The sequence below is a fragment of the Aedoeadaptatus ivorii genome (assembly GCF_030815095.1).
GTDB lineage: Bacteria > Bacillota > Clostridia > Tissierellales > Peptoniphilaceae > Aedoeadaptatus > Aedoeadaptatus ivorii.
Genome location: NZ_JAUSWF010000006.1, coordinates 57,672 through 115,342 on the forward strand (window position 1 = coordinate 57,672; position 57,671 = coordinate 115,342).

A 57,671-nucleotide genomic window follows, 5' to 3' on the forward strand; every position below is an offset into this window, starting at 1 on the left:
GAGCAAGATTATAATGAATTAGAAGATGATTATGAATCTGAAGGGGAGGATTATGATCTTGAAGATAAGGAAGATACAGAAATTATTCCAGATGAAGATGAATTTTAATCTTCTCAATGATTTAAGCAGTAGATTAAGGACAACAATAAAATTAATTATCGTGTAAATTTATAAACATACGATAGAAAAGTACAATTAGAATTCTGGAACTTTAATAAAAAACGATGAACAAAACGACAGCACAAACTTAATATATAAGTAAAGCTAAGTTGAAATGATTGATTGTATAATTAAGAATTTGATATAGATAAAATCATAAGTTTAATGAGAATGCTAAAAACGGATCAAGCTTTTTTATACGGATGGAATTCTTATTCGAAGAAAAATCTTTATGCTAGAGACATAAAGTTTGAAGATGTAATAGATAATGGAATAAATATTATAGAAAAAATAAAAAATCGGTAGAGCTATAAAAAGATGAGGGATTGAAAATTTAATCTCTCATTTTTTTATTAAAAAATTAAAGGAGGAAAAATGAAATTAGTAATCGCAGAAAAACCAAGTGTTGCAGCATCAATAGCAAAAGTTATAGGAGCAAAAAATAGAAATAATGGATATTATGAGGGGAATGGATACATTGTTTCATGGTGTGTTGGGCATTTAGTACAAATGGCAAATCCTGATGTGTATGATGAAAGATATAAGAAGTGGAGAATTGAAGATTTACCTATTATCCCAAAAGAATACAAGTATGAGGTAACGAAGACAACTAAAAAACAGTTTAATATTCTTAAAAGACTAATGAATAGTAATGAAGTTGACACCATTATTAATGCTTGTGATGCTGGTAGAGAAGGAGAAGCTATCTTTAGACTTGTATATATGATGGCAAATTGTAAGAAGAAAATGAAACGTCTTTGGATTTCCTCAATGGAAGACTCTTCCATAAAAGAAGGATTTAGCAACTTAAAAGATGGAAGTAATTATGATAATCTTTTTGATTCAGCTAAGGCTCGTGCCATAGCTGATTGGCTTGTTGGAATGAACATAAGTAGACTTTACTCCTGTCTATATAATGAAAATTATAGTGTAGGCAGAGTACAAACACCAACTTTATCAATGATTGTGAATAGAGATGATGAGATAAATAGTTTTAAAAAAGAAAAATATTATACAGTGGAGATTTCCATGAATGGATTTACACTTTCGACAGATAGAATTGATGACAAGATAGTGGCAGAGCAGCTTAAAAATTTAATCGGAGAAAAAATTGAAATAACCGATGTAATTAAAAAAGAAAAGATTACAAAGCCTAATCTGCCCTTTGACCTAACAACACTTCAAAGAGAATGTAATAAGTATTTTGGATACAGTGCAAAACAAACCCTAGATTATGCCCAAAGCCTGTATGAAAAGAAGTATATTACCTATCCACGAACAGATTCAAGATATTTGACAGTAGACATGATAGAAAGCACTGTAAATAATATTATAGGAAAAAATGATTTTGACACAGAAAGAATTAAGGTAGTTTTTAATTCTGAAAAAGTTACAGATCATCATGCAATAATTCCAACGATAAGTTCATTAAATAAGGATATTTCAAATCTCCCGGAAAGCGAAGCCAAAGTATATAGACTTATAACAAATAAACTCTATGCAAGTTTTGGATATCCACTTGTAGAAAATACAACAAAGATAGTGGCTGAATTTGACGGGTTTGAATTTATAAACACTTATAAAATAATTGCAGAAGAAGGGTTTACAAAATATTTAGAAGAATATACATCAAAGAAGAAAGAAGATATACAACTTCCTGATGTAAAAATAGGAGATTTTTTATATATTGAAAATAAAGATATAAAAGAGAAGTATACAAATCCACCTAAACACTTCACTGAAGACACACTCTTAAAAGCAATGGAAATAGCTGGAAATGATGAATTAGTTAAGGATGTTGAAATTGAAAGAAAAGGACTTGGTACTCCTGCTACAAGAGCGGGAATAATAGAAAATTTGATATACAAAGGTTATATAAAAAGAGAAAAGAAAAACCTAATATCAACTAGGAAGGGATTAAACCTAGTTACTATAGTTATAGATGAGTTTAAATCTCCAAAGACAACAGCAAAATGGGAAATGAGATTAAGTGATATAGCAAAGGGTAAGGAAAATAAAGAGAATTTTTTAAAAGAAATTGAAGAAGAAATAAAAAATACTATAGGTAAATATTATAAGTAAATTGATTATAAAAAATTGAATACGGTTATAGGAATGAAGAAAGGAGTGATTTATGAAAGAAATAGGGTATAATATAAGTGATAAAAGAGTAGGCATTAGGAAATTTACTTATTTGATATTACTATGAATATATGTTATACTCTTATCAGATAAAGATGGTGTCCCACTACCGTTAAAGGTGGAGCATTAAAGAAGGTGTCTCACTACCTATATCCCAAAGGTGAAGCATTAAAGCAAGCAGAGAGGATTAAACCTCTCTGTTTTTTTAGGAGAAAATAATGGTAGAAGTTATAAAATATGGATTTTATACTGTAAACTCTGATTACCTTGAATATCTAAATAAAGTAGATTCAGAAGTTTATTACAACCCATCGTATAGAAACAGTATAAAACCATTTGTTGGAATTATTGTTGGTATAGAAAATTATAATTATTTTATTCCAATTTCTTCTGCAAAGGAAAAACATAAAAAATGGAAGAATGTTTCTGATGAGCATTTTTTGATTTATGAAGTGATCGATAATAGTATTACTATAGATGGAGATATCTACAAATATTATTCTGATAGAAAAAAATGCACATATTATCTATATTGGATATTAAGAAAATGATTCCTGTACCGACTGATTGTTATGAAAGAATTGATTTTAACGAACTTGAGGATATTAGATATAAAGACTTATTTCAAAAAGAATACGCTTTTTGTTTAAAAATAAAAACAAAGGTCTTGATAAAGGTAGAAAAAATATACAAAAATCAAAAGAAAACAGGAATTATAAGAAGAGCAAATTGCAATTTTTCAAAGTTAGAAAAAGCAATGTTGGATTGGAAGCAATAGAATAAAGGCAGTTAAAGCGATTAGAAAAGTAAAAAATTCCAATCGTTTTTTTATTGCAATAAAAAGATAGCGTAAATGACATTTTAAAGTTATCTTTTGCTTACAGAAATTTAAAAAATAGAAAGAAATAAAGTTTAATAAATAAATATATAAAAATTTAGTTCATTTTTATCACTATAATGAGGAGGGATAAAATGCCAAGATATGATATAGTAGATTTAAGTAGAACAATCTATCTTGCAAAAGAAGAATTTAAGAAAGATATAAAAAAATATGAGGAATATTTAAAGGTATCAGGCAATAACTATAAGTATCCATATATACATCAAATATCTATATACAATATGGATCCAAAAGCAACAGCCTGTGCAGAATTTGATTATTGGAAAAGTATAGGTAGAAGCGTTAAAAGAGGCGAAAAAGGAATACCACTTTTAGATATAGATAGTGGAAGGATAAAATATATCTTCGACATAAGGCAAACAGTAAGTATTAATCATAATATTTCTGAGGTAAAGTTATGGAAATATGATAGCAAAAAGCATTTAAACTTACTAGATGAAATGATAGATAAGTTTAAAGAAAAAGATAGTAAGCTTCTATTAAGCCAAGAAGATAAAATTGCTGCCTTAGTAGAAAGTAATGTTAGAGGAAAATTCAATAAAATTTTAGAAAGTCTATCTGATGAAAGTTTAAAAAGCATTCAAAAGGTAGACCTTTTTAATTTGTTAAAAGAATCCGTAAAAATTTCTATAAGCGAGAGAATGGAGGTCTCATATCAGCTAAAAGAAGAAAACTTATCTTTACTGTCTAAAATATCAAGTTCGGACATAGACAAAGTATTAAGTATAAGTGCTAATATAAGTAAAAATATCTTACTTGATTTGGGAAGTGAAATAAAAAGATTAGAAATTTTAGAGAAAATTCAAGAAAGAAAAGATTTGGAGCAGACAAAAGAGCTTAAGGAGCGTTATAATAAATTAAGTTCTGATATAAACGGTGAAATAAATTTTAAAGGAGGCTTGGAAGATGAAAGAGAAATTAACATTGGCAGGCAAGGAATACCTCATGGAGGAGGGGATTTACACACCAATCGTCAAGGAGAATTCCTTCGAGAGACAGGGAGGGACATACAAGATGGAAGAATTGGAGGAAGGCATGGAAGTCCTAATACCCAATATGGCAATTCCCAAGGAAATAGATTTAAAGAAACTCAACAGATGGGGAAGGATGAGATTGAACTTTCTCAAGGAGAACAAAGAAGAGGATTATCAGATAATGTATTTGCAAGGGACATTGATGGATCATCTTCTATCAAAGGAAAAAGAGATAGAGGACTTTATCACGAGGGAAGAAGTCAAAATGATGGAAACTTGGGGTCTGACAGAAGAACTGAAAGAAGAGGACTATCTGAAATATCTGAGATTGAAGAAGAACATGGATATGACCCTACAAGAAATAGGGGAAAGGGAGATAATCCTAATCTAAAAAATGAGGAAGTAGAGTCTACTTCCTTTTTTTCTGCTAAAAATCATGGAGAGCAAATATCCTTCTCAAATCCAATAAGTCAAAGAGAAATAGATACATTTTTAATACATGGAGGAAATCATGAAGATGGAAGATTAGCAGTAATAGCAGAATTTTCTAAGGGTAAATCTTTAGAAGAACAGGCAAACTTTTTGAAAGAAATATATAGGGGAGCCAATGGTCTTGAAATTGAAGGAAGAAAGATATCTGCATGGTTTGGAAAGGAAGGAGCAATTTTTAAAGATGGAGATGAGGCAAGATATAGAGAAGGGCAAATAGTTTCTTGGAAAGATTTAGCTAATAATATTAATAATTTATTAGATAGAGGAGAATTTGCTAGCAATGTTGAGATTGTAGAAAGTGCGACATATGAAAGAGAAAAAATAGCAGAAAAATTATTGTATTTAAAGAGAGATCTTACTGATGAAACTAAGGATAGATATTTAGCGATTCTTAATGATATAAAAGGAAGAGGCTTCCCAGATGAAAAAGAAAATCTCGGGAAAAAACTTGAAGATAAAAATTTTATAAATAAACTCAGAAAAGAATACGAGGTATTTTTAGAAGAATATAAGATTAATCCTGATATTTTAAGATTTCATCATTATAAATTATCTAAAATCTATAATGATATCAATGATTTAGAAATAGAAAGAAAATTATATAGGTCAAATTTAAAGGATATTGCACCTATTCAGAGTTTTATAACACAAGATGAAATAGATGAAAGCCTAAAAAGAGGAAGCGGGTTTTCTGATGGAAAGAAAAGAATATATGAATTTTTTACTGAAAAGCATGATTTAAAAGAACAAGCAGATTTCTTGAAAAATGAATATGGCGTAGGTGGAAGTTCTCATGCACTATCTGCTGCAAGAGAAAGTGGTGAGTGGCACGATGCGAAGGGAATAAAATATAATAAAGGTAATGCAAAAGAAATACTACTATCTTGGTCTAATGTTGCAAGAAGAATTAATGACCTTATTAAAAAGAATAGATATATAGATGAAGAAAGTTTTGAAGAAAATAGGAAGAAAAAAACAGATCAGGAAATAAATAAAACAGAAAAAGAAAGCCAGGAGTATATAAATTATCAAGATGATTTGCCTCCAACTGATAATGATGTATATATAGAAAGAACAAATAATAGTTCTATATATTATTATCAAGGACAGTCTGTAGCAAGTATAGGTGATGATGGAAAACTTATCATTTATGATGAATTTATGCCAAACTTTTTAAAAGAAGAAATATATTCCATAGCCTTTGAAAAACAATTAGATATACCATTAGACCAGTTAGACGATGGAATTATTCTTGAGGGAATACATGACACTTTTTATATTAAAGAAAAGGAAGAAATAGAAGGAAGAGAATATTACCTTTTAGAAAGTCAAAGTCGATATGATGATATTCCAAATATTGTAGTTAATTCTAACAAAGAAGTTATAGATGATGATATAGTAAATGGTTTTGAAGAATTTAAGGAATTTTATCCTAATAAAAATAAAGAGAATATAGGTTTTGATTTAGATAGCCATAGAAAAGATGATTATTGGATAATTGAGTTTAATGAGGGTTCAAGTCTAATAGAAAAAGATTATGCAGGACAAAGGCTGACTAAAGAACTATTAGATGAAATAAGGGAAATAGATGAAAAGATAAGACTTCATAATAAGACCTTAGGAGAAGATGAATATGGGCAGATGACTGATAAGTGGGAGGGGTATTCCAAATTCTATTTTAACCATATAGTAGATGGGAAAATAGTTGATCACTATAAGATAGACATAGGTGATGGAAATGAGATCAACCAAAGAGACTTTGAATTTCTTTATGAACAAATAGGAAAAAGTCAGATAGAACTTAATCAAACTATAGAAGGAAATAAGATAGATGAAAAAATAATTTCAATAAATCAAATTGAAGATAGAATTTTTGATGTATTAGTTAAGGATAAAGTTTTAGAAAATGAAATTATAAAGGCAAGAGAAAACTTAGGAAATAATACCTTAGCAAGTTTTAACTCTGTATTCCAAAGAGAATATGTAAAAATCATGAGAGAAGTTGCCGATAAACAGGGAAATCTTCCGGATGATATGAAGGCAATAGATAAGGTTAAAGAATTAGCTATTAGAATAGAAAATAGATATAGAGAATATTTAAATAATTCACATGAAAACAATATAGAAGATGATAAGGAGATACTCTCTATAAAAGTGGGAGATATAGTTAGAACAGAGGATAATAAATATTTAAAAATAAAAGATATTTCCAGTGGATATGATAATAACCATAATCAAATAATATATTATTCATATGATGCCTATTTTGATAAGGACTTAAAACTATTCTCACATTCCTTTAAAGAAAGCGATTTAAAAGCTTTAGAAGTATTAAGAAATGAAGTAGAAGAAAAATTAACAAAAGAGATTGTAGAAGATAAAATAGCAGTAAAAGTAGGATTTTATTATGCTTTAGTAGATAAATATAAAACAAAGGATATAGAATTAGAAGAAACAGGAATTAGAGTTTATCCAAGAAAGGAAAACTCACAAGGAAAGATCTATACTTTATATAAAGGGAAATCTTTTGAAGATAGCAAAAAAATAGACAGTTTGTTTGATGAAATTACTGCCAAAATGAAAGAAGCAAATCTTACAAATTTAAATGATGTATTAGAATTGGAAAGGGAAGGTTTATTTGAAATTACTGATGATAAAGTTACAAAATTTGAGGAAGGCTATGATATAGATGTTCAAAGCTTTAATCAGCAATTTCCAGATTATTATAATGATATATATGTTTTTAATAAAAATCTTGAAATCAATGGAGCATATCAAAATTTAGCACATATAAATGAAGAAAATAAAATCACTTTTAATATAAATTTATCGCAAGAAGAAAAATCCAAAATTGAAGAAATAAGAGATAAGAAACAAGTTCTTTCCATGTTAATAGATAAGGATATCAAAGAAAAAAGAGAATACTATTTTGATCCTCAAGATGAAGAATACTTACTACTGTCAAAGAAAATAGAAGATGGATTATTAAAAAAACCAGAAAATATTATAGATGGAAAAGAAGGGTATAAGGTAGAGCTAATCTTAGATGTTAAGGGAAAATCTCTTAAACAAAATTTACGATACAATGGGTATATTTTAAATTCTAATCAAGCTATAAAATATAAAAGTTATAAGGACATATTAAGTAACTTACCTTATTTACTTGATGATAAACATAGAGAAGTGCTTTTAAATGGATATTTAAATCAGCAAATTGAAAATGATAGAACAAGGCAAGAAGAAAATCCATTTAAAGAAGGTATGAATGTTAGATACAAAGGAAAAGAATACACTATAACTGCCATTAACGATACTACAAGTCCTAAAACTATAGAACTAGAAGATAGCACAGGACTAATGAATGGTTTTATTACCGGAAGTGAAATAATTCTTTTTAATGACTACAAAGATCTTGATTTGGAAGTTATAAAAAAAGAGGAATTAATTCCGTTAGAAATAGAAGATTATAGTCTTTTAGGATTACCAGTTCAATTTAGAAATAAGGAATATTTAATTAAAGAAAATGAATTTAATGAAGCTGGAATGGGTAGATTAGCTTTAAGTACAATAGATAAGAGTGGTATTACTGAAGTAATATATAGTAGAGAAAGACCTGTTTCTAATATCTTTGTAAGAAAGGAAGATTTAGAAGAATATAAATCTAGTGAAAAAGATAAATTAAGTAAAAAACAATCTATCGATAAAGAGGAATTAGTAGAACAAATTAGCTTTGAAGATATTGACAATAATAACGAAGAAAAAGTTAAAAAAGACAATTCAAGGCTCTTATATAAAAGCCTTGATGTAATAAATAATAAATCTTCTCTTGTTGCTGATCAGTTTATAGTAAGTGTTGATAATGAAAAGGAAGAATTTTTAGTATATAGTTCATCTAATCCAAAAAATCATAGGGAATTTACTCTACCTTTTTCTTACCTCAAAGGAATTGACAAAATTGACGGAGATGGTAATTCATTGAAATTAACCACTCATAGAAAAGAAACTATTGATAAGAAGTTAGAAGAATATAAGGAATGGAAAGAAAATAATGATTTAATAAGGACTGATAGAGAGAATATAGAAGGTGTTTCTGAAGTTTCTTTAGAAAACTATAAAATTATTAATGAAGAAGAAATCCTACCACCTTCACAGAGATTAAAAAACAACATTGAAGCTATAAATGTCTTAAAGGCTTTAGAAAAAGAAAATAGAAGTGCAAGAAAAGATGAACAGGAAATTTTGGCAAAATATATCGGCTGGGGAGGACTTTCTGATGTATTTGATGAAGAAAAGGAAGGTCAATGGCTTGATGCAAGAAACTTTTTAAAAGAAAATCTAACTGGGGAAGAATATAATAGGGCAAGAGAATCAACCTTAACAGCTTTTTATACGCCGAAAGTAGTTATAGACGCTATCTATGAAAGTCTTTCTAATCTTGGATTTGAAATAGGAAATATATTAGAACCAAGTGCTGGGACAGGGAGATTTATAGGAAATCTACCTGAAGAAATGAAAGAGTCAAACTTTTATGGAGTTGAATTAGATAGCATTAGTGGACAAATTGCCAAAGAACTTTACCCTAATGCCAATATCCAAATAAAAGGCTTTGAAGAAACTTCTTTTTCTAATAACCTATTTGATGTGGCCATAGGAAATATTCCTTTTGGAGAATTTAAAGTAGCAGATCGTGAGTACGAAAGAAATAACTTTCTAATTCACGATTATTTTTTTGCTAAAACTTTAGATAAGGTTAGAGATGGCGGCATCATTGCCTTTATAACATCTTCAGGAACAATGGATAAAAAAAGTGAAGATGTTAGAAGATATATATCGGAAAGAGCAGAGTTTTTAGGAGCAATAAGACTGCCAAATACTACATTTAAAGGGGTAGCTGGAACAGAAGTAACTTCAGATATAATCTTTTTAAAAAAGAGAAATAGGCTATTAAAGATAGATGAAGACTGGATAAAGCTAGACAAAGATGCAAAAGGACTAATATATAATAAATACTTTGTAGATAATCCTCAGATGGTAATAGGGACTATGGAAGAAATACCGTCAAGATTTGGGACAAGCCTTGCATGTATTGAAAATAAAGATATTTCTTTAGAAGAAGGACTAAAAAAAGCCATTAAAAATATCCAAGGTAGGTATGAAGAAGCTCAAATAAATGATGATTTAGGAGAAGAAACAATACCAGCTGATGATAGTGTTAAAAACTATTCTTTTGCTTTAGTGGATGATGAAATATATTTTAGAGAAAATTCAATTATGCAAAGAATATCCTTAAACCAAAAGGATAAAGATAAGGTAAAAAAATATTTAAGATTAAATGAAAGTCTAAGGAAAGTTATAACCTATCAAAGAGAAGACTATTCAGATGAAGAGATAAAAAAAGAACAAGAAAATCTAAATAAATTCTACGATGATTTCAATAGCAAACATGGAAGACTAAATTCAAAAACCAATAAAAAGTTATTTAGAGAAGATGCCAATTTTTCTTTAATTTCAACTTTGGAAAAATTAGATAAAGAAGGCAACTTTATAGGAAAATCTGACATCTTTAACAAGAGAACTATAAAAAAAGCTGTAATAATAGATCATACAGATAGGGCAATAGATGCTCTGGTACTCTCTATTAGTCAAAAAGGTAAAATAAATTTTGATTATATGGAAGAATTGACAGGAAAAACAAGAGATAAATTAATAGAAGAATTAAAGGGAGAAATATTTTTAAATTTAGATTCCTTTGAACCTAATGATATAAATCCATTTAAGTCTGCTAATGAGCTAGGAGATTTTTCAAGACCTTACGTAAGTGCTGATGAATACTTGTCAGGAAATATAAGAGATAAAATTGAAGTTGTAGACTCTTATATTAAAAACATCGAAAAAGAGTTAGGAAAGGAAGAAAATCTAGAGGATAGTAAACTCTTAAAAAAAGAATTAGAAGAGTTACATTTTCAAAAAGCAAAGCTAGTGGAAGTAATGCCTAAAGCACTAGATGCAAGTGAGATTACAGTTAGAATGGGTGCAACATGGATACCGGAACAAGATTACAAAAAATTTATGTTTGATTTGTTGAAAACACCAGTTTCATCAAGGTGGAATATAGATATTAAGTATTCTGACTTTACAGGAGAATATAGAGTTGAAGGAAAAAGCTCTGATAGGGACAATGACCTTGCTTCTTTTACCTATGGTACAAATAGGGTAAATGCCTACAAATTGATAGAAGATACTTTAAATTTAAGAGATACTAAGGTATTTGACCAAGTAGAAGACAGTGATGGAAAGAAAAAATCTGTGCTTAATCAAAAAGAAACAATGCTTGCAAGAAGTAAGCAAGAGATGATAAAAGAAGAATTTAAAAGCTGGATATTTGATGATGTGGAAAGAAGAAATAGATTAGTAGAAGATTATAACGAAAGATTCAATTCCATAAGACAAAGGGAATATGATGGATCTAATCTTACTTTTGAAGGAATGAATCCTGAAATAGAATTAAGAGCACATCAAAAAGATGCCATAGCAAGAGGTTTGTTTGGTGGAAATACTTTACTTGCCCATGAAGTAGGAGCAGGAAAAACCTTTGAAATGATAGGTATAGCCATGGAGTCAAAAAGACTTGGTATGAGTAATAAGTCAATGTTTGTTGTTCCTAACCACATTGTAGAGCAATTTGGAAGAGAATTTAATGAACTTTATCCAGGAGCTAATGTATTATGTGCTACAGAAAAAGATTTTACACCAGATAGAAGAAAAAGATTTTGTAGTCGTATTGCTACAGGAAGTTTTGATGCTGTTATTATAGGGCACAGTCAATTTGAAAAAATTCCTATATCAAAAGAAAGACAAGAATATGAATTGCAAGGTCAAATTGATGAAATCATTGACTATATAGATGAATATAAGAGAGAAAGGGATCAAAGATTTACTGTAAAGCAATTAGAAAAAACAAAGAAAAAATTAGAGACAAAGTTAGAAAAACTAAATGCTGATTATAAGAAAGATGACGTTGTAACCTTTGAGGAACTGGGAGTAGATAAGTTATTTGTAGATGAAGCCCACGCATACAAAAACCTCTATCTATTTTCTAAAATGAGGAATGTAGCAGGAATTACTTCTACAGATTCACAAAAATCATCAGATATGCTTATGAAATGCCGCTATATGGATGAAATAACTAATAATAAAGGATTAGTATTTGCCACAGGTACACCAGTAAGCAACAGTATGGCTGAACTTTATACCATGCAGAGATATTTACAGTATGATGAATTAAAAAAGATGAAATTGCAACATTTCGATTCTTGGGCGTCTACTTTTGGAGAAACAATAACGGCAATAGAATTAAATCCTGAGGGTAATGGTTATAGGAGCAAAACCAGATTTGCAAAATTTTATAATCTTCCTGAACTTATGAATACTGTAAAAGGATTTATGGATATTAAAACAGTTGATGTTTTAAATCTTCCTACACCAATTGCCCATTATGAAACTATAAAAACAAAGCCTACCGAAGAACAAAAAGAAATTCTTGAAACTTTTTCCGAGAGAGCAGATAAGGTTCGTGATAAGCAGGTAGATGCAAGTGTTGATAATATGCTTTTGATTACAAATGACGGAAAGAAAATGGCACTTGACCAAAGGTTAATCAATCCTTTACTTTCTGATGATCCTAATAGTAAGGTGAATACCTGTATAAAAAATGTATTTAGCATTTGGGATAAATATAAAGATAAAAAATCTGCTCAATTAATATTTTGTGATATGTCTACACCAAGTAATGATTTTAATATCTATGATGATATTAAAACAAAACTTATAGATATGGGAGTACCTGAAAATGAAATAGAATTTATTCATAAGGCAAAAAACAATATGGAAAAAGACGCTATCTTTGATAAGGTAAGAAAAGGAGAAATAAGAGTCTTACTTGGTTCAACACAGAAAATGGGAGCAGGTACTAATGCCCAAGACAAACTAATTGCAATTCACGATCTTGATATACCATGGAGACCTGCTGATCTTTCTCAAAGGGCAGGCAGGATTGTTAGGCAGGGAAATGAGAATAAGGAAGTCCATATATTTAGATATGTAACAGAAAATACTTTTGATGCCTACCTATTCCAAACCTTAGAGAATAAACAAAAATATATTTCCCAAATTATGACGTCAAAGACTCCTGTAAGAGTTGCAGAAGATGTAGACGAAGCCACATTAAACTATGCCGAAATCAAAGCTCTTGCAACAGGAAATCCATTAATAAAGGAGAAGATGGACCTTGATGTTGAAGTTTCTAAACTTAAAATGCTAGAGTCCAATTTTAAATCAAATCTTTACAAGCTGGAAGATAAAGTAGTTAAATTTTATCCAAAGGAAATAGAAAGATTAAAAGAAAGGATAGAGAACTTAAAGGAAGATATTAAAAATGTTGAGCCTTATAGAGAAGTAGATAAAAATTTAAAAGAAGATAATAAATTTACCTCTCTAATTATTGACGGAAAGAAGTATATAGATAAGAAAATAGCTGGAGAGTTTTTGTTGAACAAAATTAAGGGAGTTAAAATATATAGGGAAATGGATAAAGATGGAGAAAAAATAGGTGAATATAGAAATTTTGATTTATCCATAAAATATGATTCTTTTTTCAATAAATATAACTTTATATTAAAAGGTAAGGGAGAATATAGAGGAGAGTTTGGAACAGATGGAATAGGTAATATAACAAGAATGGATAATGTATTAGATAAATTACCAGAAAGATTAGAAAATACAATTTCAAAACTAAAAGATACAGAAGAGCAATTTCAAACAACCAAAATTGAAATACAAAAGACATTTCCACAAGCTGAACTTTTAAAGGATAAGACACTAAGACTTGCAGAAGTAAATAATTTACTAGATATGGGAAAAAGTGAAAATATAAGCCAAGATAATCCATTACTAGAAGAAGTAAAGGAAGAATTGATAGACTTCCTTAACAGAGAATATGATGAAGAAAACAGGTTAGAGGACTTTGATACTATATTTCCTGACTTAACAGATATAGGAATAGCTTATACAACTACACCAGATGAAAAACATGAAATACAAGTAAGTTTAGATTTAATAAATTACAAGATGAACACCTATGTAGATAAGAACCTAATTGACAGCTTTCAATACACCTATGATCCCTTAGATGCAAGTGATTTAAAAGAGCTAGTACAGATAAAGACATCTATTGGCTTTTGGAATTTTAGTGAGCTTGTATCAGTAAATGAAGAAAAACTGAGAGAAGTAATGGGACTTGAAATAGATGATGATGGCAACTTCTATGATCCATTATCTAAAGATATGGATTTAGATGGAATAATAGATAGAAATGATGCTGACTTTAGAGATAGTAAAGTGCAGGAAATAGGAGATTTTGAAAGGAAAGAAAAAACATCTATTATGGATAAATTAAAGGAATATAAGGGAAATTTAGTAGTAAATAATAATATAAAAGAAATAAATAATAGTGAACCATGTGGCAGATAAAACTTTAAATGAGATTATTAGAGGACAAAGAATATGGAATTTGATAGAGATAGATTTAATGAATTTATTCGAGAAAATTTTTCTTTTGATGGTAATACTCAAAGAATAATCAACAATATAGTTGAATATGGAATTAAAAATTTTGCCGATTCAGAAGATAAATTAGTTGAATTTATTCAGACTACAATTGATGATCCAACAGTTGAAGAAATAAAACAATTTATTATTAGTGATGGAAAGGAAGAAGAAATAAAAGATTTAACAGATAAGAAAGATAAAAATAGAAATGGAGGAATAAAAATGAATATAAAAAAGGGAAATGTAATTGAAACTGAATTTGGGGACACTATGGTATTGGATGTGAAAGATAATCAAGCTACCTTATTTGACGGGAAGCAATTTATTTTAGCCACAAGAGTAGAGTTTAACAAAGAAAGTGGAAAGTATGAATGGGATTCTGTTAGATACGCAAGTGATATAAAAACAATAGCAAATATGGGAAATACAAATTTTGAAAGCATGAAAAATACAATAGATTTTTTAGCAGAATATAATCATAAAGAATTTGTAAAAGGTATTATATCTCTTGAAACAGGAGTAGAAAATGAAAATGTTCTTAATAATGCCTATGATAATTATATGAACGATTCAGTTATGGGTCTTATTGATGAAAAGTTTATTGAATATATAGATGAAGAAGAGTTAAAAGAAAACTTAGAAGCTAATCAAGAACAAGGAGATAAAGAAATGAAAGATATAGATAATAAAGAAAAGGATACATTAAATATAGATGGAAATATAGCAACTGATATAGAAATTAAAGATTTAAAATCAAAAGATGGAAGGGACTTTAAAGTAGCCTCCTTTTCTATTGCTGAAAATGACAAGGAAGGAAATGCAAAATTCATCAGCTGCTACGCCTATAATGACAAAATCAATCAAGTAAAAAATTTGAAAAAAGGAGATTTTGTACACCTATTTGGCAAAGAAAAGAAAAGTATGGGAAAGGATAATAAGGAATACACAAGTCTAAAAGTATACTCTGCAAAGTTATTAAAAGCTAAAGAGCATACTAAAGCAAAAGCATCAACACTAGGGAAATTAAAGGAATTTAAGACTAAAGGGGATATGAAAGTGGATGAAAAGAAGAAAAAGGATAATAGCATAGAAAGGTAAAAGATTATAGGGGGCAGGTTTTAGTCTGCTTACTGTATTGTATGATGGGGCAAGTTCCAATACTGGGGTGAAAGTCCCTAAACAGCGTATTTGTCGACGAATTCCATAGCAATCCTGAAATTTCACATGGAGATATGTGGAAGAGAGGAACGACCTGACTTGATGAACATGAATATGATATTAAGGTTGGTTAGATATGTAGATTACAGTATACTAACAGTAGCAAACAGAGTAATGGTTTTAGTAACCAAATGTATAGAAAAGAAGTTAGGATTAAAATAAATGCAACAAAATTCAAAGTTATTAAACCAACCAAGCTAAAATGTTTTGGATTTGAAGTCTGAAAAAGAAAAGACGATTAGAAGGCTAGAACAGACGAAAACTTTTTAAAAGATATAGTATATGTGATGACAGCAAAGACAATCTATTATCAATATAGTAGATATAGATATTGAAATGAGATAAAGAATAATGGTATACTTATTTATAAGTAGACATTTATAAACAACGAAAGAAATGTATATTAAATCAAAAATTATAGATTTAAGAAATTTAGAAAGATAGATTTAATTCATTAAAAGGATGTTGTATTGTTCTTCTTGATTCTTTTACTTAAAAAATTTCTTTATTTTTTTAAAGTTGTTTTGACAAAAGTGATAGATTTAAAATGGAGGAAATTTAGTTATGAATTACTCAGTATTAGTAGTAGAAGATGATGAAAGTATTTTAGATTTAATAGAGATATATCTAGAAAATGAAAATTATATTATAAAAAAGGCAACATGTTCAGAGGAAGCAATTAGATATATTAAGGAAGAAGAATTTGATTTAGCGATTTTAGATATTATGTTACCTGATAAAGATGGATATTATTTATGCAAAAAGATTAGAGAGTCTTTTAATTATCCAATTATTATGCTTACATCAAAAGATGATGAGTCAAGTAAAATTAAGGGCTTAACCTTTGGAGCGGATGATTATGTAACTAAACCATTTTTACCTGGAGAGTTAGTTGCTAGAGTAAAGGCTCAATTAAGAAGATACAATAATTATAATTTAAAAACTAAAGAAGGTACAGGAAATATTTTAACTTATCAAAATGTGGATTTAAATATCAAATCAAGAGAAGTTTTAGTTGATGGACAGGAAATTGATTTAACTCCTATTGAATTTATTATTTTAAAATCATTACTAGAGAAAAAATCTGAAGTACTAGGATCCGAAGATTTATTCTATAAAATATATCCGGATGAATATTATATAAAAAATAATACGGTTTCAGTTCATATTAGACATATTAGGGAAAAGTTAGGAGTGCAAAACAATATAATAACAACTGTATGGGGAGTTGGGTATAAAATTGGATAAAGATCAATATTTTAAAGATATACTAAAAAAAATAGTAATAAAAATTATGGTATTTTTATTTATTCTAATGAGTTGTATGCTTGCAATAGATAGCAATATTTTTAGATTTAATAATGAAATACACGAATTTTTTGTTAATAGATTGGATCTGATTTTTTTTGTTATTTTATTATTGGGGATATTAATTATTATAATAAAAGAATTTTCAAAATTAGAGAAAGATTATATTGACTTATGCAAAAAAATAGACGATTTGGATGAGAATATTGTTAGTTTCCCGACTCCTTATAAAACTTTAGAAGATTCCATAAATAGATTAAAATTTAAACAAAAAGAGATAGAATATACGCTTAAAAAAAGAGAAAATGAAGATAATGATTTAATCACCTACTTAGCACATGACTTAAGAACTCCTTTGACATCTATCATTGGATATTTATCAATGCTCGATGAAATGAAAGACTTGCCTAATAAGCAAAGAGAGAAATATATTAGACAATTATTAGAAATAGCATTAGGATTAGAAGATCTTATAAACCAATTTTTTGAAATTGCTAGATTAAATAATGGTGAATTTAGTATTCATAAAGAAAAAATTGATTTAGAATATTTTTTAATACAATTAAAAGATGAGCTTTATCCTATGATGAAAGAGAATAATCATAAGATAAATATCTCAAGTGAAGGCTCAATATTTGTAAATGTCGATCCAAATAAAATGAAAAGAGCCTTAGAGAATATTTTAAAAAATGCAATCTTATATTCTTATGCAAATACAGAGATAAAAGTTAAAATATATCAAACGTATAAGTGTGTAATATTAAAAATTATTAACAAGGCCGATACACTAGAAGAAGCGCAGATAAGAAATATGTTTAACAAATTTACTAGATTAAATCTAGCAAGAAATTCAAAAAAAGTGGGATCTGGCTTAGGTTTACCTATCGCAAAAGAAATTATTGAATTACATGAGGGTAAGATAGAGGTAGAAAGTTCTAATAATGAAGTTATTGTCATTGTAAGATTAAAAAATAAATGAGGATTACACCTTAATTATGTATAAAACTACATAATTAAGGTGTTTTTTTATTTTTTAAAAATTAATGAAATCTTAAGAATTAATCAATAGAATATTAAAACACTTTTTTATTGTATCAATTAAAATAAAATCATAGAGGAGTAAAATTTTTATCACTAACATGAAGATGTATTTTTTACTTTTTAATAAGGAAGCATAAAAGATAAGGGAGGTAGTTTAGTGGAATTAGAGATTAAAAACGTAAGTAAGAAATTTAAAGATAAATTAGCGGTTGATAATGCATCAGCTACGTTATGTCCAGGTGTTTGGGGACTCTTAGGTGCAAATGGTGCTGGGAAAACAACTTTAATAAAAATGATCACTGGAATTAGTACACCGAGTCAAGGCGAAATTTTATATAATGGGGAAAGAATCAACAAATTAGGAGAAGAATATAGGAATTTGTTAGGGTTTTTACCTCAAGAATTTATTTGTGCTCCAGAGTTTACTGTAAATTCATTTTTACAATATGTAGCTGCTTTAAAAGGTATAGACAAGAGCAAAACAGAAGAAATGATTGATAAACTCCTAGAAGTATTAAACTTATCTGATGTCAAGTACAAAAAAGTAGTAAAGCTTTCAGGAGGAATGAGAAGGAGAGTAGGAATATGTCAAGCTATTTTAAATGATCCTAAAATATTAATTTTAGATGAACCAACAGCAGGACTTGATCCTGGTGAGAGAATAAAATTAAGAAATTTTATCACGGAAATATCAAAAAATAAAATAGTTTTGCTTTCGACTCATATAGTCTCTGATATTGAATATATATCAACATCAAATTTAATTATGAAAGATGGTAAATTTGTATATTCTGGAACAACTGATGAACTGATATCTAAAATTAAGAATAAGGTATACGAAGCATCTATATCAAATAGAGAATATGCAGAAAAAGAAACACAATTGAATGTTGTTAATGTAAAACAACAAGATGATGGAAACGTACTCATTAGATACATATCAGATAAAGATGATGTTTTAAATAATTCTAAATTAACAAAAGCTCATCTAGAAGACTTCTATTTATGGGTCTTTCCAGAAGATAGAAGTTTTAAGGTGAATTAAAATGAAAATTTACTTAAATGAGATAAAGAGGATTTTATCAATAAGATCAAATCAAATTATAATATTGTTTTCATTACTACTTGCTATATTGCTTTCCATAGCTCCAATTAATTTTACAAAAATTACCTATGGAGAAGGAGATCAAGTAAAAAATTTAAAAGGAAAAGAAGCAATAGAATATATTAAAAAAGCTAAAGAGCCTTATTCAGGAAAGATAACAGAAGATTTAATTTATAATGGCACAAAAAAATATAGAGAAATACTAAGAGAATATAATGTTACTGATAGGTCTGAATTAAAACCTGAAATTAATACAAAGAAGCTTATGCCTATAGAACATATAAGTAAGAAAGTAAATGAAGTATTCACTGATTCTCAAAGTAATAACCTTCCTCCAGTTTTAAGCATAGATATCAATGATACCAAATATTTTTACAATAAAGTATTTGATTATCTAAATAAAGTAATTGAAAATGAATATCCTAATAAAGCTCAGAATCAAATTATAGAAAAATCTGAAAAAGAACTGGGTAAAATAAAAACTCCATATGAATATTATGGATATTATAGTACAGATGCAAATGATTATAGAGGATTTTATAATACGATAATAATAATTTTAATGGTTGTAGTAGCAGCTCCAATATTCTCGTCAGATAGTGAGAATGATTTAGATTATATATTTAAAACAACTAAATATGGCAGAAGAAAGTTTGCCATCTATAAAATCCTAGCAATACTTACGATTTCGGTATTAACTTTGCTCTTAGGAAACTTCATACAAGGCTCTATATTAGACTATGCTTTTGGAACAGAGTATAAAAAGACTTCTGTTCAGATGATGTTTAGTGCTTTAAGTTTGCATAATTGGAACTTTGGACAGTTTAATAAATATATGCTTATTTGTAATAGTATCATATTGATTTCAACCATTCTTGCTACACTAATTATTTCTGTATTAAGTAAAAGAAAAGTTGAATCCATAATGAAATCAATTTTATTAGCAGTATTTCCAACAATAATTTCTCCTATTGGTATGATTAGTGCTATAAACTATATTTTTCCATCTTCAGGAGTAGGACTACTCAATTCATTACAAAATCAAATAGCTGATTTTAATTTTGTAAATGTTTTTGGAAATTGGATGAGTTCATCAAGTCTTATAATGATATCAGCTGTAATATATATTATTATTTTACCAAGTTTAGTAGTAATGATGTATTCAAAAATTGGAGGTAATTATGGACTTAATAACCCTAGAAAAAGAAAAGTTAGAAAATAAGTACAAAGAGTTATGTAAGGAAGAATATCCAGGGAGATTAGGCAAAACATTTAAAACAAAATATAATTTTTACTATTATGATAGTGGTACTGGTAAAGTAGCACAAATAAATGAAAATGTGTATAAAGTCTTAACTAAATTTTTAGAGAGCGAAAATTTCTTGGATTTTATAAAACTTGATATGTCTGAACAAGAATTTTGTGAGGCTATAAGTGAAATAAAAGATGCGATTAATAAAGAAAGTATACTCTCAGCAACTAAATTTAATTGTTTGACTGGAAAAACTTATGAACAAATTGATGAGATAATAGATAATAAGATACAAAATGTTACCTTAGAGGTTACAGAGAAATGTAATTTAAGATGTAAATATTGCATCTATAATGAATCTCACCCTGAGTATAGAGCTTTTGGTCATAGGAATATGGATTGGGAAATTGCAAAAAAAGCTGTAGAATTTTTGAAAAGTCATTCACAAAATTCTGAAGAACGACATATTGGATTTTATGGTGGAGAACCTTTAATAAACTATGATCTTATAAAGAAAACAACAGATTATGCGAATAAGTTATTTGATAAAATGACTTATTCTATGACAACAAATGCTACTTTAATGAATGAAGAAATTGCTGATTATATTATGAAGAATAAATTCAATATTATAGTAAGTTTAGATGGATATAAAGAACTTCATAATAAAAATAGATTGTTTGTTACTGGAGAGGGAAGTTTTGAAAAAACTATTAATGGATTAAAAATTTTATTGAGATCAGCAGAAAAATATAATAATAAAGAAAACATTACCTTAAACATGGTAATCGAAGGACCTGATTATGAGAATAAGTATGATAAGATACAAGTTTATTTAAATGAATGCGATTGGTTGCCTAAGAATATAAACATATTAACATCTTCCATAGATTATGGACCACATGAAAGCATATATACAAGACCACAATCTTATGAAGAAAGAATGATTTTAAAAGATTATTATGATCCAATTTTATCGTGGGATGAAAAAAATAAAATAAGGAATAAAGATAATACTAATGAAATATTTACAGATGCTGATGTAGATAAGGCTATGATGATTATACACAAAAGATTATTATCTGAAAAGCCTGTTAAAAAATATGGGATGAATGGTTGTTGTGTCCCTGGAGAAAGACGAATATATGTTACAGTAGACGGAAATTTCAAAATTTGTGAAAAGGTAGGAGATATTCCAGAGATAGGAAATGTACATAAAGGGTTTGATGAAAAAAGAATAAAAGAATTATATTTTGATGATTTTATTAAAGAATCTAGCAAATATTGCAAAGACTGTTGGGCTATTAATTTATGTACTTTATGTTATGTAAATTGCTATGATCAATATGGCACACATTTTTCTTATAGACATAATTCTTGTAGAAGTGAAAGAAAATATTTATTAGATAGCTTGATAAAATATCATGAGATATTGGAAGAAAATCCAGATGTACTCAAGGAATTTAACGAAATTGAGTTTCAGTAAAAATGATATGAATTAGATAAGTATATATGTATATATATATTTAAATAATTGAGAAGGAGGTGAGAATGTGAAATTTATAAATCCTATAGGAAGACATCCGGGCAGTGGAGCTCAACCACAAGCATGCATGTGTTCAACAGGTTTTGCTGGATATCGTGGCAACAATGATAGTTGTATTCATTGTGGCTGTGGTTGTGGCGGTAAAGGAGAATATAGAACTGGTAACAGAGTTCGCGCTTTAAAAACTCCAAGAGCATCATATTAATGATGAATCATAGAGGCTCACAATATATAGAAATTTTAGTCTATATTTTGTGGGCTTCTATAATAATTATAAATAATAAGACTAGTTTGCTTTGTCAAAGCTGTAAGGGAGGTATAGTTTATAGATTATGAATATATATATACAGGAACTTAAAAGATTTTTATTTAAAAAATCGGTAAGAGTCTTTTTGGGCATGGGTTTAGTTTTTACTTTTTTGATATCATTTATTACTTATGTAAGTATACAATATGATGATATAAGTTCTGGAGATACAATTACTTATTTTGGTAAAGAGGCTATAGAACACTTTAATGAGGATAGTAAAGATTCTATAGGTTATTTGACAGAAGAAAAAATAACTAAAGTAGTAAAATCTTATAAAGAAATATTAAATAATGAAAATGTAAACAGTAGAGAAAATTTATCAGAGGATGCTAAAAAAAATATATCGAAATTTGATCCTATATTAAGAGTAATAACATACCCATATACAATTACAACATCTGGAAGTTTACTTGATGTAAACGAACTTGATACAGAAAAAGATTTAAATTTTTATCAAAGTTGTAATGATGCGTTGAAAAAAGACATAGAACAGAAATATAACAACGACAAGATAACAGAATTTGCTCTAAAAAAATATGAAGAGGTTAATAAACCATATTATTATGCAGGGTATTTTAGTGAAGATACACTATTTTTCGTAATGATATTTGTAACAGTATTATCATTAATATGTATATTGATTTCATCACAATGCATTGTTGAAGATAAAGAAAATTACCTAGATTCAATTTTTAGAACAACTAGAAATGGAAGAAATAAATATATTTGCAGCAAGATACTTGCCTTAGCAAGTATTATATCGCTTTATTTGATATTAAATATATCTATTTATTATGGCACTATTAAATATATTTACACTAGTGGTTTAGACTCATCTTTTCAAATGTTACTATTTAATCAACTGTCAATATCTAATTTAACTATAGGTAAAGTTATATTAAGTGTATTTTTGTTAAGTATATTATTTACTATTGCAAGTTCAATGATGTCAATATTTGTCGCTATAAATTCAAAAGTTTCTATGGTTTCAACAGCCATATCGTGTGCTTTATTTTTTATTCCATCATTATTGTATGGAAAAACTGAGTTTAAATCAATATTTTATTTTTTGCCGTCTTTGGGATTAGGTACTGCAGAAAATAGCTTAATTGAACAGTATCAAAAATTTGAATTTGTTAAGTTGCCAGGTAAAATTTTATGGGTTCCAAAGTTTCTAGTAATAATGGCTTTAATTAATATTGCTCTGTATTTATTGCTAAGTATAAAATCATATAACAAAATAGAGCAATAAATATTTTAATGGGAAGTAGAGGATAAATATATGGGTAAGGATAAAATAAATCATCTTGAATGTATAAAAATAGCATTCAAGATGATTTATGAAGTAGATAAAAATTCTTTTGCGATTACTATAATATTGTCAATTGTAAGTGGTGTTTTTCCGTTTTTAGTTCTTAAATTAGGACAAACAATAATTAATATAATTCAAATTCATTCCACTAGATTTGATAATATTATAATACTTATACTTATATATTTATCTTTACAATTTATATCTGTAATAGTAGATAATATTAAAAACTACTATTTACAAAGGTTAAGTAATGAAGTTACTTATTCTTCCATGAGGAAAGTAATGGGAAAATGTGCTGATTTGCCTTTAAAAAAACTTGAAGATAATAAAACTTACGATATTTTGAACAGAATAGAGCAAGATGCTACATTAAAGCCATATGAAATATTGATGTCAGTTATTAATTTGCTTTTTAATTTAACGCAAACTATTATAGCTATGTATGTATTAATTAAATGGAATTATTTTTTGGTTATTCTTTTGTTTGCAGTTACCATAATATCAGTGTTTGGAGAAATAAAAATAGGTAAATTAGAATTTAATATAAGAAATAGAAGAAGTACTTTAGAGAGGAAAAGTTGGTATTATTCTTTTTTATTAACTCACGATATTGCTTTTAAGGAGATAAAAACTTTTAGGTTAAAAAATTATTTTATTAGTAAGTATAAAGAAATTACAGATACTATTATTAATCAAAATAATAGCATTGAAAAATTGAAAGCTTTATTAATAATTGTTATAAATTTTTTTCAAGTTCTTATTAATTTATATATTTTTAAAGAACTTGCATTTAAAACGTATAATGGAGAATTTTTAATTGGAACTGCTATGGTGTACATAAGCACAATTGTTATATTTCAAGGTTCTCTAAATGAAACAGGAACCAGTGTATACAATATTATTAATTCAAATTTATATATAAATTTACTTAAAGAGTTTCTTGAATTTAAAACTGACGATTTAAAAGTAGAGACAAAAACTATACTAAGATCAATAAAAGACATTAATGTAATATCGTTATCTAATATAAACTTTTCTTATGATGATAATAGTTTAGCTCTGCAAGACATTTCTTTAAAGATAAAAAAAGGAGAATCCATTGCAATAATTGGGGAAAATGGTTCAGGAAAAAGTACACTTCTAAAAATTTTAGCTGGATTGTATAGTCCAGATTCAGGTGTGTTTTTAATTAATGGGATGAAATTTGATGATATTGAAATAGAATCTTATAGAACACAGATTAGTTCATTATTTCAAGATTATTTGAAATATGAGGGGACAATAAAAGAGAATATTATATTAGGGCAAATTGATAGAAATGAAGACGACTGTTCGATTCTAACAGCATTAAATAGTGCTGATGCAAAATTTTTAAAAAATGATGGTAAATATAATATTAATAAAGTAGTAGGTAATTGGTTTGAAAATGGGCAGGAACTTTCAGGCGGACAATGGCAAAAAATTGCAATAGCACGAACTATGTATAGAAAATCAAGTCTATTGTTATTTGATGAGCCAAGCTCGTCATTAGACATAATTTCTGAAAAAATCATATTTGATAATATTTTAAATAATTCGAATGATAAGATTATTATATATATCACCCATAGGATAAGATGTGCGATGAATTCTGATAGAATTATTGTGATGGATAATGGAAAAATAGTAGGTGATGGGAGTCACGATGATTTAATTGAAAACTGTAATAGATATAAGTTAATGTATAATAAGGAATTTAAGTGACTTTAATAGATTGAAGGGGAATTAATTATGAAATTGAAAAATCAATATATTTCAGTTGGGATGAAAGTGCTAACTGTATACTATATAATTTGGTTAATCTTTATTGTAGTATTTAAAATGACATTTTCAATCAATAATTTATTGATTGAGCGACAAATAAATTTACTACCATTTTATTATGACAATACAGTTAATATTAAAGTTATTTTTGATGAGATGGTATCAAATATACTCATTTTTTTACCTTTGGGAATTATGATTAGATCTATTTTATTTCGTAAAAACAATTTAAAAAGTATTCTTTTTGTATTTTTCTTTAGTTTAGCTATAGAGTTTTTACAGTACGCATTGTCAATTGGAGTATTTGATATAACTGATATAATTAATAATACATTAGGTGGTGTATTGGGCGTGGGAATATATAATTTAGCTTTAAAAAAATTTAAATCTAAGTTTAAAGTAGATAAATTTATTTTTTGGATAGCTTTTATTAGTGCTATTTTTATAAGTTTAGTATTAATTGTTTTTTTAAAATATAATGGTATTTAAAATTTTGATATTAACTAAATTATTAGTATCAAAATTTTTTGTATAACGGGCAAGTTCCAATACTGGGGTGAAAGTTCCTAAATAGCGTATTTGTCGACGAATTCCATAGCAATCCTGAAATTTCACATGGAGATATGTGGAAGAGAGGAACGACCTGACTTGATGAACATGAATATGATATTAAGGTTGGTTAGATATGTAGATTACAGTATACTAACAGTAGCAAACAGTGTAGTGGCAAATAGAGTAATAGTTTTAGTAACCAATGTATAGAAAAGAAGTTAGGATTAAAATAAATGCAACAAAATTCAAAGTTATTAAACCAACAAAGCTAAAATGTTTTGGATTTGAAGTCTGAAAAAGAAAAGAGAGTTGGAAGGCTAGGGAACACGAGAATTCATTATAAAAGATTAAAAGAAAATTAAATGTCCCACTGTAGATGGAAAACAGTCCTAGGGGTTTGGCGACTATTATTAAGTTGTAACTAACATAACAGGATTGTACTATATAAACAAAGAAATCCTCAAAAAGAGAGGACTTTAAAGCTGTTTTGATTATTATTTGCATTGAACTACTTGTATGTCTAATGGCACGTACGATGGTGTGAGAGGGTTATATTTAGTCCTACTCGATTTTTATTGGCAAAGGCAAAATGAGAGCTCATATTTGAAAGGGGCTGTGGAAAAGTTTCCACACTATCCTATCATTTTTTTATAGATCCAATTACTTATACAATTCATTATAAATATACTTATCAGTATTCTTTCTTAATTGAGTCAATTCATTTATCAAGATATTCTCGTTGGCGTAGTCATCCATAAGAATATCTTTTTTATTTTTGTATTCATCATATAATTTTGACAACTCTTTTATACTTGGATTTTTATATTGACACTTTTCTAAAGTATTTATTGCTTTTTCATATGCGATAATTTGAGGCTTATATTCACTATAAAAATCTTTATCATTTGGATTTTCTTTATAGGTTTTATAGATAACCTTATTTATTTTTATAGTGTTAATGTCTTCAATAGCTGCGTAAATTTTGCTCATAACTTTTTCAACATCTTTAATCTTATTTAGGATTTCTTGCCTATTAACAGCCTCTTCTTGGAGTTTAGTTTCCAAATCCATACTAGATGATAGTCCGTATTTTCTAAGCTGATTTAAGGTCTTCGCCATAGTATTCATGTTATGCTTTCTTGCCCATATTTCATAACCTTTAGAAGATTTAACCTTTTCATTACTTTCTGTGTCTATTATATTATCAAATTTCTTATAAGATTTTTTATCATAACAAATTTTGTTATTTTTGTAATTTTCATTTACCTTATTTTCAATTCTCTCTTTTATTTTCTCTTTTGTATAATCTTTTCCAAGAGTAGTTTCTCTCGCACGAATGAATCGCCCTTTTTCTCCTTGTTTTTTATGCCTGAAAGAAAGATATTTTCCAAGTTTAATTTCATAGCCATATTCTTCCATAAGCTTTAAGAAATTCTCATAGCTATTTGCTTTATTAATAGTATGATCAATAGCGATTTGAAGTTTATGTTTCCAGGATTTTCCTTTCTTAAATTCAATATATTCTTTGTAGGATTTACCATTGGTTTTATACTTTTCCTTAAATTTTACATAATCTTCATCTATAACTGATAGCTTATACTTTCTACATAAATTATCACTATGATTTCTAATTTGGTGATAAGTTTTTTTGTTACTTTGATATGCTTTACCAGTCTCAAAAGAAACATTATTAAATAGTATATGGTTGTGAATATGTCCCTTATCTATATGGGTAGTAAGAACATATTCATACTTTCCTTTTAAGATTTTTTCGCATAGTTCTATTCCTATTTGATGAGCCTCTTCAGCAGTAGTTTCTCCGGGGAAAAAAGATTGAATTAAATGTCTTGCCAAAACTTTTGCTTTAGAATTACATTCTATTTTTGTTTGTTCAAATTCTAAATGAGCAGTTATAGGGTTACAGTTTAGGGAGGAAATTAGAATTTTTCCATCTGTTTTATCACTATTCATAATATAATCAAGTGCTGCTTTTAAAGTGGATTTTATAGGATGAATTTTAGTAATTGCCATTATTCTTTCTCAGTATTTATGCTATTAGAATTAGTAAGAGAGTATATTTTTTTACGTATAGAGAAAATATCTTTTGCCTGATTTTCTAATAAGATTTTTAAATCTTCTACATCATCTTTATATATAATTGATGTAGTATTTACCCTTTTAGTAATTTGATTTATATTATTTGAAGTACGACTTATATTTGTTGACATTTCACGAAAGACATCCATATCTAATACATAAATATCTTTTTCTAAAATACATTTCATAATAAATTGCCTAAGAGTTTTACACTTAGATGCTTTATATTTTTCATTTAACAATTCTAACTCCTCATCAGATAACATTAAATAGATTCCGTTATTCCTAAATCTACTTGTCATAATTTAACCTCCTCGTATATTATAGTTGTAGTAATAAAATACTACATTTTGTTCTCAATCCCTCTTTATTATGGGATAATAATTGTATATATAGAGCTCGTAGTAAACCTCATTGAAGTTCGTCTACCTAATAAATTTATTAATAGAAATAAAAAAGAAAAACCTGTAAATTCAAGTAGGATTACTTGACTTACAGGTTTAATTTATTCTATATATTTCGTCTGGAAATCTCCTGATTTAAATTTTTATCATTCATATTGTATCACTTTTTGAGGGAATATTCAAGTTTACGTTGGGGCTATTATAAGCGTTTGTTGCTGAATTTAATTATTATAAATCTAGGGGTTTGGGGATATTCCCCAACAAGTAAAATGGGAAAAAATAAGTGATATAATCGTAGTATTCTTATTTCATTTTTAGTAAGTGCATATGCACTTACTGTGCTTGCTATTTTTGCTATTTTTAATTTAAAAATACACTATTTTATGATAACTTAAATTTTAAAAAACTAAAAAAATTACTTTGAAATAGATACTTTTACAACTATAATAATATGTATGATATTAAAAAATATTTTAAATTATCATATTTAAAGATATTTAATTAAATTATTAGTTACTAACAATTTAAGAGGGGGAGTAATTTATTTTACACAGGGAATTTGCTGAAGAAAATTATTTAGAAGCCATATATATTTTATCTTTGGAAAATGAAGAGGTTAGAAATATAGACATTGCTAACTATTTGGATTACAAAAGACCGACGGTTACAAGAATGCTAAAAAAACTTGACAATAAAGGCAGGATAACTTATGGAGATGATAAAATAATTCGTTTAACAGACGAATCAAAAAAATTTTGTGAAAAGATGTATAAAAAACATATGTATCTTACTAGCGTATTCATTAAACTTGGAGTTAATCCTAAACAAGCAGAAAGTGAAGCTTGTCTTATAGAACACGTTATATCAGATGAAACGTTTAAAAAATTAAAAAAACATTTTAATGAAACCTTATAATTAATAGCATAGATAACTTTTAAATAAGTTTTTTATGCTATTTTTTTTAATTATTTTACAAAAACGTTCAAAAACTCATTGATAAATGTTATCAAATGGTATATAATGAATAAAAGTTAGCTATTGCTAACAAAAAATATATTAAAAGGTGAATTTATGTCAAAAAATTTTGAAATGCTAAATAAAGAATTAGACGAAAACAATATTAAAGCTAGTCTTGTTATATTTCCGTTTGCAGGAGGTGGAGTATCTGCATTTAGAAATTGGAAATATGAATTTGAAGATGTAAGGATATTTGTTGCTCAATATCCAGGAAGAGAAAATAGATTTTCTGAAAAAGCTATAAGTGATATTAATATTTTAGTTGAAACATTATTCAATGATATGGAAGAAAATTTTGATTTTGGAAAACCTTACTATTTATTTGGACATAGTATGGGAACAAAAATAGTTTATGAAATAGCCTTAAAGATCAAAAATTCAAGATATGAAAATCCAAGAGGAATAATAATTTCAGGTGGACGTGCTCCAGTGTATAAAGAACCAAACCCAATCTATTACCTTGATGACGAAGGTTTTATAGAAGGGCTAAGAAGATATGAGGGAACCCCGAAAGAGATATTAGATAATAAAGAATTGATTTCAATTTTTTTACCGACACTTAGAGCAGATTTTGTAATAGACGAAGACTATCAAGATACAAAACATGAAAAATTAGAAAGTCCCATACTTGGACTTATGGGAGATAAAGATCAAGAAATGAAATTAGAAGAACTTAAAAAATGGCAAGATTATACAACAAAAGGATTCGTCTATAAATATATAGATGGCAAGCATATGTTTGTTAATACATCTCCTGAAATGGTTATAAGGGAAATAAAAAGCTATATTAATGAAAACGTTAAAAATAATTAAAATTACAGAACTAACAAAATTTGACATTAATGAGGTAGTTCAATTTATACATGATGATTGTATAGCAGTAGTTGCTGTAGAAACAAATAGTTATGGAATTATAAGTGAATGTATTCCATATTTAAGTAAAGATCAAATTGAAATTATGTGGAAGTATAGAAAAGAAAGTGACAGAATTAATTATGCTGTAACAAAAGCAATAGTAAACTTGCTATTTTCTAAAATTGAGAAACTAAAATTCGAAGAGATTAGATGGCGTTACGGTAAATATAATAAACCATATATTAGAAATCATTTGAATTTACATTTTAATATATCACATACCACAGGATTTTCAATAGTAGCTTTCTCAAGAAATGATATAGGAGTTGATATTGAAAATATAGAAAGAAATATAGATTATAGTGAAATTAAGAATAATTTTTTTATTAACAATGAAAAAATATTAGGTTTGAAAGACTTTTACAAATATTGGGTTTCTAAAGAAGCTTATTTAAAATATAAAGGAGTCGGTTTAATTCAAAATTTGGAAACAGTCGATGTTATTAATAAAAATAATAATGTAATGAAAGTTATAGATAAAGAAAATAATATTCAAAAGGAGATTTTGATTTTTGAAAAAGAAAAATTTGTTTTTGCGTTATGCTATTAAAAAGGTAGGGCAAATATTATGAATTTAGAGATTAAGAGACAATTAATCAACTTTTATGATAAAGATGTTTGGGAGCATCTAACTGTTGGCGAACATTTGAAAATGTGGTCAAATACATACGCCGATAGAGTAGCAGTTGTAGATGAAAATGAAGAATTGACATATAGACAACTTAAAGATGAAGTGGATTGTTATGCTAATGGACTTTTAAATCAAGGATTCTGTAAGGGAGATAAAGTATTATTTCAACTTCCTAATAGCAAAGAATTTATTATAATTTTATTTGCAATGATGAGTATAGGAGTGATTCCTGTAATTATCTTGATGGGTCATAGATATTCAGAAGTTAAGGGAATTTTAAATAAAACAAATGCAAAAGCATATATTGGAATTAACAGGTACTTAGGATTTTCATATGAAGATATGGTGTCTAATATTATAGAAGATACGAAAGAAGATTTACAAGTTTATTTGATTGGCGAAACAGAGAAATATGAGAAGTTATGTACCTTAAGACAAAATAGAAAAAATAAATTTGTTGAAGAATTAGAGTATAAGGAAACAGCTATATTTTTATTGTCAGGAGGTACAACCGGCTTTCCGAAACTAATACCTAATAGGCATTGTGAATTTATATATTTAGCAAAAGAACTGGCAAATGTAACAGATATGAATGAAGATACAGTGTATTTGGCAGCTTTACCTATGAGCCATAAATTTGCACTTTGTTGTCCGGGAATGATTGGGACATTGTCAAAAGGTGGTAAGGTAGTTACTTGTAGAGTATCCAGTCCTGATGAAATAATACCTTTGATTGAGGAACAGGAAGTTAGCATTATGGCATTGGTACCTACTTTAGCTAATATGTGTATAGAATATCTTAAAAATGATGATGCTGATATCAGCAGTTTGAAGTATATACAGATAGGTGGATCTGTTCTTGATTCTAACTTAGCAAAAAAGATTCAGGAAGAATTTAATTGTAAATTATTGCAATTGTATGGCATGAGTGAGTCGTTGATTACTTGCTCTAGGGTTTTGGACGATGATTATGACAGATTACATACTCAAGGGAAGAAGTTAAGTGAGTTTGACGAAGCTCGTATTGTTGATGAAAACGGGAAAGAGGTTCCTGATGGAGATTTTGGAGAGCTAATAGTTAGGGGACCATATACTATTTTGGAATATTATGATTCATCAAAACTAAATGATACTCAGTTTACAGAAGAATGTTTTTTAAGAACAGGAGATAGAGCCGCTAAGTTATATGGAGACAATTATAAAATTGTTGGTCGTGTGTTGGAGATGATAAATCGTGCTGGAGAAAAAATAGTTCCTTCTGAGTTGGAAAATATTTTGCTTACAAATAAGAATATTAGAGAAGTGCAAATTGTTGGCATACCCGATGAGACTCTCGGAGAAAAAATAGGTGTATTTATTTTGAAGGGGAGTACCGTTCTTACACTTAGAGATATAAGGAATTATTTGGTAGAAAGAGGACTTGCTTCTTTTAAGTTACCGGATGAAGTACAGTATGTTGATCAATGGCCATTAACAAGCGTTGGAAAGGTAGATAAAAGTAAATTAAAACAACAAATGATTAAATAGATAAGGAGGCTACAATATGGAAACATATCAAACTAAACAGCAGGCAGTACGACTTCTTGATGAAATGTTACAAGCAAACTTAGATGGATTTAAACCTTCAGGAAAAGACAATTTGATTGAAAAGGGTTTAGGCTCTATCCAAATCATGCAAATAGTTTCAGAGCTTAAAAAATTAGGGATAAAATTATCGTTTGCAAAACTAATGGAAAATCCTACACTTGAAGATTGGATTAGACTTATTGAAAAAGCAAATATTAAAAATATTGATAAAAAGACTGAATCAAGAGAAAAGAATATTTCGGAAGAGTTCCCTTTAACGGATGTACAGTATGCTTATTTTGTAGGGAGAGAAGAAGATCAGGTTCTAGGTGGTGTTGGGTGTCACGCATACTTAGAAATTGATGGACAAGAGATTGTAACAGATAAATTAACTGCTGCTTGGAACTGTTTACAAATGGAAAATCCAATGCTTAGAGCAAAATTTAACCGTAATGGTACTCAGCAAATTATGGAAGAACCATACTCAAAAGAAGTTAAAATTTTTAATTATACTTCACTATCTGAAGAAGATGCAGACATAAAATTATTGGAAATGAGAAAAGAAATGTCTCATAGAAAATTTGATATAGAAGTTGGAGAAGTAGCTAGCCTTAGCATTGCGTTACTAAAGGATAAAAAACATAGAATATTTTTAGATATTGATATTCTAGTTGCAGATATAATGAGCATAGGCATTATAATGAGTAGACTTGTAGAGCTGTACTGCGGAGAAGATAAAGTTTCAATAGATAGCAATTATACTTTTAAAAATTATCTGGAGGAACGAAAAATAGATGACGAAATATACAAAAAAGATAAGGAATTCTGGAAGAAAAAAATTGAATCCAGTTTTCCTTTAGAGGCACCTAACTTACCCATTAACAAAAAACCAGAAATGATTGAAAAAGTGGTTTTTTCAAGAAGAAAGAAAATTATTAGCAAAGAAAACTGGATTAAGATTAAAGAAAATGCATATAAAAATAAAGTTACCCCATCAATGGTTCTGTTATCAGCATATTCAATGATTATTGAAAGATGGACAAATCAAGAAAAATTTGTGATCAATGTACCATTATTCAATAGAGATGTAAATGATAATAGTGTTAAAAGAATGGTTGCAGATTTTACTAATCTTCTATTAGTTGAGTGTGAAAGAAAGAATGAAAAATTTTTAGATAGAGTGAAAACTATATCTGGCACATTTTTAGAAAATGCCTCTCACAGCTCATACTCTGGAGTGCAGGTACAAAGAGATGTTTATAAAGAAGTTGGAAAAACTATCAATATTGCACCTGTGGTGTTTGCTTGTAATATAGATTATCCTTTAGAGACTCAGGAAACAAGAAAAATATTCGGGAAAATAAACTATATGGTATCACAAACTCCACAAGTTTGGCTCGATTTTCAAACTTATTTAGTAGATGATGAGATTGTATTATGCTGGGATGTGGTTGATGAATTATATCCAGATGGAATGATTGATGATATGTTCGACTCTTTATACACTTTATTACAATCATTAAGTGATAATGAAAATTGGTATAGATTGCCTGAAATTCTTCCGTTGAATCAGATTGAAGATAGAGAAAAAGAATTAAAAAATATTTTGCCTTTGAGTTACCCTAAACAAACTCTCTATACAGAATTTCTTGATAGGATTAAAGTAAACCCGGAAAAAGTTGCTATTGTGGATGCACAATCCGGTATTGAATTAACTTATGGAGATTTATACAAAAAGGCGTTAATTATTGCAACAAATTTAATTTCTTTTGGAGTAAAAAAGAATGACTACGTGGGAATAACATTGCCAAGGGGATATAGTCAAATAGTTGGTATTTTAGGAATTTTATTTGCCGGCGCAGCATATGTTCCTATCGGTATTAATCAACCCAACGAAAGAAGAAGGAAAATATATGAACAGATAGGAATAAAACATGTCTTATCCAATAAAAATACAATAAGGGATTTTAATTTAGATGATACAGATATCACATTTGTTGATATAGATCAATCAACTATTCAAAGTATAATTGAAAAACCTGTCAATATTAGTCCGTTTGATACAGCCTATGTAATTATGACATCAGGAACGACGGGAATTCCTAAAGGTGTGGAAATTGCACACAATAGTGCTGTTAATACAATCAATGACTTAAATGAAAGATATGAAGTAAATGCCAATGATAGCGTAATAATGGTATCAGCAATTGATTTTGATTTATCAGTTTATGATATTTTTGGAATATTATCGGCTGGAGGAACCATCATTACTTTAGATGATAATAATTTCAAAGATCCGGAACTTTGGTTAAAACTTATTGAAAAATATGAAGTAACAATGTGGAATTCGGTGCCAATTCTTTTTGATATGCTAGTAACTATGGCAGAGGGTAAAGATGTTTCTATTCCATTGAGATTAGTTTTTCTTTCTGGAGACTGGATTGCAACAACATTACCTAAAAGATTTTATAACAGAAGCAAAAATTCTCTTGTAGTTGGAATGGGAGGAGGAACAGAGGCTTCCATTTGGTCAAATTATATCAATGTTCCAAAGGAAATACCTAAAAATTGGATTTCTATTCCATATGGAAAAGCGTTAAAGAACCAAGTCTATAGAGTAGTTGATGGTTTAGGAAGAATATGTCCTAACTATGTTAAAGGAGAATTGTTAATTGGTGGGGTTGGTGTTGCAAAGGGATATAGGGGAGATAAGGAATTAACAGAAAAGAAATTTATAGAATCGGATGGAGTTAAATGGTATAGAACTGGAGATGCTGGAAGAACATGGAATGATGGAACTATTGAATTTTTAGGAAGGCTTGATAATCAGGTAAAAGTTAAAGGGCATCAAATAGAACTTGGAGAAATTGAAGATGCTTTAATTGAAAATCCTAAAATTAATAAAGCTGTTGTTGATGTTATTAAGATAGGCACTAATAATCAATTGGTCGCATTTATTGAAAGTAATGAGAGTAAGGATTATACATTAACTAGATTAAGTAGTAATGAAAAAATAAATAAACTGAAATCTGAATACATTGATTATGATGAGTATCTAAATAGTGAAAATAATATGGTTTTAGGTTTGATATTTTCTATTTTCATGGATTTGGGTATTAGTCAAGGAAAAAGGTATTCTTTTGATGAAATAATGAAATTTGGAGAAATAGATATAGGATACGAATTGCTCGTAAAAAGATGGCTATTATTATTGCAAGAGCATAGTATGATAAGTTTAGAAGATGGTATTTACTTATTTAAAAAAATAGATATAGCATTAGACACAACAGTCAACCTAGATAATTTCAAAAATAATGTGGTAGATATTATACAGGGTAAGAAACAAGCTATTGATGTGTTTTATGCTTCTGAATCTAAACTTAGTCCTTCCAGACTTTTGAAAAAACTGAAAAATTATAGAGAAAATATAAATGAACTTATTGAAACTATAAAAATGGTATTTGATAGCAAAAATAAAAAGCTTAAGATTTTAGATATAGGTGGAAGAAACAGCGAATTAACAGAAGAGTTAATTATAAATTTTGAAGATAAAATCGAAAAATATGTTTATACGGACAATTCACTATATTTTGCAAATGAGTTTGAAGGCATAAAAAATAAATATACTTGTTTTGAGTTTATAAAAATAAATTCTTCAAATAAATATTTAGAAAACTTCAAAATGGAAAATTTTGATATTATCATATTATATAATTCGCTACATCGTTCTCAGAATATTTCAGATATGCTGCATGATATAAAAACCATATTAGCTCCTATGGGTGTTGTGATAGGAACTGAGATAAATGATAATTTATTATTGCCTGAAATCAGTGCCTCTATACTTGAACAAGGTTTTAGTGATTTTGACTTATCAGAGCGAAATGGGAAAATTATTCCAAGCATAAAAAATATTCAAATGGCAAGTGAAAATTGTAAGTATAGAACCGCATATTTGTCTAATGATGCTGAAGTTAAAAAAACAGGAAAAATGATATATGTTCTTGGAAATAATAAAATTGAGGTTAAACAAGATGAATTAACTAAATTTTTAAAGAACAAGATTCCTGAATATATGATTCCATTTGAATTTGTAATAGTAGGAGAAATGCCTTTAAATAAAAATGGTAAAATTGACAGAAAAGAATTAAGGAAATTGATAGAAGGACATGATAATCAAGATTCTGGTTATGATAGCAAAAGTATTGAAGGTAAAAATGAAACAGAAAAGTATGATGAAATTACAAGGAAATTAGTCAATATTTATAAAGAAATTTTAAATGATATGAATGTATTATCGACTTCTAATTATTTTCAATTAGGAGGAGATTCTCTTACAGCGACGAAAATTGTTTCTGAAGTACAGAAAGAATTGTGTGTACAAATATCAATTGGAGACATCTTCAAATATCCTGTTTTGAGAGAACTTTCAGAGTATATTAAAAAAATTGACAAAAAGAGAAATTTATCATTTCAAAAAATTATACCTGATGTTGAAAATATAAATGAGCCATTTGCATTAACAGATGTACAATTCGCGTATTGGGCAGGAAGAAGTGGTGCTTATTCCTTGGGAGAAGTATCTTCTCATTGCTATTTTGAATTGGATTGTAAAAATATTGATATAAATAGAGTTCAAAAAGTAATCAACGATATGATTAGAGAACATCCTATGTTAAGATGTATAATTTTGAAAGATGGGAGACAACAAATATTAAAGAAGGTTCCTCCATTTATACTGGATATTAATAATTTATCTTGTTTTGAAGAAGATGATATGGAAATAGCATTAAAAACAGTTAGAAAAAAAATGTCTCACGAAATAATAAAAATGGATCAATGGCCATTGTTTGACTTCAAAGTGAGTTTATTAAAAAACGATAATTTACGTATCCATGTAAGTTTCGATAACATTATTCTTGATGGATGGAGTATGTTTTATATTTTAAAGGAATTAAAAACAAGATATGAAGATGAAAATTATCATTATATTATTCCAGAGTTATCATTTAGAGATTATGTAATAGCTATGGAAAAAGAGAAAGAATCTGATCAATATAGACAAGATAAGCAGTATTGGATGGACAGATTAGATGAATTTTTAGATGCTCCAATTATAAAAGGAAGTATTTCTGAGGATAAAGTTGAAAATCAAATATTTTCGAGACGAGAAGCTTACGTTTCAGAAGATGGATGGAATAAAATAAGGAAAATTGCAAAAAGTTATGAAGTTACACCTGCGATTTTATTGATTACATTATTTTCGGATACATTGAGAGAGTATAGCTTAAACAAAGAATTTGTGCTTAATATTACACAATTCAATAGAAATGAAATTCATCCTGATATAAATAAAATTGTTGGAGATTTTACCACATTGACATACCTTGAGGTCAAAAATAGTAATGAAGATATATTAGTAAATAGAGCTAGAATTTTACAAAAACAGTTATCTGACGACATGAATCATGGGTTATATAGTGCAATTAAATTTAGCAGAGAGTTACGATTAAAACAGAAGAAAGAAAAAGGATCATTAATGCCAATTGTATTCACTAGTGGTATAGGATTATCTCAGGGTGGAAAAAATGATTGGTTAGGAAAAATCTCTTATAATATTTCGCAGACACCGCAAGTTTGGTTAGATCATCAAGTTATTGAAGATGATGGAAATCTAAAGATTATATGGGATTCAGTAGATGAAATTTTTGGTGTTGAATTACTTAATAATATGTTTTTGAACTATGTTAGAAGAATTGAGTATTTAGTTGGAAATAAGATTCAATTTGCATTGTCTGATAGAAATTTTGTGGAAGATGAGACAAGTGATAAAGATGAAGAGACCGTTGAATTTAAAGAAAGCAGCAAAGTAATTTGTAATAATGATGAAAAATATAATAAAAATATATCTCAAAAACTACTTAAAATATGGGGAAAAATATTGGATAGTAGTGATATAGGTTTGCATGATGAATTTTTTGCCTTGGGTGGAAATTCTTTGAATGCAGTTCAGATTGTTAATTTAATAAATGATGAATTTGGTATTAATTTACCTTTATTCGTTATTTTGGAAAATTCGAATATTTATAAATTGAGTCAATATATCTTAGAAAAATTATCTGATGACAAAGTAAATGATGAACAAAATATAGATAAAGGATATTTTTAAAGATATTTAACGGAAGGAGATGTAGAATAATGAATATTAATACTTTGCTTTTGAAGTATCAAGAAAAAGGAATTCTTCTTTATGTCGAAAATGACAAATTATGTTATGAATCACCTCAGAATGTAGTTGATGAAACTATTAAGGAAGAAATTAGAAAGTATAAAGAAGAAATTCTCGAGTATTTAATCCATGGTGGTAATAATCAGATTATTAGTGATGAGAATAACAAGTATGAACCTTTTTCATTATCTAGTATCCAAAGTTCCTATATGCTTGGTAGTTCTCAAACATATGATTATGGAGGCATGAATTGCAAAATTTATTCTGAATTTAAATACCCAAAGTTAGATTTAAATAAATTACAGTTGGCTTGGGAAAATGTAGTGAAAAACAATGATATGTTACATGCAATGATGTTGAAAAATGGAACTCAAAAAATTTTAGATAATTGGGAAGTACCTAGAATTAAAGAATGGGATTTCAAAAACTGTACGTATGATGAAGTTCAGAAACATTTACTTGAAATTAGGGAAATTTTATTTAATAAAAAATACAGCGTTGAAACATGGCCTTTATTTGATATGGGGATTACTCAGACCTCAGATTCATCTATTTTACATTTTTCATTAGATATGATAATTGCCGATTTTGTAAGTATTAGCATAATAATGAATGAATTAGAATCATATTATTTTGAAGATTTTAAAAGTATTCAAAAAACACTTTCTTTTAGAGATGTGATAGTATTTAATGAAAATAGAAATAAATTTCCTAGTCATTTATCAAAAATGGAAAGAGATAGGAAATATTGGACAGAACGTATTTCTCAAATGCCGGATGCACCTAAAATCCCCATGCGAAATAATAGAAGTGTTGAAACTAAGCAATTTAATTTGCTATTAGAAAATAAAAAAATTGTTGAATTAGAAGAAGTTTGCAAAAAATATAGGATTAGTTTGTCAAGCTTGATTCTTGCAGTATATGTAGAAACTTTAAGCAGATGGTCTGGAAACAATCATTTTTGTGTGAATATAACACTTAATAAAAGAGATAAATTACACAGTGAAATTGATAGAATTGTTGGGGATTTTACGACAACCAATTTACTGGAAGTACAACTTTTCAAAAAAAGCAGATTTATTGACAGAGCATTACAAATTCAAAATCAACTGTGGAGAGACATTGAGCATTCTACTTATTCGGGGGTTGATGTTATTAGACATTTATCAAAAGAAAAAAAGAGAAATATAGTTATGCCTTATGTATATACTAGTACTCTTGGGATTGAAAATAATGATAATATTAATAAAATAACCAAGTATGGTAATCTAGAATATAAAATAAGTCAAACACCACAAGTGCTTATAGATTGCCAAGTTATGAGAGGTAATAATGGTATTTTTATAACTTGGGATTATAAAGATGTTTTTCCTGAAAATATGATCAAAGATGCGTTTGAGTCATTTTCAACAGCTTTATTGGAAGGAGTCCAAAATAATTTATATGAAGAAAATGAAATAATAAAAATATCAAAAAAAACAAACAATATAAGAAGTATTGTTAATAATACTAGTAAAAATTTTGAGCCAAAAACTTTGATTGATGGATTTTATAATAACGTAAGAGATTGCCCAAAATTAGAGGCTGTGAAATTTGAAGAGACTTCATATTCTTATGAGATTCTTGGGCGCTATGTAGCTACCATACAATCAATTTTGAGATCTAAAGGGTGCATTAAAGGAGACATTGTAGCTATAGATTTGAAAAGGGGAGTATGGCAGATAGCAGCAACAATGGGGTGTTTGATGAATGGTTTGATATATTTACCATTAGCACAAGATCAACCGATTGATAGAAAAAATAGAATTTTGAGTAGTTCAAAAGCTAAGTGTGTTATAACATCAAATTCCAGTATTTATGAAGAGAATAGCAACTATTTGAATGAAATTAAAATACTGAATGTTGATTGTATTGACAAAATTGTTAATGAAGAATTAGAAATTAACAATGTTGAACCGGATGATATTGCGTATGTAATATATACGTCAGGAAGTACTGGAGAACCTAAGGGTGTGATTATATCGCATAAAGCAGCTATGAATACAATAACAGACATCATTGGGAAATTTAATATTACAAATAAAGATAAGGTGTTATGCCTTTCTAATTTAGCATTTGATTTATCTGTTTTTGACATATTTGGATTACTGACAGTTGGGGGAACACTTATAATTCCACAAAATAATAAAGATTTAGTAGAGTGGCAAAAACTTATAGAAAGCGAAAAAATTACTATATGGAATACTGTACCAGCACAAATGGAAATGTTTGCGTCATATTTAAAAGCGGAACAATTAAAAGGTGCAGACTCATTAAGGCTAGTTATGCTGTCTGGAGATTGGATACCTGTTAATTTACCTATCAGAATTAGAGAATTGTTTAAGAATACTGATATTGTAAGTTTGGGTGGAGCCACAGAAGCAAGTATATGGTCAATATTTCATATAATAGATCCTACTCATAGATATGAAAAGAGTATTCCGTATGGAAAGCCATTATCAAACCAAGAATTTTACGTATTAGATAATGATTTAAATACATGTCCTGATTGGGTAGAAGGAAGACTGTATATTGCAGGAGAGGGATTGGCAAATGGATATCTAAACGATCCTAAATTATCGAGCGAAAAGTTTATCATGCATGAAAAACTTAAAAAGAGATTGTATGATACTGGTGATAATGGTCGATATCATCCTGATGGAACAATTGAATTTTTGGGCAGAGTCGATGGGCAAGTTAAAATAAGAGGTCATAGAGTAGAATTAGCAGAGTTAGAATCTGTAGCAAATTCTTTTCCTAAGGTGGATACTTCTGTGGCAATACTATCGAATAAAAATAAAAACTCAATAATACTTTTTGTAAAAATAAGTAATACAATTCAGTCTGAAAAAAATGAAGATATAGAAAGTATATTAGAATCTGAATTAAAAGAATATTTAGGAATGAAACTGCCAAATTATATGATGCCGTCATATATAAAATTTATCTCTGAAATACCTTTAACTCAGAATTGTAAAATTGATAGAAATAAACTTGCTGATTTCTTTATAGAGGATTTTATAGAAGAATCATCTACATTGTCAGAAATGGAAAGAAGAATAAAAATTATATGGGAAAAAATATTGGACACTAGGAGAATAGAATTAGATGATAATTTCTATAATGTAGGAGGAGATTCTTTATTGGCAGCGAAAATTGTTGCTAGTATTAAAGAAGAATTTGATACAATAAAAAAATTGAATTGGGATGAATTAATGGTTGCATTGATTGAAAAACCAACTATTAGAGAATTAAGTGATTATATTGAGAGGTTAGAAATGAGTAACGAAAGTAAAAATATTAATTATGATTCTGAAAAAGTAGTAACAAATGATTTGAATAATTTAATTTTTTTAAGAAGTAACCCTGAAAGTGATACTACTAAGGTATTTGTTCACGATGGAAGCGGAACTTTAAATGCGTATAGTAACTTATTTCAACACTTGTCTAAAGTGAATGATAATGTGATTGGAATAATTTGTAATGATATGGAGCAATATTTAAGGACAGAAGATAAAAAAGTTATTTCTCAATTAGGTCAGAAATATGCAGAGGAGATATATAATGCGAATGCGAAACTCAAAAAAATTGAACTGATAGGGTATTGCATAGGAGGCTTTATTTCGGTAGAAATGGCAAAAATTTTGGCGGAAAAAGGAGTGGAGATTGTATCTGTAACTTGTATAGATTCTATTCCAATGAATGTAGTTGCAGATAATGATATTTTGTTAGAAAAAGCATTTGGAATGACAATGGGTGCTGATGTCGGCAAATTAGGTTATTTTGATGATAATGTTATATATGATGCAATATTTCAATTAAAGGAAAAATATGGAGAAAAATTTAGTGATGATAGATACTTAGAATTAGGAGATTCATATCCAACTGTTAAAGAAGATTATATAAAATTAAGTAAAATAAGTAAAACTGATCGTATAAGAAGAATATATGATTATATTTCTAAGAAAAATATAGAATTTGAAAAAAATGTAACAAAAGAGCAATTTGAAGGTGTTTTTGAATTATTTAAGAAAAGTTTTAGGGCAATTAAGTATTACGAGCCGGAAGTGTATTTTGGTAAAGTAAATTTGTTGTTATGCGATAATACCCCGCTAGGTACAATGACTACTAGTAAACCAGATGTAATTGAGTATTGGAACAAGTTCTTGGTAGGAGATTTAGAGAAAAAAGATATTTTGGGTACTCATGTCGATTGTTTAACAGAAGAATACTATGAAAGTGTTTTGAGAGGACTATTTTAAGCAAAAAGGTAAAAACTATGTCGAAAAAATTAAAAGTAGTTGTATTTGGTGTGGGATTTGGGCAGGTGTATCTAAATGCAATAGAAAAAAATAAAGAGAATTTTGAATTAGTTGGTATTTTTTCAAGAGGTAGTAACTGGTCAAAAGAATGTGCAAAGAGATATAATGTGCCTTTATACACAGATATAAATAAAATAGACAAATCAATATGTGATGTTGCTTGTGTGGTAATAAAATCAACTATTGCTGGCGGAAAAGGAAGTATTATTGTTGAAGAACTATTGAATAAAGGAATTAATGTAATACAAGAGCATCCTATCCATGAGAAAGAATTTATTAAATTTATAAAACTTTCAAAGGAGAATGGATGTGAGTATTTTTTAAATACATTTTATCCTGAATTGAATACAATAGATACATTTATAAGGATTTGTAGAGAATTACAGAATAGAACAACAATTAGGCATATTAGTGCAGATTGCAGCATTCATGTTTTATTTCCTTTAATTGATATACTAGGTAGAGCAGTTGGAGGGTTTACACCATTTGAGTTTCAGAAGGTAACTTCTAATTTTGATTTATTTTTTGATACAATAATAGGTTATATAAATAATATTAGCATAACCATAAATATACAAAATAGAATTGAGCCCGATAATTCTGAAAATTATATGACATTACTTCACAGAATTGGAATTACTACGAATAGTGGAAATTTGATTTTGGTAGATACGAATGGTCCAATTGTTTGGAGTCCTTGCATGAATAAAGAGCTTTATGATGATAATCATTATAATATCAATGATAAGAATCTCTTTTCCGATTTGCCAATTTATGAATTGATTGGTGAAAATAAATATGGAACTTGTAAGGATATATTAAATGAATATTGGCCTGATGGAGTAGTGAATGCTTTGGAGCTTTTTAGAAATTCCATTTTAAATTCTACTGATTTAAGTAAAAGGAATCAATATATATTGAAAACAATTAGAATATGGCAAGAAATAGGCAATATATTAGGAACTCAGAAGATGTTATCTCCATATGAAAAAATACCGATAAAAATGGATGAAATTATTCAAATTTAATTGATTGGACATATTGAAAAGTTCTCTTAAAAGGAATATAATAACTTTATAGCGACGCTAAAGTCTCTATAAAGGAGAACAATATGACACGACAAAAAAGATTACCAAAGGAAGAGAGAATGAGACAAATAAGAAATCATGCGAAAAATGTATTTCTTAGAAAAGGATTTGATAAAACTACGATGGAAGATGTTGTAAAAGAAACTGGTATGAGCAAAGGAGGTATATATCGACATTATAGTAGTACCACAGAAATGTTATATGATTTAATGATTGACGGAAATGTTTATAGGAATACTTTAATAGATGAGTATTTAGAGAGTAACAACGGTAAAAATAAATTTGAACAAATTGGAGAAATTTTAGTAGATAAAGCATTAGCATCTACTGATTTAATGAGGCTATATGTGATTTTTCTGAAATCAAAAGACTATAACAAAGATTTATATAATTTATATCCAAGATTGAAGGAAATTGCAAAAAAACAATTTGCTGTTGTGGCAAAAAAATTAGAAATAGAAGAAGATATATTTGAAGATGATTTTTTAGTAAATTATATAAATGGGTTAATTTTAAGCACCGAGATATTAGATGCAAGAAAAAGCTTTGATAGCCAAAGAGAGTTTTTAAAAGATACCATCGTAAACTATATTATGAAGATTGAAAAAGATGGTGATTAGGAGGATTAAACATGAATAAATTAGAGGTAAAGGATTTAATCAATATAGGATTATTTTCCGTATTAGGATTCATATTTATGATGATTGGATCATTTTTAGCAATGGTTCCGGTTTTAATGCCGGTTGTCCCATTTGCGCAGGGAGTTTTGGTAGGGCCTGTAAATATGCTATATTCTACCAAAATTAAAAAAAGAGGAATGATTTTTATTCAATCATTATTGATTGCATTGATATATGTTGCTATGGGACATGGACCTTGGGCATTATTAACGGCTGTTATCGCCGGTATTATTGCTGAAATAATTTTGAAATCAGGAGAATATACCAATGTAAAGAAAGCAAGATTGGCATTTTCAATTGCTCCTCTTTGCACGTTAGGAAATTGGCTTCCAATTTTTATATCAAGAAATGAATATATTAAGCAAATGTTAGAACAAGGATACAATCAAGAGTTCATTGATAAGATGCTTAGTGTTATGCCGAATTGGATTATTGTTGTAATGGCAATAGTAGGAATTATCGGTGCATATATAGGTTGCAGCATTGGAATGGCATTTCTAAAAAAACACTTCAAAAAAGCCGGTATGGAAAAATAAGATTTCATGGAGAGTTAGGATGATAATCAAACTTGATTTTCGTACAAAACTTTTTATGACGATAGTTCTTTCATATGTAATGGTATTAGGCAATATTCAAACAAAGTATTTCGTGCAAGCCATTTTAATATCCACAATTCCGATAATACTTTTAATTAACGCAAAATATATAAGAGTAGCTATTATTGGAGTGGCTACTCTTTTGTTTGTTTATTCTGCTGATAAATTTCTGATAGGGCTTAATTACAATCCTGTGGTTGCAATTCTATTGATAATAGTGATGGTTATTAAAAAAATTCTCCCCGCATTTTTGATGGGGAGATATACCATACTTACATCAAATGTTGGAGAAAGCATTTACTCATTAAAAAAAATGAAATGTCCAGATGAAATAGCCATTCCCTTGACGGTAATGGTACGTTTCTTTTATGCTGCAAGGATTGATTATAGTAATATAAAAAAAGCTATGCGTTTGAGAGGATTGACGCTTAAAAGGTTAATAAAGAGTCCAATTTTATTATTTGAATATAGATTAGTGCCATTATTGATGTGCTTATCAAAGGCAGCAGATGATTTGACGGTATCAGCTATGACGAAAGGGTTGGCTGTAAATCAAAAGAGAACAAGTATTAGTGAAACATATATGGGACTTGTTGACTTTATGTTTTTCTTAATAATGGCATGGATAATCTATCTATATATAAGGGGAAAATATGCTTGAATTACAAAATTTAACAGTGGGTTTTGACGGTGAAAGCATATTGAAAAATATAAATATGATTTTCAAACCCGGTGAAGTAACCGTCATTACAGGACATTCAGGAACAGGAAAAAGTAGCTTGCTAAAAGTTATCAATGGAATCATTCCGGAATACAATAATGCAGAATTAGAAGGAGATATTGTATTTAACGGAAAATCATTGTTTGGCTTGACAATATTGGAACGATCTAAATTTATATCTACAGTGTTTCAAAATCCTAAAACACAATTTTATTGTATCAATTCAACCGATGAACTGGCTTTTCAGTTGGAAAATAGAAACATAGACAAAGATTTGATTTTAGATAAAATTCAGTATTATTCAGCGGTTTTAGGTACAAAGGAATTATTAGATAGGAATATCTTTGAACTATCTGGAGGCGAAAAGCAGTTGATTGCAGTAACAGCTTGTGGGATTTCTGAAAATGAAATTATCTTGTTGGATGAACCCTCATCTTCCTTAGATCAGGTTGCAATAGAGCATTTACAGAATGCCATTATGGAACTGAAAAAAAGAAAGAAAATTATCATCATTGTGGAGCATAGATTGTTTTATCTGAAAGATATGCTTGATAAATTGTGTGTGATAGAAAATGGAACTTATAAAGAATACACAAAAGAGCAGTTTTGTGATGATTTCTTTGAACAGGTTTCTGAAAAACATAATCTAAGGAGTTTTAATGCGATTTCTAAAAACAATTTTTTAAGCAGGAAATATAAGCAAGTAGAAGTGTTAAAGAAAAATTCTTCAGATCTTGATTGTAAAGCATTGTCTTGTTTGAATTTCAAAAAAAAATATGAAAGAAAGGAAATCTTTGACTTCAGTATTGCCTTTGAATCCGGTATCAATTTCATCATTGGTCAAAATGGTGTTGGGAAAAGCACTTTTATCAATTTGCTGATGGGGCTGACAAGAGGAACAGGAGAGGTGTTTTATAACGGAGTAAAAGTAAAAAAACGATGTGAAAATATTTTTGCGATTATGCAAGATGTTAATTATCAACTTTTTACAGAATCTGTATGGCAAGAAATTTCAACTATTACTAAAGAGGATGAATTAAAAAATGAAATTTTGAGGAGGGTAGACTTATTTGATAAAAAAGAAATGCACCCAAGTTCGTTATCAGGTGGAGAAAAACAGAGATTGTTGCTTGCTATGTCTATGGTAAGCCAAAAACCAATCATAATATTTGATGAACCAACGAGTGGACTTTGCAAAATGCAAATGGATATTTTGATTGAATTTTTGAATCAAATGGTAGCACAAGGGAAAACTATTATTATAATTACACATGATTTTGAATTTATAAAACACTGTGATGGTACAATATATGAATTTCTAAAATAAAATGTAAATGGATACAATTATGGAGGTGTTAAATTATGAAAGAAAAAAGTCCTGCTGTAACATTGTGGGAGCTTGCATATAAGGAACATTCAAAGTTAAAAACATCTGTATTTATAGCAAGTATCGGTGTTATTGCCGGAATTGTTCCATACATTGCTGCAAGCCGTATTTTAGTCTATTTATTAAATGGAATTGCAGATTTCAAGGTCTATTTTTTATGGATGGGAATAGGTATGTTATCTTATATTTTAAAATCTGTTTTATACTCTACGGCGTTATCTGTATCTCATAAAGCGACTTTTAGTGTATTGAAAGATATTCGCTTGAGAATGCTTGATAAACTTCCAAAGATGCCATTAGGAGAAATAATCTCTGTTCCAAGCGGAAACTTTAAGCAGATTATAGTGGATCAGGTTGAAAGTATGGAGAAACCGCTCGCTCACCTGTTGCCTGAAATGACATCGAATCTCTTAGGTTCTTTGAGTATATTTATTTACTTATTATTTCTTGATTGGAGAATGGCTCTTTTATCATTAGTATCCATTCCTTTGGGGATGCTTTTTATGGGACTCGTAATGAAAAATTATGCTGTTCAATATGAAGGATCTGTAAAGGTAAATCGAGAAATGAATTCTGCAATTATTGAGTATGTCAATGGAATAGAAGTGATAAAAACATTTAATCAAGACAAGAGATCGTACGCAAAGTACAAAAATAAAGTCATTGCAAATGCAAGATACTTTTATGAATGGATGAAGAGCTGTCAGTTACCTGTATCTTTATCTAAAAACATATCTCCTACTACAATGATAACAGTGCTTCCATTTGGTTGGTATTTCTACATTAGCGGAAGTTTAAGTGCAGAAGTATTTATATCTGTAATTATTCTATCTTTAGGTATTGCAGGACCTTTACTTGAAACAATCAATTTTGTTGATGGTCTTGCTAAGATAGGGACTATTGCAAATTCTATTAACTTAATTTTAGAAGGAAAAGAACAAAAGCATTCTGATAGAGAAGTGACTATCCAGCAATATAACATTGATTTACAAAATGTAAAGTTTGGATATGAAGAAGAAAAAGAAATTCTTCATGGAATATCCCTAAACATAAAAGAAGGGACAACAGTGGCTTTTGTTGGACCAAGTGGAAGTGGCAAGTCAACTTTAGCAAAATTAATAGCTGGATATTGGGATATCATGGAAGGAAATATAAATATTGGTGGACACAATCTTAAGGAAATTCCATTAAAGCAATTATATAGTTTGACCGCCTTTGTTTCTCAGGATAATTTTTTGTTCAACGAAAGTATTAGGGAGAATATAAGAATGGGCAATCCAAGTGCCAGTGATAAAGAAGTAGAAGACATTGCTAAGAAATCGGGTTGTCATGATTTTATTATGAAAATGGAACATGGTTACGATACGGTTGTCGGAAGTAGTGGTAGCCATGTTTCTGGTGGAGAAAGGCAAAGAATATCTATAGCAAGAGCAATGCTCAAAAATGCACCTATTGTAATACTTGATGAAGCTACTTCATATATAGATCCTGAAAATGAAGTGATTATAAAGCAAGCTTTATCAAAGCTTATAAAAGATAAAACGGTGATTATTATTGCTCATAGATTATCAACTATAACAGATGCAGAACAAATATTCTTAATTGAGAATGGAAAACTTGTTTCATACGGTAAGCATGATGAATTATTAAAAGGTTGTGAATTATACCGAAATATGTGGAACGCTCATATAGGAACAAAGGATGGTGGGATGAAATGTTAAGTGCTTTAAAAAAGATTTTAGATTTCTCAGGTGATGAAAAGAAAAATGTATATCACTCTATATGGGTAAGTTTTTTGTTTGCGATTTTTCATATGCTTCAAATCAGTGCTATTTATTTTATAGTGAAAGCAATTGTCCAAAAAGACATGAGCATGATGCCTGCGTGGATCGCATTAATACTTCTTGTTATTAGCATAATCGGAAGAAGTGTTACAAATTATTTTTCACAATTACAGCAATGCCATGCAAGTTATTTTATGGTGGCAAATAAAAGAGTAGCAATAGGTGAAATGTTAAAAAAAATACCTATGGGATTTTTCAATGAAAACAATATTGGTGAAGTGGTTGGAATTTCTACAACTGTTTTAGAAGATGTAGAAAATACCGCAGCAATGGTTATGGTAAATACATTATCAGGTTTTATAAACACGATAATATTTACAATAATGATTTTAGCATTTGAGTGGAGAATAGGTTTTATTGTTGCAATTGGATGCCTATTGTACTTATTTGTTCTCTCAAAAATGGAAAGCAAATCAAGGAGTGTTCTTCCTAAAAGACAAAAAGCATCTGCTAAATTGGTTGATGCCATTTTAGAGCAAATTGGAGGAATGTCTGTTATAAAATCCTTCAATTTAACAGGGAAAGGAGATGAAAAAGTCAGAGGTGCTATTGAAAATAGTAGAAAAATAAATCTTGATTGTGAAAAACTGTTTACACCTTATACGATTTTGCAAAATATTCTTTTGGATTTGTTTAGCATTTTGATAATAGGTGCAGGTATTTTCTTTTATATCAAGGGAGAACTCTCATTCTTAAATACAGTTATGACGATTATAATTTCTTTTCTTGCTTTTTCTCAAATAAAATTGGCAGGAAGTGCAACAACCTCTCTCAGAGTTGTTAGTGGATCTATTGAGCAAACAAAGAAGTTAGAGAAATTTCCACAGATGGATATTGATGGAAAAGACATAAAGCCTACTACTTTCGATATTTCTTTTGATAATGTAGAGTTTTCATATTCAGGTAAAAAAATCCTCGATGATATTTCGGTCAAGATACCACAAAACCAAATGACAGCTATAGTTGGGCCTTCAGGAGCTGGAAAAACTACATTTTGCAATTTGATAGCGAGATTTTGGGATGTAGAGAAAGGAGAAATCAGCATAGGTAGACACAATATTAAAGAATATTCATTGGAGTCATTAATGAGACAAATTAGTATGGTTTTTCAAAATGTTTATTTATTTCAAGACACTATTGAGAACAATATAAAGTTTGCTAAGCCAGATGCTACACATGAGGAAGTTATAGAAGCTGCAAAGAAAGCGTGTTGTCATGAATTTATTATGAAGCTTCCTGAACAATATGAAACAGTTATAGGAGAGGGAGGTGCAAGTTTATCTGGTGGAGAAAGACAAAGAATATCAATTGCAAGAGCAATGATAAAGAATGCACCTATTATTATTTTCGATGAAGCTACTGCAAATGTAGACCCTGAAAATGAGGATAAATTGCAGGTTGCTATGGAGGAACTCACAAGAAATAAAACAGTAATAATGATAGCACACAGACTAAAGACAATAAAAAATGCAAACCAAATACTTGTTTTAGCTAATGGAAAGATAACGCAACAAGGTACACATGAAGAACTTATTCAAGTTGATGGTATCTACAAAAAATTTGTTGAAGCAAGACAAGTGGCAGCAAAGTGGCAGTTGTCATAAGTTATAAAAATATTGAAAAAAACTGGAGGAAGTCATATGGGAAAACAAGATATGAAAACACAACTTTTAACCAAAAGTCCTAAAGATTTATTGTTTCAGTTAGCTATTCCGGGAATTATAGGAATGGTAGTTATAGGGCTATATCCATTTATGGACGGAATTTTTGCTGGATGGATTATTGGAGACTATGCAATGTCTGCTATTAGTATATCCATGTCCTTAACAATAATAAATGGTGGAGTATCAGCACTTATTGGAGTTGGTAGTGCATCAATATTATCAAGGGCGATTGGAAAGGGAGATAAAGAAACAACTGACAAGATATTTGGAAATTTTTGTTATTGGGTAATTTTATTCTCTATAGTTATCACAATATTAGGTTTGATATTTGCACCTAATTTTTTGGATTTAGTAGGAGCAAAGGGGAATATTAAAGAACTTGGAGTCAGATATTTAAGAGTAGTTTTTTTGGGCTCCATATTTGTTAATTTTGCTCAAGCCGGAAATATGACAATGCGTGGTGAAGGTGCAGTAAAGCAATCCATGATTATTATGGGGGTAGGAGCAATATTAAACATTATTTTAGATCCTATTTTCATGAAGTTGATGGGAGAATATGCGATTGAAGGGGCAGCTATTGCAACTGTAATCTCTCAAATTGTGCAAGCTATATTAACCTTACGCTATTTTTCAAAGAAAAGTGCTTTTGTGAGGATTCATAAAATCCAAAAGAGTAAGGATATTTCCAGTGAAATGTTTAGCATAGGAAGTTCTGCAATGATGATGCAAATTTTGTTTGCAGTACAACAAACATTCTTGTTTAAGCAAGCTTTCGCATACGGTGGAGATAATTGGGGAATTTTAATGGCTGCTACAATGAGATTGTATATGTTCTCCTTTATTCCTCTTTGGGGAATGAGCCAAGGTTTACAGCCTGTTATTGGGGCAAATTTCGGAGCAAAGCAATATAAAAGAGTAAAAGATACAATGAAAGTTTTTATGTACGGAGCAACTATTCTTGCAGCTCTTTCATGGATACCATCGATGTTTTATTCAGAAAAATTACTATCACTATTCAGTGTAAGAAGTGAAATCATAGAAGCTGGTGTTATGAATTTCAAGATGTTTTATTCCACATTTATTATGTATGGAATTATGATAATGACACTTACATTCTTTCAATCTATTGGAGATGGGAAAAAAGCAAGCATGATTGTAATGCTTAGACAACTGATTTTGTTTATTCCGGCTATATTATTGCTTCCAAAGTTTTTTGGAGCAAGTGCAGTTTGGTGGGCTGAACCTATTGTAGATTTTAGTATGATCTTGGTTGGGTTTATTATTCAACAAACAATGCTTTCTAAATTGAAAACAACAAATTAATCCTATTTTTAATACAACAATCATGTTAGTAGAATCGATGTCATTTTTAATAATGAACTTTTATATAAATTACTTTTTTAGCTGGGAATGTTATTTTCTCAGCTATTTTTTTGGTAAGATAACTAATAATAAATGGAATAATGGAGGGGAAATATGGTGATGTTATTTTTATCAGTAAAAAAATATCATGAATATGCTGTATGTGTTTGTGAAATAGAATTAATTTCTATATATTGCCCTTTTTAAAGAACTAAAAACTGAATATGAGAAGAGCCAAAAAACTTTTTTTCGTTCACATCTAAGAGGATTTCGCACGTCAAAATGCCGAGATCCTCCTTTTTTATGCACAAAATCAAAAAAACATAAAAAGGAGGATCAAAGGATGTTAGACAAAGAAAAATATATTTATGTTAAAGGTAAAAAGATATATGTCTCTGATGAAGTGTATAGAGCATATAAAAAAGAGCTTAATCATGAAGCTCATTTGAAAAGATTAGATAGAAAGCATAAGGTGTTTCATTTTGGAGATTATAATATAAGTGTTGTAGATATTGCAGATAATACAGTTGATGTTGAAAAAATCATTGAAACCAAAATGCGTATAGAAGATTTGTATCGTGCATTAGACAGTCTAAATGACGAAGAGAGAAACCTAATTAAATCACTGTATTTTGAGGATAAAACTCTCACAGAAGTTGCAAAGAAAGAAGATACAAATCCGATGAAAATCAGTAGATTAAGAAATAAGGTTTTAGAGAAACTGAGAAAACTTTTGGATAGGTAAATCAACTAGAGGGCAGGGGAAAATATCTCTGTCCTCTATTTTTTAAAAATTTTTCAAAAAAATATTCAAAAAAGTGTTAAAAATTGTCCTGAAAGTAAGGTTTATATATAGAGGGACTTTTATACCTCGTTATATATAGATTTGAACCTTGACAACTGAATAGACCAAGACAGGACATTAACCATTTGTGGAGCTTTATAATTTCTTCGCCAAGACTTTTCTGCTGATAAGGATTTCGGCTTAAATAAATACTCTAGTTAAAAGAAGGATAAAAGAAAACGAGCGACAAAAAGAAATTATATATTCAGCCTAGGAAACTGATGCATTGAAGCAAATGGGGATAATGATACTTCTACAGTTGTTGCCGGCTCATCTTGAAAAGGGGCGGTGGTGAAATTCCAATGTCGTGGCCTACACGCCTGTTAATGTCAAAAAACTTAAAAATATTGAAGATAAGGAGAAGATATTATGTGTGATGAACATAATATAAATACAGAAATGAAAACAGATAAAAAAGATAAACAGATGATAAATCAAATTGATGGTTGGAATATAGAAGTTAAATTTAATGAAAATGGATTTAGCTTAGAAAATTTAGTAGAGGAATACATCAAAGAAAAATTTTCTGTCTATTAGGGGCTGACAGAAAATATAAGGAGCGTTATAATATTTTTGTGGAAGCCTAGCCTTGGTTCGATTTATTGTATGTAAATTGAATTAAAGGAGGCTTTTTTATGTTTAAAAACAATTTAGCAAAAGAAAATTTGGCAGTTATGTATTTAAGATTATCAAAAGAAGATGGCGAAAAAACAGAAAGTAACTCTATATCTAATCAAAGAGAAATTATAAACTCTTATGCAAGAAAAAATCAAATTACAATTGTCAAAGAGTATGTGGATGATGGGTATTCAGGTGCAAATTTTGATCGTCCCAATTTTAAAGAAATGATAAAGGCTGCCTATGATAGAAAGTTCAATACAATTATTGTAAAGGACTTATCAAGATTCGGAAGAGATTATATAGAAGCTGGAAAATATATTCAAAGAATATTTCCGGAAAACGGTATAAGATTTATATCAGTAAATGACAATTACGATAGTAAAAGTGCAGATATAAACGATACACACCTTATACTTCCTATAAAAAACTTCATCAATGACAGTTATTGCCGAGATATTTCCAATAAGGTAAAAAGCTCTCAAAAGATAAAAAGAGAAAAAGGAGACTTTATCAGTGCTTTTGCACCTTATGGATATAAAAAGTCTGAGGAGAATAAAAACAAGTTAGTGATTGATAAAGAGATATCAGATATTATCAAAAATATATTTGATATGAAACTCTTGGGATATTCCTCAAAGGCAATTGCAGATGAACTAAATCATTTAGGAGTTTTAACTCCAAGAAAATATAAAGAAAGTCAAGGATTTAAGTGTAATGGATTTCAAAACACAAAAGGTGGAACCTGGTCAGCAAAGACAGTAAATAGAATTATAGAAAATGAAGTATATATTGGAAATACCTTACAAGGAAAGAGTGTTACTTTAAGTTACAAAAATAAAAAGCAGATAGAAAAAGAGAAAGAAGAATGGATAAGAGTAGAAAATACCCATGAAGCAATTATAAGTAAAGAAGTTTTTACTATTGCAAATACTATGTTAAAAAGAGATTTGAATAATTCTCGTGGAAAGGACAAAATTGATATTTTTACAGGAATGCTTTTTTGTAAAGAATGTGGAAGTTCTTTGATTAGAAGGACTGTAAAGTATAAAAAAAGAGAAGAGATATTCTATATCTGTTCAAAGTACAACAAGGAAAAATCTTGCACAAGACACAGCATAAAAGAAGAAACCTTGATAAAAGCAGTATCTAAAATAATGAAGTCCTACATTGAATTTAATGAAAATCTATATTCTAAAGTTCAGCGTATAGATATAAATAAAAATTTGAAAGACAATCAAATTCCTATACTAAAACGAGAAAAAGCGATGACAGAAGAACTCTTATCTTCTCTATACCTTGACCTAAAAGAAGATGTTATTAGTAAAGAAGAATATCAACTTTTTAGAAAAAACTATACAGAGAAATTGACTAAATTAGATGAAAGTATCGAGTATAGATTAAAAAAACAGGAAGATACTAAGGAGAAGATTGATAAAAATAAGAGTTGGATCATCGACATTAACAAGTATAAAAATTTATCTGAAATAGATAGATTGTCTGTTGTGATGCTTATTGATAAAATTTTTATTTCTGAAGATAAGACGATAGATGTTAGGTTTAATCATACTGAAGAATTGTCTTTACTTGAAGAAATGACAAAAATGGATAAGTCTGACATTAAAGCCAACACTATAAAAAAGAAAAGTATCGATAAAAGCAGGAAGTCAAAAACTATACCCACTGTTATGAATAAAAGTCTTGTAAGCGCTGAAAGTGAGGTATGCTGTGGCTAGAACAAAAAATAGGCATATATCACAATCAGGAACAGAAGTTGGAAAAGTGATTGAAAAAATATACATTGCCGGTATTTATGCTAGATTATCACAGGAAAGAAAGGAAGCTTACAGGGATAAAAGTAATTCACTTGAAATGCAGGAAGAACTCTGTATAAATGCTGCAAAAGAAAAAGATATAAAGATTTTAAGAGTATACAAGGACTATGAGTATTCTGGAACAAATTTTAAAAGACCTGCATTTATTGAAATGATGGAAGATATCCGAACAGGTAGGATAAATTGTATCATAGTAAAAGATATGTCAAGGTTTGGTAGAGAGTATTTAGAAATCGCAAACTATATCGAAAAAGTATTTCCATTTTTGGGAGTTCGATTTATTTCCGTAAATGATAATCTTGATACTAAAGACGGTATAAAATCAGATCAGAGTTATGAAATAGCAATAAAAAATATCTTCAATGATTTATACGCAAAAGATATTTCAAAGAAAATAAAAGCATCTAAAGAAATAAAAATGAAACAAGGGTCTTTTATAGGAGCGATGGCTCCGTATGGCTATAAGGTTGATAAAATTGATGGAAAAAGAGTTCTGGTGATGGACGAAAAGGCAGCAGATGTAGTAAGACTTATCTTTTATATGGCAAGTCAAGGTAAATCCAATATGCAAATAGCAAGAGAATTGACTAAAACATATACGACACCTGATGAATATAAAAGAACAGGTAAAATTTTTAAGGATAAAGAAGATACAAAACAATGGGATATTTCTTATATATCAAAAATGCTTTCTGATGAAGTATATATTGGGAATTTGATTCAAAGAGTATACTCAAATAGACATGATCCAAGTAGGAAAAGTAAGTTTCGTGATAAAGAAGAGTGGATTATAACAGAGAACACCCACGAAGGTTTAATAGACAAAACTACATTTGAAAATATCAGAGAGATAAAGGAGAAAAAACAAAACTATCTACCTTACCATTCACTGAAAAACATAATAAAAGACGGAAAAGAAAATGTTGGAGTAAAAATTCAAAGAGATCATAAAAAAGAAGGAAAGTATGACGACCTCATACAGTGCAGTGTTTGTGGCAGATATTTGAAAAAACAATATGGACCACGAGGACTGAAATATCATGATGAGATTTGCTATTGTTATTATTGTAAAGGTGGAGATAGATTAAACTTAGAAAAATCTCATGTAAGAATATACGAAACAGACCTAGATAAAATTTTAGTAGATACCTTAAAAAGACTGGTTTCAAGCTTTTATAAAAAGGATAAAAGATTACGACTAAAAATATATTTAGAAAATATAAGTACTGAAAAGATAAATCAAGTTTCTCTAAAAACAGATGTAAATAATAAAAAGATTGCTTCTCTTAGGATCAATCTACAAGAACAATATGAAAACTATGTTAAAGGAGAGGTTCTTTTAAGTGATTTTAAAATAGAAAGTAAAAAAATAAATAATCAAATAAAAACCTTAAAAAATGAATTAAAAGTTTTTGCTGAAAGAATAAGAAATATAAAAAAGAAAAAAAGAGAAATTATAGAATTTATAGATGTACTATTTTGCTGCTTGGATGCTAAAAGCATAGAAGTTGATAAAGAATTGGTCGATACATTAATTAGTCATATAGAAATATCAGAGTATAAGCAGGTTACCATATATTTTAAGTTTAAACTTGATAAAGATGTGGGAAAGCAGTTGGAGGTAGAGCATGAATAAGATAGCTATATATTTAAGACTTTCTGAAGAAGATTATCACAAAGTGGATGAAAGTGAAAGTATAGCAAATCAAAGAGATTATATAAAAAGCTACATTGAAAATGAAACATCTTTAAAAAGTTGTGAAATAGAAGAATATGTAGATGATGGATATTCTGCTACTAATACAAATAGACCTTCCTTTTTAAGGCTTATTGAGGATATAAAGAGTGGTAAAGTGGGAACTATAATTGTAAAAGATATGTCTAGGTTTTCAAGAGATTATATTTTGCTTGGGGATTACTTAAGCAATATATTACCATTTCTAAAAATACGATTTATTGCTATTAATGACAACTATGATTCTTTAAAAGAACAAGGTAATGGCTTAGATACAGATACACAGTTTAAGACATTGTATTATGATTTATTCAGTAAGGAATTATCTGAAAAGGTAAGAGGTTCTATTAGGC

Annotated in this window: 37 protein-coding genes (2 of these 37 cut by a window edge); 35 read left to right on the forward strand and 2 right to left on the reverse strand. The window is 28.6% G+C overall.

The window, feature by feature from the left end; all coding sequences use genetic code 11:
• The 16 genes from QO008_RS05315 to QO008_RS05380 form a co-directional block, all read left to right on the forward strand.
• A protein-coding gene (locus QO008_RS05315) for a CD1107 family mobile element protein (protein WP_019132978.1) crosses the window boundary here: on the forward strand, positions 1-108 show its final stretch. It extends 771 nt beyond the left edge of the window; 108 of the gene's 879 nt are visible here — the last part of the coding sequence; its start codon lies beyond the left edge, outside the window; the stop codon is at positions 106-108.
• Positions 109-534: 426 nt separating this feature from the next.
• Positions 535-2,241, forward strand: coding sequence for a DNA topoisomerase 3 (locus QO008_RS05320; protein WP_019117159.1), 1,707 nt, complete (start codon positions 535-537; stop codon positions 2,239-2,241).
• Between the two features lie 278 nt (positions 2,242-2,519).
• Complete coding sequence (locus tag QO008_RS08075; protein ID WP_008901382.1) at positions 2,520-2,852, forward strand: type III toxin-antitoxin system ToxN/AbiQ family toxin; 333 nt, start codon at positions 2,520-2,522, stop codon at positions 2,850-2,852.
• A complete protein-coding gene (locus tag QO008_RS08080; RefSeq protein ID WP_008901383.1) occupies positions 2,849-3,079 on the forward strand; it encodes a type III toxin-antitoxin system ToxN/AbiQ family toxin in 231 nt (76 codons plus the stop codon). Before QO008_RS08075 ends, QO008_RS08080 begins: the two co-directional genes overlap by 4 nt.
• A gap of 1,179 nt (positions 3,080-4,258) precedes the next feature.
• Positions 4,259-4,567 (forward strand): TnpV protein, encoded by a 309-nt coding sequence (locus QO008_RS08055; RefSeq protein ID WP_350310033.1) that lies wholly within the window; start codon positions 4,259-4,261, stop codon positions 4,565-4,567.
• Between the two features lie 1,262 nt (positions 4,568-5,829).
• Complete coding sequence (locus tag QO008_RS05330; protein WP_407653965.1) at positions 5,830-14,196, forward strand: SNF2-related protein; 8,367 nt, start codon at positions 5,830-5,832, stop codon at positions 14,194-14,196.
• Positions 14,197-14,229: 33 nt separating this feature from the next.
• A complete protein-coding gene (locus QO008_RS05335) occupies positions 14,230-15,372 on the forward strand; it encodes a hypothetical protein (protein ID WP_022620871.1) in 1,143 nt (380 codons plus the stop codon).
• Positions 15,373-16,056: 684 nt separating this feature from the next.
• The gene (locus QO008_RS05340; protein WP_019107252.1) at positions 16,057-16,740 is read left to right on the forward strand and encodes a response regulator transcription factor; all 684 of its coding nucleotides are present in this window, start codon (positions 16,057-16,059) and stop codon (positions 16,738-16,740) included.
• On the forward strand, positions 16,733-17,779 hold the full coding sequence (locus QO008_RS05345; protein WP_022620841.1) for a sensor histidine kinase: 1,047 nt from the start codon (positions 16,733-16,735) through the stop codon (positions 17,777-17,779). The genes QO008_RS05340 and QO008_RS05345 overlap by 8 nt, the downstream gene beginning before the upstream one ends.
• Positions 17,780-17,998: 219 nt before the next feature.
• The gene (locus tag QO008_RS05350) at positions 17,999-18,886 is read left to right on the forward strand and encodes an ABC transporter ATP-binding protein (protein ID WP_012797171.1); all 888 of its coding nucleotides are present in this window, start codon (positions 17,999-18,001) and stop codon (positions 18,884-18,886) included.
• Between the two features lies 1 nt (position 18,887).
• On the forward strand, positions 18,888-20,168 hold the full coding sequence (locus QO008_RS05355; protein ID WP_022620840.1) for an ABC transporter permease: 1,281 nt from the start codon (positions 18,888-18,890) through the stop codon (positions 20,166-20,168).
• The gene (locus tag QO008_RS05360) at positions 20,128-21,684 is read left to right on the forward strand and encodes a radical SAM protein (protein ID WP_022620839.1); all 1,557 of its coding nucleotides are present in this window, start codon (positions 20,128-20,130) and stop codon (positions 21,682-21,684) included. Before QO008_RS05355 ends, QO008_RS05360 begins: the two co-directional genes overlap by 41 nt.
• A gap of 67 nt (positions 21,685-21,751) precedes the next feature.
• A complete protein-coding gene (locus QO008_RS05365) occupies positions 21,752-21,949 on the forward strand; it encodes an Apre_1838 family putative sactipeptide bacteriocin (protein WP_022620838.1) in 198 nt (65 codons plus the stop codon).
• Positions 21,950-22,076: 127 nt separating this feature from the next.
• A complete protein-coding gene (locus QO008_RS05370; protein ID WP_022620837.1) occupies positions 22,077-23,306 on the forward strand; it encodes an ABC transporter permease in 1,230 nt (409 codons plus the stop codon).
• Positions 23,307-23,336: 30 nt separating this feature from the next.
• Positions 23,337-25,112, forward strand: a complete 1,776-nt coding sequence (locus tag QO008_RS05375; RefSeq protein WP_022620836.1) for an ABC transporter ATP-binding protein — start codon at positions 23,337-23,339, stop codon at positions 25,110-25,112.
• A gap of 27 nt (positions 25,113-25,139) precedes the next feature.
• Positions 25,140-25,661 (forward strand): VanZ family protein, encoded by a 522-nt coding sequence (locus QO008_RS05380; protein WP_004812176.1) that lies wholly within the window; start codon positions 25,140-25,142, stop codon positions 25,659-25,661.
• Between the two features lie 723 nt (positions 25,662-26,384).
• Here the strand turns inward: QO008_RS05380 and QO008_RS05385 are convergent.
• Together QO008_RS05385 and QO008_RS05390 are read right to left on the reverse strand one after the other, a co-directional pair.
• On the reverse strand, positions 26,385-27,755 hold the full coding sequence (locus tag QO008_RS05385) for a relaxase/mobilization nuclease domain-containing protein (protein WP_019107246.1): 1,371 nt from the start codon (positions 27,753-27,755) through the stop codon (positions 26,385-26,387).
• Complete coding sequence (locus QO008_RS05390; protein WP_019107245.1) at positions 27,755-28,123, reverse strand: plasmid mobilization protein; 369 nt, start codon at positions 28,121-28,123, stop codon at positions 27,755-27,757. Before QO008_RS05390 ends, QO008_RS05385 begins: the two co-directional genes overlap by 1 nt.
• Before the next feature lie 645 nt (positions 28,124-28,768).
• On the opposite strand from QO008_RS05390, the gene QO008_RS05395 reads away from it, so the two are divergent.
• The 19 genes from QO008_RS05395 to QO008_RS05485 form a co-directional block, all read left to right on the forward strand.
• A complete protein-coding gene (locus QO008_RS05395) occupies positions 28,769-29,140 on the forward strand; it encodes a metal-dependent transcriptional regulator (protein WP_073998359.1) in 372 nt (123 codons plus the stop codon).
• 156 nt (positions 29,141-29,296) lie between these two features.
• Entirely contained in the window at positions 29,297-30,055 is a 759-nt protein-coding gene (locus QO008_RS05400; protein ID WP_108830666.1) for a thioesterase II family protein, read from the forward strand.
• Positions 30,033-30,707 carry a 4'-phosphopantetheinyl transferase family protein gene (locus QO008_RS05405; RefSeq protein ID WP_022620595.1) on the forward strand — a complete coding sequence of 225 codons (675 nt, stop codon included), beginning with the start codon at positions 30,033-30,035 and terminating at the stop codon, positions 30,705-30,707. Before QO008_RS05400 ends, QO008_RS05405 begins: the two co-directional genes overlap by 23 nt.
• Positions 30,708-30,725: 18 nt before the next feature.
• Entirely contained in the window at positions 30,726-32,315 is a 1,590-nt protein-coding gene (locus tag QO008_RS05410) for an AMP-binding protein (protein ID WP_022620596.1), read from the forward strand.
• 16 nt (positions 32,316-32,331) lie between these two features.
• On the forward strand, positions 32,332-38,523 hold the full coding sequence (locus QO008_RS05415; RefSeq protein WP_307384966.1) for a non-ribosomal peptide synthetase: 6,192 nt from the start codon (positions 32,332-32,334) through the stop codon (positions 38,521-38,523).
• A gap of 29 nt (positions 38,524-38,552) precedes the next feature.
• Positions 38,553-42,884, forward strand: a complete 4,332-nt coding sequence (locus QO008_RS05420; RefSeq protein ID WP_116479665.1) for a non-ribosomal peptide synthetase — start codon at positions 38,553-38,555, stop codon at positions 42,882-42,884.
• A gap of 17 nt (positions 42,885-42,901) precedes the next feature.
• Positions 42,902-43,972, forward strand: a complete 1,071-nt coding sequence (locus tag QO008_RS05425) for a Gfo/Idh/MocA family oxidoreductase (RefSeq protein ID WP_022620599.1) — start codon at positions 42,902-42,904, stop codon at positions 43,970-43,972.
• Positions 43,973-44,055: 83 nt separating this feature from the next.
• Positions 44,056-44,652, forward strand: coding sequence for a TetR/AcrR family transcriptional regulator (locus QO008_RS05430; protein ID WP_022620600.1), 597 nt, complete (start codon positions 44,056-44,058; stop codon positions 44,650-44,652).
• 11 nt (positions 44,653-44,663) lie between these two features.
• Positions 44,664-45,248 (forward strand): MptD family putative ECF transporter S component, encoded by a 585-nt coding sequence (locus QO008_RS05435; protein ID WP_022620601.1) that lies wholly within the window; start codon positions 44,664-44,666, stop codon positions 45,246-45,248.
• 19 nt (positions 45,249-45,267) lie between these two features.
• Entirely contained in the window at positions 45,268-45,969 is a 702-nt protein-coding gene (locus QO008_RS05440) for an energy-coupling factor transporter transmembrane component T (protein ID WP_022620602.1), read from the forward strand.
• On the forward strand, positions 45,962-47,356 hold the full coding sequence (locus QO008_RS05445) for an ATP-binding cassette domain-containing protein (protein ID WP_022620603.1): 1,395 nt from the start codon (positions 45,962-45,964) through the stop codon (positions 47,354-47,356). The genes QO008_RS05440 and QO008_RS05445 overlap by 8 nt, the downstream gene beginning before the upstream one ends.
• Positions 47,357-47,391: 35 nt before the next feature.
• Positions 47,392-49,137 (forward strand): ABC transporter ATP-binding protein, encoded by a 1,746-nt coding sequence (locus QO008_RS05450; protein ID WP_019124147.1) that lies wholly within the window; start codon positions 47,392-47,394, stop codon positions 49,135-49,137.
• Positions 49,131-50,864 (forward strand): ABC transporter ATP-binding protein, encoded by a 1,734-nt coding sequence (locus QO008_RS05455; RefSeq protein ID WP_307384971.1) that lies wholly within the window; start codon positions 49,131-49,133, stop codon positions 50,862-50,864. The genes QO008_RS05450 and QO008_RS05455 overlap by 7 nt, the downstream gene beginning before the upstream one ends.
• Before the next feature lie 36 nt (positions 50,865-50,900).
• Complete coding sequence (locus tag QO008_RS05460; RefSeq protein WP_022620606.1) at positions 50,901-52,247, forward strand: MATE family efflux transporter; 1,347 nt, start codon at positions 50,901-50,903, stop codon at positions 52,245-52,247.
• Between the two features lie 232 nt (positions 52,248-52,479).
• Positions 52,480-53,031 (forward strand): sigma-70 family RNA polymerase sigma factor, encoded by a 552-nt coding sequence (locus QO008_RS05465; RefSeq protein WP_079392103.1) that lies wholly within the window; start codon positions 52,480-52,482, stop codon positions 53,029-53,031.
• Between the two features lie 468 nt (positions 53,032-53,499).
• Positions 53,500-53,667, forward strand: coding sequence for a hypothetical protein (locus QO008_RS05470; RefSeq protein ID WP_000332792.1), 168 nt, complete (start codon positions 53,500-53,502; stop codon positions 53,665-53,667).
• 98 nt (positions 53,668-53,765) lie between these two features.
• Positions 53,766-55,484, forward strand: coding sequence for a recombinase family protein (locus QO008_RS05475; protein WP_022620608.1), 1,719 nt, complete (start codon positions 53,766-53,768; stop codon positions 55,482-55,484).
• The gene (locus QO008_RS05480) at positions 55,477-57,219 is read left to right on the forward strand and encodes a recombinase family protein (RefSeq protein WP_022620609.1); all 1,743 of its coding nucleotides are present in this window, start codon (positions 55,477-55,479) and stop codon (positions 57,217-57,219) included. Before QO008_RS05475 ends, QO008_RS05480 begins: the two co-directional genes overlap by 8 nt.
• Positions 57,212-57,671, forward strand: partial view of a recombinase family protein gene (locus tag QO008_RS05485; protein WP_022620610.1) — the 5' end (the start) only. It continues 1,061 nt past the right edge of the window; only the first 460 of its 1,521 coding nucleotides appear in the window; its start codon is at positions 57,212-57,214; its stop codon lies beyond the right edge, outside the window. The genes QO008_RS05480 and QO008_RS05485 overlap by 8 nt, the downstream gene beginning before the upstream one ends.

Coding starts and splice junctions, on each gene's coding strand:
- QO008_RS05320 (WP_019117159.1), top strand. CDS start 535: ATGAAATTAGTAATCGCAGAAAAACCAAGTGTTGCAGCATCAATAGCA.
- QO008_RS08075 (WP_008901382.1), top strand. CDS start 2,520: ATGGTAGAAGTTATAAAATATGGATTTTATACTGTAAACTCTGATTAC.
- QO008_RS08080 (WP_008901383.1), top strand. CDS start 2,849: ATGATTCCTGTACCGACTGATTGTTATGAAAGAATTGATTTTAACGAA.
- QO008_RS08055 (WP_350310033.1), top strand. CDS start 4,259: ATGGCAATTCCCAAGGAAATAGATTTAAAGAAACTCAACAGATGGGGA.
- QO008_RS05330 (WP_407653965.1), top strand. CDS start 5,830: ATGCCAAACTTTTTAAAAGAAGAAATATATTCCATAGCCTTTGAAAAA.
- QO008_RS05335 (WP_022620871.1), top strand. CDS start 14,230: ATGGAATTTGATAGAGATAGATTTAATGAATTTATTCGAGAAAATTTT.
- QO008_RS05340 (WP_019107252.1), top strand. CDS start 16,057: ATGAATTACTCAGTATTAGTAGTAGAAGATGATGAAAGTATTTTAGAT.
- QO008_RS05355 (WP_022620840.1), top strand. CDS start 18,888: ATGAAAATTTACTTAAATGAGATAAAGAGGATTTTATCAATAAGATCA.
- QO008_RS05360 (WP_022620839.1), top strand. CDS start 20,128: ATGGACTTAATAACCCTAGAAAAAGAAAAGTTAGAAAATAAGTACAAA.
- QO008_RS05370 (WP_022620837.1), top strand. CDS start 22,077: ATGAATATATATATACAGGAACTTAAAAGATTTTTATTTAAAAAATCG.
- QO008_RS05375 (WP_022620836.1), top strand. CDS start 23,337: ATGGGTAAGGATAAAATAAATCATCTTGAATGTATAAAAATAGCATTC.
- QO008_RS05380 (WP_004812176.1), top strand. CDS start 25,140: ATGAAATTGAAAAATCAATATATTTCAGTTGGGATGAAAGTGCTAACT.
- QO008_RS05385 (WP_019107246.1), bottom strand. CDS start 27,755: ATGGCAATTACTAAAATTCATCCTATAAAATCCACTTTAAAAGCAGCA.
- QO008_RS05390 (WP_019107245.1), bottom strand. CDS start 28,123: ATGACAAGTAGATTTAGGAATAACGGAATCTATTTAATGTTATCTGAT.
- QO008_RS05400 (WP_108830666.1), top strand. CDS start 29,297: ATGTCAAAAAATTTTGAAATGCTAAATAAAGAATTAGACGAAAACAAT.
- QO008_RS05405 (WP_022620595.1), top strand. CDS start 30,033: ATGAAAACGTTAAAAATAATTAAAATTACAGAACTAACAAAATTTGAC.
- QO008_RS05410 (WP_022620596.1), top strand. CDS start 30,726: ATGAATTTAGAGATTAAGAGACAATTAATCAACTTTTATGATAAAGAT.
- QO008_RS05415 (WP_307384966.1), top strand. CDS start 32,332: ATGGAAACATATCAAACTAAACAGCAGGCAGTACGACTTCTTGATGAA.
- QO008_RS05420 (WP_116479665.1), top strand. CDS start 38,553: ATGAATATTAATACTTTGCTTTTGAAGTATCAAGAAAAAGGAATTCTT.
- QO008_RS05425 (WP_022620599.1), top strand. CDS start 42,902: ATGTCGAAAAAATTAAAAGTAGTTGTATTTGGTGTGGGATTTGGGCAG.
- QO008_RS05430 (WP_022620600.1), top strand. CDS start 44,056: ATGACACGACAAAAAAGATTACCAAAGGAAGAGAGAATGAGACAAATA.
- QO008_RS05435 (WP_022620601.1), top strand. CDS start 44,664: ATGAATAAATTAGAGGTAAAGGATTTAATCAATATAGGATTATTTTCC.
- QO008_RS05440 (WP_022620602.1), top strand. CDS start 45,268: ATGATAATCAAACTTGATTTTCGTACAAAACTTTTTATGACGATAGTT.
- QO008_RS05445 (WP_022620603.1), top strand. CDS start 45,962: ATGCTTGAATTACAAAATTTAACAGTGGGTTTTGACGGTGAAAGCATA.
- QO008_RS05450 (WP_019124147.1), top strand. CDS start 47,392: ATGAAAGAAAAAAGTCCTGCTGTAACATTGTGGGAGCTTGCATATAAG.
- QO008_RS05455 (WP_307384971.1), top strand. CDS start 49,131: ATGTTAAGTGCTTTAAAAAAGATTTTAGATTTCTCAGGTGATGAAAAG.
- QO008_RS05460 (WP_022620606.1), top strand. CDS start 50,901: ATGGGAAAACAAGATATGAAAACACAACTTTTAACCAAAAGTCCTAAA.
- QO008_RS05470 (WP_000332792.1), top strand. CDS start 53,500: ATGTGTGATGAACATAATATAAATACAGAAATGAAAACAGATAAAAAA.
- QO008_RS05475 (WP_022620608.1), top strand. CDS start 53,766: ATGTTTAAAAACAATTTAGCAAAAGAAAATTTGGCAGTTATGTATTTA.